Raw genomic sequence first — 55,112 nt, forward strand, 5'->3', positions numbered from 1 at the left:
CTCGGCCGGTTGACCCCGATCGAATTCGAAACCATCATGTCCCCAGCAGCCCGACAGGCTGCCTAACCACTGTCACCCGATCCTGCAGCAGCCCCGTGCGTCGATATTGTCGATGACTCCGTCGATGCCCTCGCGTTGTTCCTCGCCGAGCTCGGCCTTCACGGACGCCAGCGTGAGGGTGGGGACCGCCATTCGTATATCTCGCTCGGCAAGATGTGCGATCAGACTGGCTGTTGTCAGCGAGCCTTGTGCATAGGCAAGCAGTACCGTGTCGTCGAAGACGTACCCCGTCATCCGCGAGCGGCCCGACGAGCCGCTGCGCGCTCGGCAAGCGCATCAGCCATACGCGCGCCCGCCGACCACGCGGCTGGGTCCGCCTGTGCCGCAGCAGTTCTCGCCTCATACGCGGTTCGAAGCCGAACTCGCACCGACTGATACACGTCGAGTAGGCGATTGAGGGTGTCATCGACCGTCTCGTTGGGTGTCGCGATCGCCGCCAGCCGATCACGCGTTGCGGGCAACGCCGACAGCGTCGTCTTCGCCCGCTTCCCTTGAGTATCCGCGTCCGTCATGCCCTCAGCATATCCGTCATGCGCAGAATATGCGGAAACCGGCGCGATACCAACGACTTGGTAGCGGCCCTTGCGAGCGACCAGTTTTCGGCAATTATGTAGCTAGCATCATCGACGTGGTGTTCATCGCGATCGCTCACCCCGCCTATGCCCGCGCCGTCGTGGGCGTCGGGTCGGATTGGAGACGCTGATGTCGGAGATGACGATCTATGACCGGTTGGATGTGGGCGCGGCGAATGTAGCCGATCAGGTTATCGCCTGGCGCCGTCATCTGCATCAGAATCCGGAGTTGTCCAACCGTGAGGTCAATACCGCCAAGCTGATTGCCGACCATCTCAATTCTCTTGGGCTCGAACAGGTTCGAACCGGGATAGCCGGACATGGAGTGGTCGGGGTGCTCAAGGGCGGGGTGCCCGGCGATCGTGTCATCGCATTGCGTGCCGATATCGACGCGCTCCCGGTCCCCGACGAGTGCGGGGTGTCCTTCGCGTCGACTTTCGTCGACGACGAGTATCCGGGCGGGCCGTTCCCGGTATCGCACGCATGCGGACACGACTGCCACACCGCGATGCTGTTGGGGGCGTCGACTGTGCTGGCCAACGTGCGAGAGCAACTTCCCGGCACCGTCCTGTTCGTATTCCAGCCGGCCGAAGAGGGTCCTCCGGTGCAGGAGAAGGGCGGGGCGCGCGAGATGATCGCGCAAGGGGCGTTCGACGATCCGCTTCCCACGATGGCGTTCGGATTCCATGTCACGCCATATCCCAAGGGCTACGTGGGATATCGGGTCGGCAACCAATTCGGCGCGTCCAGCCTCGTCAAGATCGTCATCACCGGTCAGCAGGTCCACGGGTCCACGCCGTGGATGGGAATCGATCCGATGCCCGCGGCCGGAGCCGTGCTCACCGGAATCGGCCAGCTGTACCGGCAAATCGACGCCTTCGACCCGATCACCGTGAGCATCGGCCATATCGAAGACGTCGGCCGGTTCAACATCATCGGCCAGACCGTAACCCTGTGGGGCACAATCCGTTGCGCCGTCGAATCCGACATGGCGGACGTCCGCACGCGATTGCACACCCTGGCCACCCACACCGCACAGGCCTACAACTGCACCGCGACAGTGGACTACCTACAAGACGTGCCCGCCGTGCACAACCTGGCCCCGTGGGTCGATGCGGGACTTCCCACCCTGCGCAAGGTCGTCGGCGACGACCGCGTCGTGCAAACCCCGCCCACCCTGGGCTACGACGACGTCTCCGAATTCGTCAACAAGTACGGTGGCCTCTACGTCACCCTCGGGGTGCAGGACACCTCGTTCAGCGGTCCGAACGGCTTCGAAGCCGAACCCGGGGGACGTGGGGCGTGGATGAACCACAATCCGCATTTCTACGCCGATGACGACACCCTCGTGACCGGGGTGCGCCTGCACGCCTACGTCGCCTATGACCATCTACACGGAGACCTGCTTCCGAAATAGCCGCGAACACCAGCGGGACCTGCAGTGGGCCGGATCCCGAACCCCTAGAACCGGCGCTCGGCGGGGCGGAAGATCGCACTCAATCTGTCATAGGCGCCTCGCACATCACCGGGGATTGTTTCCCGGATGATGTGGCCTTCAAGGGGATACTCATCCAGGCGTTTGATCTCGCCCAAGGTGACGGCGACGATCGACTTGGGGTGGGGCGCGGTGGTGGCATCGGGGCGGTTCCCGTATTTCATGTAGTTCTTCAGTGAGACATCCGCGGCGGGTACGGCAACGTGGTCGACGTCCGGGCACTGTTTCTTGAGCGTGCCCCACACGCGTCGCGCATGGAAGGGCGTGCACACGCCGATCACGGAACTGACATCGCGGCCGTGTTCCCGGAGCATTTGAACCGAGTAGACCGCGTTCTGCCCGGTGTTCTGGGCGAGGGGTTCCTCGATGATCTGCTTCGGATTGAGATTGTGCTTCTCGGCAGCCAGCCGGAATTTGGCTGCCTCGCCTCGATATCCGGAGAACACCACGGGCACATCGCCGAGGTTGTGATCCCGAACCAGATTGGCGATCACCGCCGATCCGCCGATGTCACGGCTCCCGAAAAAGATGATGCCGCCGTAGTTCCGTCCCGGATCAAGCGCCCACTTGGGATCGTGGCGCAGGTAATCCCACACGGTCCCCAAATCCGACATCGCGCTATCGGTATCGACCCCGCGCTCCTGCAATTCCCGTAGCCACGTCGTGTACGGGGCTTCCTCGCGTCCGCCGATGACCTGATCATCGCGTATCAAAGCGCGACCGGACGAATTGACAGGTATCGCATGGCGATTGTCGGCCCGGACCAACAACCCGGCCGACTCGCGTGTCCCGCCCGCCAGGTCATGCCAGCCTCTGCTGATGCGGGAAGCCCCGGAGGTCAGCGCTCGCGCGGTCTGCTCGGCGACCTCTCGCGCAGCCGCAGCCGCCGCCCCGGCGGCGCCCGGCCCGAGCGGCTCGGTCATGGTGCGATGCGGGCGACCGCTCCGGTCTTGACAAGGGTGAGCCAGAGCGCGCCGTCGGCACCCGTGGTGATGCCATAGGGGCTCGCTTCGGCGTCCGCCACCCAGATCTCTCGAACGGCGCGGTCGTCGGCTTCGGGCATCGTGAGTTGCCTTTCCTGGCTTTGTCATTCGGTATCGATCGGCTGTCCGGCTCACACATCGCCCTTGGTCGCGGCGAGCCTGGCATCGGCAGGTTATGTCCGATTCCGATGTCGATCAAACGTCTTTCGTTCCCAGCCTCGATCGTCCGCGGGCGTAGTTGCGTCGGGGGACGATGTCGCCGCGCTCACACTTGAACATGTTCAACAAAGGTCCTAACCTCAGAGTTGAACACGTTCAAATCAGCAAGGGAGCTGGGAAAATGAACCTCGTCGTTGCCACCTATGCCGCGTACGCGGCGATCAGCTTGGCGGTCACGTTCTGGGTGGCGCGCACTCTGCACCACACCGGGGCACGGTTTCTGGTGGATGTCATGAATGGCGACAGCGATCTCGCCGATACCGTGAATCATCTACTGGTCATTGGGTTCTGGCTGGTCAATGCCGGATTCGTGGCGCTGGCGCTGCGGATCAGCGGACCGGTGCCCGATGTGCGCGCCGCCATCGAGGAACTCGCCATGAAACTCGGAATGGTCCTGCTGGTGCTCGGCGGTATGCACTTCGCAAACCTGATCGCGCTGAACAAGATTCGCCGCAGCAGGCATCAGGAGCGGCAGGATGCCATCGCACCCGCTCCGATTCCGTTCGACTCGGCCACACTAGCCTGATCGATATGACGCGCCCTGAGCCCACGACCGCGCGCGGTGAGGAAACTCGCCAGCAGATCATCGCCGCCGCCCTGCGTCTATTCGAGCAGAACGGCTTCACGAAGACCACCATGCGCGCGATCGCGGGCGAGGCAGGCGTCAGCGTCGGCAACGCCTATTACTACTTCACGTCCAAAGAGCAGCTGGTTCAGGGCTTCTACCAACAGATTCAAACCCTGCACGAACAGCGGGTGCGGCAGAGCACCCGCGGCGATTCCCTCGCCGCGAGATGGCAGACGATGGAAATGGCCTTCGTCGACGTAGCCGCTCCCTATCACGAGTTCGGCGGCAAGTTCTTCGCCAGCGCCGCCGAACCCACCAGTCCGCTCAGCCCGTTCAGCGATGAAAGCCGCCCCGCCCGAGAGTCTTCCATCGACATCATGCGCAACCTGGTCATCGGCGACGACGTCAAGGGCGACAAGCGCTTGCTGGCCGAGCTGCCGAATCTACTGTGGCTGGCCCATATGGGCATCGTGCTGTTCTGGGTGCACGACCGCAGCCCCGATCAGGAACGCACCCGAATGCTGATCCGCCGAGTCGCCCCCCTCGTCGAACGCGTTGTGGCGCTGTCGAGATTGCGCCCGCTGCGCCCCGTCCTGTACCCGGCCCTGGATCTGATCAACGACTTCGGTAACTAGTGCGGCTGGGTGGGCTCACGGCCGCGGTAGTACACCGGAACCGAATTGTGCAGGCGCGCTGAACCGGATGCGCTGCATGTCGACTACCGGCACGGTCAGCCTGGCTGGTTGGGAATGGTCGATCGCAGCTCGACCAGAGTCTTCTGTTGTGCCGGAGTCAACTCACGCGTCAGCGCGGCTGCCTCCAGCTCTGCCAGCTTCTTACGTGCGTTACATGCCGAGTCGGACAGGGCGCTGTTGAGCCCGAACAGATCTGTCAGCAAGGCCTCGTCTACGGTGCCGTTGACGACCCGATTGAATGCCTCTCCGAACAGTATCTCGGCCCCGGAACCTCCTTCCCATGGGGAGGAGAGATGGATCAGTCCACCCTCATCGGCCGCCTGACAGATGAAGGGGCTATGGGTGGTGACAAAGAACTGCATTCGCGGAAAATGGCTCTTCAGCCAGAATCCGATTCGTTTTTGCCACTCGATATGCAGATGAGCGTCAATCTCGTCGATCAGAACTACTCCCTCATGCATAACGCTGATGCGTCCGCCTGAATCCTCTTCTGTAGCAATAGAATCGAAGCCAGAGGACAGCTGTCTGATCAGGTCCAGAACCAATCCGGCGACAGTGCGGTACCCATCACTCAACGAAGCCAGCGCTAGGACGCGGCCCTGCCGAGTTCGCACCCAGAGCCCGTCGGAGTCGACCCTCTCAGTCCGCATCCCTTCCGGTAGCAGTCCGTCATCGAGCAATTTCAGGACCAGCTGTTCGGTGGCGGCCGCCCCTGGACGGCCTTCGAGACGACGCAGATAGATCCGCTGAAGCCATACCACCGATTCCGACAGCGACGCGTCCTGACGAAATAGACTGGCCAAAGCTGCGGGGCGGCTGGGTATCAGCGGCCGCTGCGCGTCTGTCCGTGTTGGCGAAAGGTGCCGGAACGGCCCGTAGCCAGCAGCGAACCATCCACGAGGGTTCTCCGCCCAAGGCCCACGTACAGGTGTCCAGTTCCCCCCAATAGTGGCTCTGGCCATTGTTGGCTCGGGACCGTCAGCGCGCTTCCATTCCATTGCGGCCCACGGATCGAACGCAGGCCTGCGTCCGGTACCGAACCAATCCTCGTCGCCGAACCGCAGTCTCACCGCAGCCCGTGCGAACGACTCTCCATCCCGAACCCACCCCTGGAAGGTCGCGGCCAGCAACCGAGCCACGGATGGACCTGCAATCGCCAGGGCAATCGCCTGCAAAAACGTCGACTTTCCAGCACCGTTATGACCGGCGATAACGATCCACCGCGGCACAACGCCGCTCTTGCGCGTGAACACGAGCGAGGATGCGCTGCCGCCGGAGGGGAATCCCCGAATACCCTCCAACTTGATCTCCACGATCTGCACTCGACGAGCCTACAAAGTTGCCGTATCCAGGTGGGCATCCTTGACCCGCCTCGCCGCGCAACCATCTTCAGAGGGGTGCATTGACGCGACAAGGAGCCGAAAGTCTGGCATCAAGATCCGGCACGGCAGGCACCCCGGAACGAAAGATAGGTAGTCCTTCAGGCGGCCACGTCTTATTCATAGCCCCTAGAGCTCAGGCAGAGTGGATCCTGTTAGGAGGCCGGCGAGTTCGGCGATGTGCAGTACTGCCGTGAGCTCAGCAGGGGAGAGTTTGTACTCACCTGAGGCGATTGATTCGGGGCCGATGCGCCCGAGCAGCGTCTGCAGTGTGGCCGCGTCGAGGCTTCCAGCGGCAACGCGTTCGGTCAGCTCGCCGAAAGCCAGTTCGGAGTCCTCGCTGAGCTCTGATTCCGGGTCCTCGCTCAGCATCTGGATGATGTCAGTGGCACGGTGGAGGTTCTCGCCGTCGGCGGTGAAGTCCGGCGGGTAGGGGGCGCGATCCCAGCTGGTGCCATCCCACCAGTACAGGAATCCTGCCATGTCACCGACGCGGTCGAACCATTCGTGCGGGAACCACTCCGGCGCACCGTCGAGCAGGTCGATGTCGTAATCCATTGTCTCGCTGAAGTCGACGTCAGCGCCGACAACGACGGCGCGACCGCCGCTCATGAAAGTCAGTGACCACCACCAGTTTCCGCCGAGGTGGCGGACATGCATGCCGTCGGCATCGATGCGAACTTCGTCGGGTGTCTGTACGTCGACGCTGGACAGCATCCCGATTACGGCACCATATCCCCAGATATCGATGGGCGTGGGCAATGAGTATTGGGCGTCGTCGGATTCGGCCATGATCGGATCGTATGCGTCACGCCGCTGTAATCCGAAGTGTCCCTGGTGATATGACTAGGGCATGTCCGTTAATCACGATCGCGCTCGAGCACTCGGTAAGGAACTGATCGACACCCATAATTGGCTGCGGGGCGAGCTGGCCCGAGTGGCCCGCGAGCTTGACGAATACCGAGACGGTGGCACCGTTCGCCCGCTGCGTGAAGTGCGCGGGCACTGCCTGGCTTTCTGCCGTGCGCTCAGCGCCCATCACACCAATGAGGACGAGTCGGCGTTTCCCGTTCTGGCGCAGCGGTTTCCCGAACTTGCGCCGGTGCTCGGCGAACTCGGTGAAGACCATCGCATGGTCGCGGACATCTTGACCAGGATGACCACGTTGCTCGGCGATGTCACCGCCGACAACCTGACGGCGGTGCGCAACGAAATCACCGGCCTGGCAGCCATTCTCGAATCCCACTTCCGCTGGGAAGAACGCCGCATCACCGAGGCGCTCGATCAGCTGTCGACCACTGAGTTCTCCGGATCCGAACTCTTCGGCACGGCCACCAGGGTCTGACCAGCGAGGGACGTCGTGATCGGGTGCCGAATGAAGTCACCCCCGGTTATGTGAATCGCTAACATTTCATAGTGTCGTGGCCTAATGTCGCTCACGCAGCTCAAAGGTATTCACGTCCGGCTGAGCTGGGAAGTGTGAGTACCGGACTCCTGGACGGGATAGCTGCACAGCGTGCCGCCATCCCAGCGTTCGTGGCACTCGATCAGGAAGCACGCGAACTCGTCTACCAGAACGATATTTTCGGGCGCGATAACGGCGGACATGTCCGGGAACAGCGCATCGGTGGCCGACGCAATCCGACCCACCTTGTTCTTACGCCACGGAGCAGAAGGCAATTCGACCATCCCGATGCGCTCGCGAAATGCGGCGTCACCGCCGGCGGGCTCGGCGAGTTGCGGCTCGGTCTGCGAGCGCGTCGGCCATACGTGCCCCCGCTGCCCACGCTGCCGGATCCGCTTGTGCCGCCGCGATTCTCGCCTCGGACATCGTGCGCGACCGTAGCGCCTGATGCATGTCCAACACGCGAGCGAGCGTGTCATCCACCGTCTCGCCTGGTCGCGCGACCGCAGCTAATCGATCCCATGTCGCAGGCGACACCGACACCGTCATTTTCGCCCGATTCCCTTGGGGCACAGCGTCCGTCATCTCCCGAACACTACTCCGGCCGCACCGTCGGAGGATGCCAGCTTTCCGGCCGATGGACGTGTGGCGGCAGCGCGCCTGGGTTTCAGGGTGCGATGGCGTATCGAAGGATTCCCGGGGACCCGAAGAGGGTGTGCCAGGGGTAGCGGGAGTGTGTGCGGTCCAGTAGGGCTATGACTCGGGCCAGGCGGCGGGGTTCGTGGCCACCCAATCCCGGCAGGCGCCCCGCGCGGCACGAGTTCGACGGCGAGCTAGCGGGCATCCGCTACTCCTCCCACCATGGCTCGGTGTCGTGCACGGCGACGAATTCGTAGAAGTCCATATTGCTGATTTCGAGGTTGATCGCGAGGGACCCGACCATGCGAGAGGGGAGGACGGCGGGCTGGCCCGGGGTGTCGTCGAGGTCGACGGCGGTCAGTGGGTGGCCGGGCTCGGCGAACGTTCTCGGGTCAGCCAGAACGACCAGTTCGGTGCGCTCCCGGTCGTGGGCTGTGGGCGGCGGGACGAGCGCCGGAATCTGGCCTGGCGGTAGACCTTCGAACGATCGATCGTCGACGACGAACGCCGTCAGCGGATAGTGGTCAACGTCGATCTCGTCGGGGTCCAGGTCCGCGCCGACCCAGCCGTCGTCAGTTCCGCCCAGCTCGTCGAGTAGGGCGTGCCAGCCCGGTTCGTCGTCGAAGCAGGTACGGACGAGTACGACACCGGAGACGGCGGGGAGCGCGGGAAAGGATCGGTCGATCGGCACTGTCGGCGGGGGATAGGCCGGGCGGCCGCCATCTCCCTGGTAGGTGCCGCATACGTCCATATCTCGTATCAGGTGGTCGAATGTAATTGTGTTACTAAGTAATTGGGATAGGACATCGCCGAGCCGTGCTGCGGGAACCCGAACCCCGCGTCCGGCCATCACGACCAGATCCACCAGCAATGGTCCGGCTCCGCCATATACCGCCGGAGTGTCAGCCACGACGACGACAGGTTGAACCGGACCCCCGTCCGGGACGAGCGCGGGGACATCTCCGCCGCGCAGGTAATGCCATGCCCGGTCCTCGATGAGCCGCAACCGCACGCCGTCGGCACCGGCGACGAGCAGATCGCCTTCCCTCGCTCCCGCGATCTCGTGCAGTACGTTGCCCCACCGCGCGATGCCATCCTCGTAGCACGTGCAGACCAACAGCGCATCGGCTGTTCCCGGTCGAGGCAGCATGGGAGGGCTCATGGATTCTCCGATTCCTGTTGTGGGCACCACCTTTCAGTGATGACCATGATGCCCAAGATATCCGGACCGGGAGCGCGGTCACCACGTGCGCGGATCAACCACCTCCGCACACGTGCTCAACCAACCCGAAGCTCAGTGGCGGACATGTAGCTCGAATCCCTTGTGCCCGAATGGTTCGAGCCCATCCTGAGGCGAAGTGGAAGGTGAATACCCGATCCACCCAGCCTTTGAGGATCGCGGGCATCGTGTACCACCACAGCGGGAACTGGAAGATGATGGTGTCGGCCCAGAGTAGCTTCTCCTGTTCGGCGCGCACGTCCGGGGTGAGCGCGCCGGAGTCGAAGGCTCGACCCGAGTCCCGTGCTATCCGATGGGGATTCGAGGCGGCGGGACCATAGTCGGCGGAATCGACTACGGCCTTCCATCGCATTGCGTACAGATCGCTGACCTGTACTTCGCGCCCGGACTCCTCGAGCGTCTTCACCGCCAGGTCTTTCAATGAACCATTGAGTGATTCCGGTTCGGGGTGCGCGTAGACGATCAGCGTCTTCACGTGGACTCCTCGGTCAGTCGAGTACGCGACCCAGGAAGTCCCGGATCAAAGCAGCGATTTCGGAACCGTGGGTTTCCAGCGCGAAGTGGCCCGCGTCCAGCAGATGAAGTTCGGCGTCGGGCAGATCGCGCAGGTACGCGCGAGCGCCGTCGGGTCCGAAGATCTCATCGTGCTCACCCCAGGTGATCAACACCGGCGGCCGGTGCACGGCGAAGTACTTCTGAAAGTCCGGGTAGCCGTCGAGGTTGTTCTTGTAGTCGGCGAACAGTTGGAGCTGAATCTCCTTGTTGCCCGGTCGATCCAGATAGTGCTGATCGAGGGTCCAGGTGTCCGGGCTGACCCGATCCAGCCGATCGGCCGGAACCCCATGGGTGTACTGCCATTTCGTGGCGTCGAGTTCGAGCAGCATACGCACGGCAGGCTCATGAGTGGCGCGATCGTTCGCGTGCGCGAACAGCACCTCCCAGAACGGGGTGAACCCGTCCATGTAGGCATTGCCGCTCTGCGTGATCAGCGCGCTGACCTGTTCGGGATTCTGGGAGGCGATCCGCAGTCCGATCGGTGCGCCGTAGTCCTGGATGTAGAGCGCGAAGCGCTCGATGGCCAACGCGTCCAGCAGTTCCAGGGTGATTTCGGTGAGCTTGTCGAAGGTGTACTCGAACTCGTCCACCGCCGGCATCGCCGACTGGCCGAAGCCGATGTGATCCGGTGCGATCAGATGGTAGTCCGCCGCCAGTTCGGGCAGCAGATTGCGGAACATGGCCGAGCTCGTCGGAAATCCGTGCAGCAGAACGATTGTCGGGTTCGTTCGATCGCCCGCCTCGCGGTAGAAGACGGGCAAGCCCTGGATGTCGATCGTGTGGTGGGTTACAGCAGTCATGATGTGGGTCTCCGTTTCGAGATGTTGGTCCGACAGGTGGTGCGAGGTCACCGCGCTGGAACCTCGGCGGGCACCAATTCGGTTTTGCGGGTGGGCAGGAGCAGTAGCGCCGCGGCGGCGCTGAACAGCAGACCTAGTGCGAAGTAGCCGCGGTAGCTGTCGGTCACCGCATGCAGGGCACCGGCGACCGCCAGTCCCGCCGCGGCGGCAAGTTGATGAATCACCCAGGCGGGTGACAGCGTCCGGCCCATGCGGGCGGGGTCGAGGCCACGCGATACCACTGCCATGGTCAGTGGAACGATCGGGAACGACGCGGCCCCGAACAAGACCGCCACAGCGATCAACGTGGCCGATGAGGTAGCGGACACCGCCAGGGCGAGCGCGACGATGCGCACGACATACAGTGTCTGCAAAAGGTTTTCGGCCCGGTATCGGCGTTGCAGCCGAACCATGGCAGCGGAGGTGAGTCCGGCGGCCAGTGCGGCCAGCGCTACCAGACGGCCCGCGCTCACCACGGACCATCCGGCGTCGACCGCATGCTTGGGCAGCATCAGGATCACCACGTACATGGTCGCCGAATGCAGCCCGAACGAGATCAGCACCCGACCCCGGCCCGCCAGCGATTCCGGCTGCCCCGCAGCGGAATTCGCGATCCGATCTGCGGGCAGGATTGCCCACAGCACGCCGGTGACCAGCAAACCGGCGGCACCGAGCAGCGCGTACGTCCCGCGCACACCGGCGGGCTCGAACAGCGCGGTAGCGGCCCAGGGCCCGATTAGCTGTCCGAGATTGATGCCGACGGCCGCGCGGGTAAGCGCGGGCCCGACCTGATTGCCGAGCGTGCGCCCGATCAAGGTGGTGACGGTGAGGGTGGACGAGGCCGCGAAACCGACTCCACCGAGAAGCATGTAGGCGGTGACGAATTGCCAGGTCTCACGCACCAGCGCCAGCGCGATGTAGCTGCCGGAGATCAGCGTCAGCCCGCCGATCAGCACCACCTTGGCTCCGGCGCTGTCGAGCAATCTGCCGACGAATGGTTGCGCCACCCCGGTCACCGTGGTTCCCAGTGCCGCGGCCACCGCCAGCGCCGTCGCGCTCACCCCGTAGGAGGCTGCGGTCGGGGCGAAGAACACCCCCATGGAGAAATTCAGGCCGAACGATATCGTCATCGCCGCCAGCCCGGCCCAGGCTATGTTATCGCGTCGCATGTCAAACCACTTCCTAACTGTCCGAACGTCTTTGACGGGCGGAAGGCGGAGCGAACCAGCTGGATCTCACCGATCGCAGGTTAGCCACTTCTAACCGTTCAAAGTATTTAATAGGTTAGCCACAAAGATCATTCCCATGCTCGGAGATTTCTTCTCGATACCGCTTCATGTCACCGGCTCTCGTCGTCGCGAGGTCCGAAGATGGTGCGCTCGGAGGGAGCGATGCGCAGGTCGTTGATGCTGGCTTCGCGGCGGCTCATCAGGCCGGCGGCATCGAACTTCCAGAGCTCGTTGCCGTGACTGCGCCACCACTGGCCTTCGGTGTCATGCCATTCGTAGGTGAAGCGCACGGCGATTCGGTCTTCGGTGAAGGCCCACAGGTTCTTTCGCAGTGCGTACTGCTGTTCCTTCGCCCACTTCGCGGTCAGGAACTCGACGATCTGCTCGCGGCCCACGAGGAACTGATCGCGGTTGCGCCACCACGAATCCGGGGTGTACGCCTGTGCCACGCGCAGCGGATCGCGGGTGTTCCAGGCGTTCTCAGCGGCCAACACCTTGGCGGCGGCGGTCTCGGCGGTGAACGGTGGAACCGGGGGACGGGTTTCGGACATGACGGAATCCCTTTCAGGACAGCGGTGTTCGCTACTTGACGCGGTCGATCTTGGCGGTGAGCGCGGTCAGCAGACCCTGCAGCAGTTCGATGGTGTTCTCGTCGACGAGATTGCCGTCGGCGTCGAAACGTTCGTGCGAACGGAACGCGATGACCTCGGGCTTGACCACGATGTCGCTTTCGGTCCATACGAAGACTTGGCGCAGCGCGAGTTGCGCACGCACGGAACCGAATTGGGTCGGCGCCGCGCCCATGATGGCGACCGGCTTGCGCAGCAGCGGCAGTCCCTCGGACTTGGTCCAGTCGGTGCTGACCCAGTCGATGGCGTTCTTGAGCACGCCGGGAATGGAGTAGTTGAACTCCGGGGTGGCGATCAGCAGGCCGTCGGCCTCGGTGATGAGGCGGCGCAATTCGTTGACCTGCGCCGGGCGGTTGGCCGGGTTGTCGAGATCCTGGTCGTAGGGCTGGATCTCGCGCAGTCCGTCATAGATGACCACCTCGAGCCCGGTGGAGAACTTCTGCGCCGCGCGCAGTAGCGCGGTGTTGTGCGAGTCCGCTCGCAGGCTGCCGGAAATGGCGAGGATCTTGTGGTTGGTCATGGCGAATGTTCCTGTCCGGCTTACAGATTCGATGGAGAACGCACACCTTTCGGTGTACGTCCATCAATCTATGGCCGGACTTCACGCGGACAGGGAGTCCGGATATGCCGCATGGCGGCCCGAATGTGCCAAACCAACCGGGTGGAAACGAACCGTCACATACCGCTGGCCATTCCACGGCGGAACCCGTCAGGTGTATCGCCGGTCCAGCGCTGAAAAGCCCGCCGCAGCGCGCGCGCATCGTGATAGCCGACCTTGGCTGCGACCGATTGCACGGGAAGTTCGGTGTCGCGCAACAGATCCACCGCATGCTGGTGCCGGGTCGCGGCAACCTCCGCGCGCCAGGTGGTGCCCTCCTCGCTCAGGCGGCGCTGCAACGTCCGGGCGCTGACGGCCAGGCGGCGCGCGACATTGTTCAGGTCGAGCTCACCCGCCACCATCGACTGCCGCATGGCCGCGCGCAGCTTGTCATTCCAGCTCGGCGCCGGACGCGCGGCGGCGAGATTGAGCTCGGCGTAATGACTCAGCACCGCAGCCAACCGTGGGTCGGCCCCGGTGGGCAGCGCGCCGATATCGAGAAACGTGATTTCCGAATGCGGCGCGCGGAAATCGATATTGCCGGTCCCGAACTCATCCACCAGCCGCGCACGACCCGGCCCCGGCGGCTGCGTGAACCGGACCCGAATCGGCACCAGATGTTGCCGCGACGCCGCGCGCACCCGCCGCAGCATGACCGACAGCACAAACACTTCCACCGATGCGAGCACCGCCTCCGGTTCGACAGCGACCACGCAACGAATGGTGAGCAGACCCCCGTCCTCCACCACCTCCCAGCCCACCGCCGGATCGGTCACCACCGCCCGCAGCTCCATCGCGGTGCGCAAGCTATCGGCGAGGGAGGTCCGACTGGTGAACAGGTAGTCCCACACATGCAGTCCAACCCGATCGGCCTGCTCCGCGGCGAGCAACCCCGGAACGGACCCCACCCCCGCCACCGTTTCGACCAATTCCCATATCCGCCACACTGATTCGGTCGGTACCCGCAACAGGAAGTCATCAAAGGTAGCCGGGTCCAGCCCAGATGCAACCGCAAGCTGCGCGGGCGACACACCCACCTGTACAGCGGTCGCCCAAACCAACGCGGCGCTTCGTACCGGCATGGTGTCTTCGTTCACCACCGAAGCATATCGACCGACCGGTACGCGATACCGCCGAATTTTCCCGTCTGACCCGCGCCGACACGTGAACGCAGCTGACGGGGAGCTGGGCCGCAAGCTCTGTTGTCAGTCTCGTCTCGCGCCGCTACTTGTTTGTGTCGATCGTCCTTGGACGGGCAGCTTCCGCCCCAGGATCTGCTCCGCCTCGCGACGACGCTCAGCGATTTGCTCTGCCGTGAGCTTTACACGAGTGATGCGCATCGTCCCCTGTGTCAATGCACTCATGAGCCGCCTCCTCGCGAAGGATGGCGGCACCCGGACACAGTCCCGGGACGGTTCCGCGACCGCCTCCGGCCATGCTAGTACCCGCGTCGGACGATCTCGGTTTGCGGCTCGCCATGGTGATGGCGACCCTGCTACCGCCGAACGCCTGATCGCTTATGAGAGAGACCAGCGACCAGATGCCAACCGCGCCACCTGGATCGCGCAGGCCATCGACCGCGTTCGTCGTGAACGCTGACGCGACCGGACGCGACACTGCGATTCGGCGGCGCGCGAGCCTGGAAGCCGCTTCCGTCTACCGATAGCGTTCGGGCCATGCAGGTCTGGCTGATCGCGGTGATCCTGGTGGCCGTGGTGTGGTCCTTCGCCGTCTGGGCGCGGCGAGACTACACATTGGATAGGCGTCCGAGCCGCGGGCGACTCGACGACTTCGATCCGGACATCCACCACGACAGCGGACACGATGGCCATAGCGGAGATGGCGGCCCGGGCGACGATTAGGGGAGTTGGCCGCGTCGGCATCTACACTCACCGCGGTGCTGGCGCTGCTGTTCTTCCTCCCCGTGGTTTGCTGGTTTCTCGCGGCCAGGAGCCGTGGGATCCGGATTGGGTTGTGCCTGGTTCTTTTCGCTCTTGCCAGCGCGCAGTTCGCTTTGGTGCAGGGAGACCTGCTGCCCGGCAAGACCCACACACTCACGATTGTGCTGGCGATTGTCGTTGTCGGGGTGCTCGTGTGCGGATGGCTTCTGGATGGTTCGCAATGGTCGACGCGCGCGATGATCGGCTGGACATTGACCGTGGGATGGTGCGTGTTCACCGTCTTCGCCGTGGCGCTGAGCATTCTCGCGTTCGGGGTCATCGGTCCCGCTCCCACCGTCGCCCGAGAGGATGTGCTGTTGCCGCTCCCGAGCGGGCTCGTGGTTTCGAGCAACACCACCGAACCATGCGGTGACAGCAAGACGGCAATGTGCGCGCATATCTTCGAAATCAGAGGGTCGGCAACAACTCCCGACACCGCGGTTCTCGATGCGGTGCTCGCGCATCTGCGCACGGTGCACGGCTGGTCGCTCGAATACGATGAAACCAGCCAAGTTTGGGTCGGTCACTCAACTACAGGCTGGTTGCTCGACCGACAGAATGTTCGCGTTCAGGTCTTCGGTCCGTGGACCGGAGCGGCAGGGCATCAACCGCGGTTGCCGCGGCGGCGCGGCCTCGTCACGGAGCAACCACCCGCCACCGTTCACTTCCTCAGCCAATAACAATTGGTCGAGTCGGGATGCTAGAACTCGTGCATGACATACAGGTTCACCGCGCACCTCGCGTGCGGGTGTGATGACCCGGACGTGGACGCCTGCGTGATGGCCGGCCTGGCGGAGTCCGAGGACGATGACGATGAGGGTTTCCTCCTGATGTTCATGTGCGACTTCGCGGAGCCCGATGATCAGGAAGTGGCGGTGGGGATGGACACACACTGTCTGGTCACCCGCGATCAAGGCACCGCCTACGGCTGCATCCGCGAGGTCGAGCTGACCGACGAGATACTGCGCGTGACTTTGGATCCCGAATCGCTCGGCGATCTCGGCCTGACCGATCACATTATCGAGGCAGAACTGCGTGCACCGGCCGCAGACCTCGCACGCCTGCGGGAAGTGCTGCCCCGCATCCTGTCCTACGGCCGCCCCGAATCCCGCGCGCGATTGATCATGTCCTAGCCCGAATTCGCCCGTGTTGGAAATGGTTCGACTCCATCGAGCGGTGACCGTACGCTGCGCGAATGTGCTTCTACCCGAGCCGGACACATCTGGTCTGTGTGAGCTGCCGTATCTCACACAAACACCCGATCGGTCGCGGTCCCGCACACTGCCCCCGTTGCGGAGGATCATTCATCGACGCCGGCCCGCACCTGGCCGTGCCCAGAAAAACCGACACGGCCGGGTGGCGGGTGTTGCAGACCGTGCTTGATTCCGGCCTCACCTTCTACGGCGGATGCTGCGGCGAGGGCCCCGGTTATCGCCCCCGCACCCCGCGCGAGGTTCGCGAGCGAATGCTGCTGGCCACGCGCACTGGCATCCCGATCACACAGGCACTGGCCGAACCGATTCCGTGAATGGCAGTCGATGCAAGCAGTTGCGACCCGCGCCCTTCACCGACGTAGATTGATCGTCCACTTCGGGTTCGGCACCCTCGCGCGGTAGTAGCCTTCGCTCATGGTGACCGGACTTGTGATCGTGATCGTGGTGATGGCGCTGGTCGGGTTGGTTGTCGCGGGGGTGAGTCGGGATTCCGATCCGGGTAGGCGGCGGGATCGGTGGCAGTCCGGTGGTATCGACGGGGGCGGCGATAGTGGTTGTGGCGGTGGGGATTCCGGGCACAGCGGGTGCAGTGGCGGTCACAGTGGCTGCGGTGGTGGGCATAGCGGATGTGGTGGCGGGGACAGCAGTAGTTCCGACTAGGTTGCTAGCCCGACGGGGAAAGGGTGTCCGGCCAGTGCGTCCACTGGCCGACGAACCACGTCAGTTGTAGCCGGTGGTGAAGCCGAAGCTGAAGTGGTGGCCCTTGGAGTTGCAGGTGACCTGGGCGCGGAAGCCGCTGCCGCTGCAGGTCGCGCCACCGTAGGTGATGGTGGCGTCGGCGCCGTAGCCGGAGCCGGGGGCGGGCTGGCCGGGGGTGAGGGCGGCGCTGTCGGCGCGGCCGTGCTGGCCGAGCGGGCCCAGGGGCGGGTGCGCGGGCAGGAAGGGCAGATCGATGGAGATATTGGAGATCTGCAGGCCGTACCAGTTCATGGTGCCGTTGGTGATATCGCAGCCGACGTCGCCATTGGGTCGCATGGCGCAATTGGCCAGGTTGCCGTACGTGAAGTAGACGGTGTCGCCGATGAGGTAATTGGCGGGGTCCTGGGCAATGGAGTCGGCGGCGGCGGTTCCCGTTCCTGACAAGGACGCGCCTATTGCCAAAGCTGTTCCGGCGAGGGCGGTTCCGATGCGGGTGCGTGTGCTCATGAATATCCCTTCGGTATGAATTCGGCAGTGATGCCGTATGTCGAGTTCGAATGGCTCAATCGGGTTCGCGCTTACCGTATTCCGGCGATCGTCACGATACGACGTTATCTGTGGATTGCGCAATTACCCTTTCTCGCAACGACTTTCGAATTCACGGCTTTCACCTAAATTTGGCATTGATCGAATGGCTGCGTGCCCCTTGATAGCCTGCTTAAACCCCCACTTTTGGTGGCAGCGTGACCAGGTGCGGAGTGGTTAGGATCCCCGAGTGTCGTTGAATCCGTTCATGCTCGGCGTACGGTTCCTGCTCGAGCTCGCCGCTATCGTTTCCTTCGGAGTCCTGGGTTGGCGCGAATTCGACGCACCTTGGCGATATCTGCTGGGCGCGGTACTGCCGCTGATTGTCGCGGTCGTATGGGGAACCTTTGCGGTGCCGGGAGATCCGAGCCGCAATGGGGAAGCGACGGTCGCCGTGCCGGGCGCGGTACGGCTCGTGGTGGAGGTCGCGGTATTGGGCGGCGGCGCGGTAGCCCTGTGGGCGGCTGGACTCACTGTGACGGCGCTGATCTCCGCCGTAGTGCTGGTGGCATATCAGGCCCTGGCCTATGACCGCGTGGGCTGGTTGCTATCCCACTGACCTACAGCCGCGAAGTCTCCTGCGCGAGAACATGAGCCAGCACGAGATCGGCGACCCGCCCGACCGGTACCGTCGTCACACGCGGAGTTAGCGCTCGGGGGAGAAGACGGTGTCCGGAGCGACCAGTCCGACGAGCGCTCCGACAACCTGGCGCAGGGTGGTTTCGCTGACGACTCCGATGCGGTCCTGAAGCCAGGGCCGGTACACGGGAGTGATGCGATAGACCACCGCGGACAGGCCGGGAAGTGGGTCGGAGTCGGCGAAGGGCACCGCCAGTCCCGGCATCTTCGGTGCGAGTTCCACCGGGATCGCGAGCACGGTCGGCAAGATCGCATTGGCTGCGGTTCTCGAGACGATCAGCACGCGATCACCACCGAGTGATGACGGTTTCTGGCGGCCCGCGATGGTGGGCAGGTAGTGCCAGAGTTCACCGTGTGCGGGCGTGGCGGCGGTTACCACGCGGCGCCGTCGGCACGAATCGCCTCGGCCATGGCGGCACGCTCGGCTTCGACCTCGGCGAAGTGTTCGGCGGTATCGCGCCCCTGCGCACGCTCGTAATCGGCGGCGATGCGCGCGGAGTTGGCGAGCAGTTTGTCCCGCAATGCCGATTCCACGAAGGCGGAGAGCTTGATGCCCATCTGCGCGGCGACTTCCTTGGACTGCTCCAACACCGTGCCGTCCAGGCTGAGCGACGTATTAGCCTTCATAGTACGGATCATAACAGGGTTCCAAGCATGATTCCCCGTTGCTTTCGGACCTGGCGCACGATGCTGCGTCACAGTGACGAACCCTCCAGGTCAACCCGGGCTGTTGCTCCCTTCGAATCTTGCCGCCAAATCCGCGAGCAACGAGGCGCGGCGCACCTTGCCCGCGTCGTCGCGCAGGGCGACGGTCGTGTACTCGAAGGTGCGGGGAATCTTGTAGCGGACCAACCGTTGGGCGATGAAAGCCCCGAGTTCGTCGTCCGTGAGCGCGGCCGAGGTCTCGATGACCGCGTGCACGCGGTGGCCGAGGTCTTCGTCCGGTACGCCGAGCACGACCGCGCCGGTGACCTGTGGGTGTTCGGTCAGCGCGGCCTCCACCTCCGCGGGGTAGACGTTGGCGCCGCCGGTGATGATCAGGTCGGCTCGGCGGTCGTCGATGTAGAGGTAGCCGTCCCGGTCTTGGCGTCCGAGGTCGCCGACCGCCTCCCAGCCGTCGATCACGCGGGGTATGGCGCCGACGTAATGGTATGTGGGGGTGTCGTTTTCGGGGCGGACCAGGATGTCACCTGTCTCACCGGGCGGCAGTTCGGAACCGTCCGGTGCGGCGATGCGCACTTGGCCCCACAGTGGCAGGCCCACCGAGCCCGGGTGGCGCAGCCAGTCGGTGCCGTCGATATGGGTCATCATCGTGCCCTCGGTGGTGGCATACATTTCGTGCAGTGCGGGCGCGCCGACCAGGTCGATCCATGCGCGTTTGAGCCATTGCGGGCACGCTGCCGCGCCGTGCCAGACCGATCGCAGCGAGGTGATGTCGTATTCGTCTGGGCTGCTGCGTAATTCACGGATCAGGCGGCTCATCATGGTGGGCACCAGGCTGATCCACGACGCCCGAACCAGAGCGATGGACCGCAGCACCGCGACGGTGTCGAAGCGCGGCAACACCACCAGATGCTGTCCGGCCAGCAGTCCGTAGATCGAGAAGTTGAACGGCGCGTTGTGATAAAGCGGACCGCACACCAGCTGGGTGTCCCCGTCGCGCTGATCCAGGACGGATGCGGTCCGTTCCACATCGAGCTCACCGGGCTGAGCCGAGACGATCAGCTTGGGCCGCCCGGTGCTGCCACCGGAAGTCGGGGCCTTCCACGAGGGTGCGACCGCCGTCGGCGTGATCGGGGTATCGGGCACCGTGGACGGGGGAGTGAATCCGGCGGGGAGCCACCGTATCGACGGGTCCTCGGGTTGCACCCCGATCACCAGAACCGGTTGCGCCAGTGCGAGAATCGCCTCGCGCTCGGGCCCGGGCAACGCACTCGACATCGGCTGCGGCACCGCACCGATCTTCCACAGCGCGAACACCGCGATATAGAACTCGGCCCCATTGGGTAGCGCGACCGTGACCATATCCCCGGCACGCACCCCGAAGTCGCGGTACACACGCGCCAGGCGATTGGCCGCGCCATCGAGTTCGGCGCGGGTATAGGTGCGCCCGGGATCGGTGATGGCGGGCCGCTCGGGCGCGCGGGCGGCCAGATCCGTGAGCAGCTGCCCGAGCGGAATCGCCTCAGCCACGGAGAAACCTCTCCACGAACGCGGGTTCGACGACCAACCCGTGCACCTGCATATTGTGGCTGTGCGCGAGCTGGTGCAGCGCGAAGGCGTTGCGAATGGCCTCGGGTCGTCCGGCGGCGTCCTGCGCGGCGTTCACCGATTGCTTGGCCAGTTTCAATGCGAAAGGCGGTTGCTTGGCGATATGAGCAGCCAATTCCAATGTCGCACTTGTGAGTTCGGCACGTGACACCACCTTGTTGACCATGCCGACTCGTTCGGCCTCGGACGCAGTCATGGCGCGCGAGGTGAACAGCAGCTCCTTGGCCTTGCGGACACCGAATTCATAAGGGTGGTTGAAGAATTCGACCGCGTTTACGCCCATCGCCACCACATTGTCGATGAATTCCGCATCATCCGCGGCCACGATCAGATCGCACGGCCACGCCAGCATGAGCCCGCCGGAGATGACTTTGCCGTGCACCTCGGCAATGGTCGGCTTCGGGATATTGCGCCAGCGTTCGCTGAATCCGAGATAGATCTCCTCCTCGCGCGCCATTACCCCGGCCGCGCCGGGCTCAGTGAATCCGCCTCCGCCGCCGACGGTTTCGAAGCGCTCGTGCGCGGTCAGCGGATCGGGTTCGCGCATATCGTGACCAGCGGAGAAGTGCGGGCCGTTGGCGGCGAGCACGATCACCACGATATCGTCATCGTGCGCGGCGCGGTCGAAAGCGGCGTTGAGGGCGTAGAGCAGTTCGGTGTCCTGGGCATTGCGCCGATCAGGGCGGTTCAGGACGATGCGGGCGACTTTCGGGATCGGTACTTCGTAGGTGACCGGTTCGGTGATGCTGATCGTCATCGCTTGCCCTCCCAGAGGATTCGTTCGTGTCCCGCCGGATCGTTTGCGACGGTGACGGTTTCGGAAATGAGCCCGGTGGTGCGGGCGTCGGTGTCGTAAGGTGCCCAGCCGGGATCGCCGTGGGTGATGAACTCGACCCAGATGCGATGGTTGGTGTCGGCGACCGCTTGTGGCGGGTCGTCACCGATGCGGGCGCTCAAGCCCGGCGCGGCGAGGGTGTCGAATGCGAAGGGGATATCGACCGCGTGGCCGGAACCCAGTGTCGGAGAAGCCCATTCGAATCGGTACAGCCAGGTACTGCCGGGCTCCCGGGCCTCGGCGACTCGAACGGAGGGGATGCGGAAGTACCAGTCGGACACGATCGCGGATATCAATTCACCGGCGGTGGCATCGAGCCGATCGCGACGGTACGCGGCCAAGGTCTCTTCCGCCGGAAGTCCGTACCCCTCGATGGTCGCTGTCAGTGCGACCTCGTCGAGCACCGCCAGCGCTCCGGACGCGACCAGAATCGCGCGAGCCTCGTCCGCCGTGGTCCCGATGAGCAGCCGCACCCCGGTGCGCTCGGCGAGGCCCTCGAGTGTGGGTCGGGGCAGCACCGTCCCGTCGACGGTTGGTGCGTAGGGCTGCTGTGTCATCGCGAGCGCACCCCATTTGCCCGGGTCCGGTGCGGTCTGAATCTCGGTGATGACCGTCCGGCACGCCTCGGCGAGCACCTGCGGATCCACCGCGGCGAAGGCTTCGCGTTTCGGTTCGATACCGAGCAGGCGGGCCAACTCCCGCGCGACCGTCAGTGATTGTTCCGGCGGCAGATAGTGATGCGCCCCGCCACTCTGCGAAATCGCTTGCTGGAAAAGCCCTTCCGCGTCCGGGGCGGCCAGCAGTGTGTTCACGCTCCACGCGCCCGCGGATTGCCCGGCCACCGTCACCCGATCGGGATCACCGCCGAATGCGGCGATATTGTCGCGCACCCAGCGCAGCGCCGCGATCTGATCGAGGATGCCGAGGTTGGCCACCTCGTCCCCGGTGTACAGGAACCCCTCCGCGCCGAGCCGATAGTTGATCACCACGGTGACCACGCCGTCCCGGGCGAAGGCCGAACCATCGTATTCCGCAAGCGAATTCGAGCCGTTGGTGAACGCGCCACCGTGAATCCACACCAGAACCGGTAACCGATGGGCGTCGATGCGGGTGTGCACGTTGAGGTTCAGGCATTCGGTGCCCGCGATGGTCACCTCGGGGTAGTACGGCACGTACATAGCGATGTAGTCCGCTTTGGGCACCGTTGCCCCGTACTGCCGGGCATCGCGGACGCCCTGCCAGTGCGGTGCCGGAGTCGGCGGGCGCAGGCGGTTCGCGCCGAAAGGTGCGGCCGCGTACGGGATGCCCAGGAATTCGAGCAGGTCACCCCGCTGTCGCCCGCGCACCGTTCCTTCTCGGACGATCACCGTATCGGTCACCGTGCTGCCCATTGCGGCCTCCTCGCCTGCAAGGTCACTCGAATACCGCGGTACCGCAACATGATCGCGCCACCGGTCGAGTGTGAAACATTTTGTTGAGATGTTGCATGAGCCTAGACCTCATGCAACATCTCGGCAAGATGTTGCACAAAGGAAATGTCCGGCACGATATGCTGCATCGGTGGCATCGACACCGCTGGAACGACAACTGGCCTCGGACTCGACCCCGCGCCGCCCGACCGCCCTGGACGCGTTCGCCCTGGCACGGTCCGATTTCCTGGCCGGGGACCGCATCGACATCGGCTCGATCGCGCAGCGCCTGGGCGTCAACCGGGTCACCCTCTACCGCTGGGTCGGCACCCGCGAACAACTGATCATCGAGGTCGTCTGGTGGTTGACCGAACGCACCCTCGACCAAGGCTGGCAAATCGTCGAATCCACCCCCGGCCCAAGGGTTCCCGCTCTCCTGGGTCACCTACTGCATGCCATTTGGGATCAACCCGGCTCCCGCCGCTCCATCGAGCGCGATAACGCCATGTACATGACCCTGCTGACCGTGGCCTCGCACGGCTTCCAGCCCCGCATGCTCGCCTACGTCCGCGCCAAACTCGCCGCCGATCTCGAAACCGGCCGCATTCACACCACTCTCGACCTGGACGACCTGTCCTACACGGTCCTGCGCGTCGCGGAGTCCTTCCACTACATGCCCACCATCATCGGCGAACCCGCCGACCCCGACCGAGCTGTCCGCGTATTGACCGCGATCCTCGGGCCGAATCCCGCCTAGCGCCGACGACATTCGTTCCGGTCGGAGTCACCGTCCACGCTTGCGTTCGAGCGCGCTCGAAACCATATCGTCGCCGCCATGACTACCGATGCAACCCAGACCTGGATCATCACCGGCGCTTCGAAGGGTTTCGGGCGCGCGCTCGCGGAGGCGGCGCTCGCAACGGGTGACAATGTCGTTGCGGCGGTGCGCAATCCGGACAGCGTGGCCGTTCTGGCGGCCGAATATCCCGACAGCTGTCTCGTCGCTCGCTTCGACGCACGTGATACGCACGCAGCGGCCGGATTGGTGAGCACCACCCTCGACCGGTTCGGGCATCTCGACGTGCTCGTGAACAATGCCGGCCGCGCGGTGATCGGCGCGGTCGAAGAGGTCGGCGACGCACAGTTGCGAGACCTGATGGACCTGCACCTGTTCGGCCCGGCGGCGCTCGTTCGCGCCGCCCTGCCCGCGATGCGCGACCAGCGCAGCGGCACCATCGTGCAGATGAGCAGCCAGGGCGGGCGGGTGGCTTTTCCCGGTGTATCCGCTTACTGCGCATCGAAGTTCGCACTCGAGGGCTGGTCGGAATCGCTCGCGGCCGAGGTCGCGCCGTTCGGGGTGCGGGTGCTGCTCGTCGAGCCCAGCCGATTCCGCACCGCGTTCAACGCCGAACTCGAATTCAGCGCGATCTCGGACAGTTACCGTGACACCCTCGCCCCGCTGCGCGCCGATATGGCGGGCGCCGACGGTGTGCAGGAAGGCGACCCGGTGCGCGCGGCCGGGATCATCGTGCGCCTCGCGCACAGCGACAACGTCCCACTGCGCCTGCCACTCGGTCAGGAGGCGGTCGACCGGCTCTCCGGGGTCTACCGTCGTGGCTTGGTGGAGGTCGAGCGCTGGGCCGAGATCGCCCGCAGCGCCGATTTCGACGACGCCGTTACCGCGGTTCGCCCTGTTTAGGCTGGATGGCATGGCGACGGACGAATTGATGGAACGGGCGTTGGCGATGCTGGGCGACGCGGACGACGACCTGGCCTCGATCGAGGTGATTCACCGCCTGTCCACCGCCACCGACATCGAGGCGCCGATGTCCATCGCCGATGTCGCGGACCTGCTCGACATCTCGCCCCACACCCTGCGGTACTACGAGCGGGTGGGGCTGGTCGACGTCGGCCGCGACATCAGCGGTTACCGCGTGTACGATGCGGATTCGGTGCGGCGGTTGGTGTTCCTGACTCGAATGCGGTTGTCCGGCATGCCGATGCGCGATCTTCAGCACTACATCGAGCTCGTCGACGCGGGCGAGGATACCGTGCCCGAACGGCTCGACATGCTGATCGAGCACCGTGACATGATCCGCCGCCGCATTCGCGAGCTGACCCTGTCGCTCGCCGCGACGGAGTACAAGATCGCCACCTACGGCGGCCGTACCGGCCCGGACGCATAGCTCGAACATCATCCTCCACATGCGGAAACCAGGTCCTGCCGCTATTGATCGTGCCGCTATATAACGGTACATTCGATGAGTCAGGTTACCGGTATCGGCGAGGGATCGAAGATCGGCGCACAGCCGCAGCGATCCAGCTCTGTCGCTGCTCGGGCGTAGTCACGCAACATCTTCGATCGAAAGACGTACTTGCGATGGTCGCAGTCACGCTTGGGTTCGTATTCCTATTCATCGCGATCGCCGGCGGGCTCAGATCCGTCGAGGTCGGTCTACAGAACACCCAGAAGATCTACATACACAATCCGTGGTTGTGCGCGGTGATCTCGTATGCCGTTGCGCTGATCGGTTTTTCGATCTTTCTGGCAGTAGCCGCGGTGGTATCCGACCCGCCCTGGCCGACGTGGGCCGATGTGCGAAACATGCCGTGGTGGGCGCCATTCGGCGGTCTCGTGGGCGGCGTGGCCGTGGTCGGCATGATCACCGTGGCGAGATACGTCGGTATCGCGACCTTCAACGCGGTCGTCATCACGAGTGAAATGCTGGTCGCGCTCGTGATGGACGATCTCGGCCTGATGGGTTTCGCGGCTCGGGAAGTGACTCCGCTGCGCCTGGTGGCCGCCGGATTGATCACCGGCGCAGTCGTTCTCATGGCGCGCAGCTCCACCAAGCCGGTCTCGGTACCCGAACGCGACGCGATCCTGGAAGAGGCTCTCTGATGGCTACTCTCCTCGGCGAAACCCGCTCGAAGTTGTCCCGCTCGATGCTCGCGTTGGTCTTCGCATTCATGCTGCTCGGCGGCGCGCTGCGATCGGTCGAGGCGGGCTGTCAGAACTCACTCAAACTCGCCCTGAAGAACGTATGGCTGTGCGGGGTCATCTCCTACGCGGTCGCCCTGGCCGGTGTCGGACTCATTCTCGTTGTCACACTGGCATTTTCGTCACGGCGTTCCTGGCCGACATGGGCAGATGTGAAGCTCATGCCGAAGTGGGCCCCGTTCGGTGGCCTCACCGGAGGCGCGGCGATCTTCGCCATGATCACCGTCGCCTCCAGCGTCGGAGTCAGCACATTCAACGCCGTGATCATCGCCGGACAGATGTTCGTTGCCGCGGCGATGGACCACTACGGGGTGATGGGTTTCCCACGCCGCGAGATGGACACGCAGCGCTTCGTCGCCATCGCGATGATCATCGCGGGGTCCTACCTGATGGCCAAGTACTGACCGAACCCGCCGAACCCGACCACCGCTCATGGGAATACATCCCGCGCCGATGTGGAGACATCGTGCAGCACAGTGACACCCATGGGCGGAGAATTGGATGCCGCATGGCGCGCGGTGCGTGATCTGCTCGGCACCATGGCCAAGGACACCTCCGACGTGGCCGCCGCCCTGCCCTCGCGAGCCGCGCACGGCATCAGCGGGGGCGTGCGGCGAACGCTCGAGACCGAGGCCGCCTCGACAAGGACCGTGGCCGATGCGTCGCCGGCCCTGAGCGACGGGATCGCCACCGGCGCAGCATCTCCCGCCTATGTCCGCGGCCGTGACCTCATCGATGAGGCGGACTACAGCGCACTGCGCCGATCCGGGGGAATCGATTCGCTGGGGGCCTCGCCGACCTTCGAGAGAATTCAGCGATTGCAGGGCTTCGACGGCCGCGTCACCAGGGCCACCGCCCATGAGATAGACGCGGCGATCGCGTCCGGCGGCACCGAGCTGTTCCGCGGGTTCGAGGAGACGCGTTACCTCGACGCATTCGTATCGGGCCCGGTGCGGCCGGGCGGCGGCACCACCGGATCCGGTACCTATGCCTCACCGCTCGAGCGCATCGCCCTGCACTACACCGATCCCGCCCGTACTCAGGACCTGGCCGCCCAGCAGGCCAAGGTGCTGCGGATGGCGCTGCGCCCCGATGCCAGGACGATCACCCTCAGTGCGCTCGAGAACGACCGCGGTCGCACCCTCGTGCAGGTTCATCGGGAGCTGGGCGCGCTGCGCAATATCGCACGCCCGACAGCTGCCGAATCAGCGCGCTACAACGCACTATTGGACCAGGAGTTGGTCCTGGCCGATATCGGCCAGTACGGCGCGTTGCGCGGCTGGGATGCCATCGATGGATCGGCCATCTGGCGGAACAAGGAGTGGTCGGTGCTCAACCCGACCGCCCTGCTGGTCCAGCGGTGAGCTACTCGGCCGGGGTGTGGGTGGGTTCGGAGATCGCGGCAGACAGGGGCGGGGCGATGTCCTCGAGTGAGCGGCCTTCGGCGTCGACGGCCAGGCGGTAGGCGATCACGCCGCCCGCGATCATGACCGTCGCGCCGACCAGGTAACCGAGGAACAGGCCCAGGGGATAGGTACCGTCGCCTATCAAGGCTCCGTAGATGACCGGGCCGAGCGCGCCGAAACACTGTGCGATGGCGAAGAATACGGCGATCGCCTTGGCTCGGACCTCGAGGGGGAAGATCTCGCTGACGGTGAGGTAGGCGGCGCTGGCTCCGGCGGAGGCGAAGAAGAAGATGACGCACCAGCAGATGGTTTGGGTGATGGCGTTCAGGGCTCCGCTGTAGAACAGGCAGGCCGAGAGGGCTAGCAGGGCACCGGAGCCGATATAGGTGCCCGCGATCATGACGCGGCGGCCTACGGTGTCGAAGAAGCGGCCGATAGTCAAGGGGCCCAGCAGATTTCCGATGGCGAAGGCGATCAGGTAGAGCGGGGTGGCGGCAGAGGGGACGTCGTAGAACTTGCCGAGCACGAGGGTGTAGGTGAAGAAGATCGCGTTGTAGAGGAATGACTGGCTGATCATCAGGCTCGCGCCGAGAATCGCCCGAGAGGGATAGTCGCGGAACAGGATTCGCGTCAGCGCTCGATAACCGATCTGGTCGGCGGGCTTGACCATCATGGCCTTGGATTCATCCAGCGGCGGCAAATCGACCCCGCAAGCCCGCACCTCGTCCTCGATGGCCCGGATCGATTCCTCGGCGTCGTCGGCCCGGCCCTGCATGATCTGCCAGCGCGGGCTCTCCGGAAGATTGCGCCGCACCAGCACGATCACCAGGCCCAGCACCGGACCGATCAGGAAACCGAGCCGCCAGCCCAGGTCCAGACTCACGTGATTGAGCAGGATGTACGCGCCCAAGGTGCCCAGAATCGCACCGGCCCAATAGGTTCCGTTCACCGCGATATCCACCCGGCCGCGATACTGCGCCGGAATCAGCTCATCGATGGCGGAATTGATCGCCGCGTACTCGCCGCCGATACCCATGCCCGCGATGAATCGGGTCAGGTACAGGAACACCAGCCAGCCCGGGCCACTGCCGAGGGTGAAGGCGGTAAGCCCGCTGCCGATCAGGTACACACCGAGCGTGATGACGAACAACTTGCGTCGCCCCAGCCGATCGGACAGGTTCCCGAATACCAGTGCGCCGACCACCTCCCCGGCGAGGTAGACGGTCGCCAGAAACCCCACTGCCGTCGAAGATAGTTGCAGCGCTTCGGGTTTGGTGAGCGTATCCGCGACCGCGCTGGCGACGGTAATCTCCAGCCCATCGAGAATCCATGCCACGCCCAGCGCGATGACCATTCGGGTGTGAAACCGCGACCACGGTAACCGATCGATCCGCGCGGGAATCAAGGTCCGCACCCCACCGGCAGCGCCGGTCACCTCCGCCATGACGACTCCTGTGTCCGACCAATGCGGAAGGAACCCTAGCGACGGAACGTCCGGCCCGTCAGCGCTGGGAACGCGATCGGCAGCCGTGCCCGGTCGATCACGTGGATGTGGTTGTCACGGTGCGAGTTCGGCCAGTATGCGAAAGCGTGTTCCCACGCCGGGCGCGGTGATGAGCTGGATTTGCGCGCCGTGGGCGGCGAGGATGGCGCTGACGATGGCCAGACCGAGGCCGGAACCGCCTGTGCGGGAGCGGGATTCGTCGGCGCGGTAGAAGCGGTCGAAGACGTGCGGAGCCTTGTCAGGCGCGATACCCGGTCCGTTGTCACGGATTTCGATGATCGCGAGATTGCCTGACTCGGGCATGGCGGCACCGGCTCGGGCGATGACGTCCGTGGTCGAGGGCGCGGGTCCGCGCGAGATGGTGAGGTCGACGGCGGAATCGGCGGGGGTGTGGGTGAGGGAGTTGCCGATCAGGTTGGTCAGGACCTGCCGTAATCGATGCTCGTCACCGTAGGTGTGGACGGGCTCCGCCGGAATATGCAGCCGCACAACGCGTTCGGGAGTACGGGCAACCGCATCATGCACGACGTCATCGGCGATGGCGGTCAGATCGACCTTGGTCATATCCATCGGGCGCTCCTCGTCGAGGCGCGCGAGCAGCAGCAGGTCATCGACGAGCAGGCCCATGCGGACGGCTTCGTCCTCGATGCGGCGCATCATGCGCTCGACCTCGTCGGCAGGTTGCGGGCCGCTGAATCGATATAGTTCGGCGTAGCCGCGAATCGAGGTGAGCGGGGTGCGCAACTCATGCGAGGCGTCGGCGATGAACAGCCGCATTCGCGCCTCGGACTCCTCCAGACGATGCAGGGCGGACGACAGGCGTTGGACCATGATGTTGAACGCGGTACCGAGGCGCCCTACTTCGGTATACGAATTGGTTTGCGCTACACGACGATCCAACTCCCCGGCGGCAATCGCCTGCGCGGTGTGCTCGATGCGGGTCAGCGGGCGCAGGCCGACGCGGACCAGCCAGGTCGCGACCACGCCGAGGATTGCCAGCAGGCCGATTCCGGCGGCGATCTCGATCGTGCGGAGCTGACTGAGGGTGGCGTCGTAGGTATCCAGTGACATGCTGACCGCGACGGTGCCGCCATTGGGCTCGAACTGATTCGGCGGTTGATAGGCCGTTCGCACGCGCCACTGGACGCTGCCGTCATGGGCGGGGACGGTGATCGCACGCGTGCCTCGCGCTCGCACGGCGGCGGCATCCATCGCCGGCAGTTCCGGTGGAGATACCGAGCTACCGATTCGAATGGTGGGTTCACCGTTGATATCGAAGAACAACACCCGAAATGGCGAGGGCACCTGATCCTCGGCCGTACTGTCGGCGGGCCGCGGCGGCGGCGGAGGCCGATTGACCGAAGTCATATCGGCCACCACGGTATTGAGCTGTGCGTCGATGCGCGCGAGCTCGGCCCGATCCAGCATCGAGACCGCGAGAATTCCGAAGGCCACCATTCCCACCGCGGTAATGGTCAGCGCCGCCACCAGCACGCGGGTACGCAGCGTCCAACTGCGGTGCAACCGAATCACGAATTCTCACCGGGCAGACGCAGCGAATACCCCACACCCCGAACCGTATGAATCAATGCCGGACCGTGCGCGTCTACCTTGCGCCGCAATTGGCTGATGAACGTTTCGACCACCCGATCCCCCCGCCCGTCCGCCGAATCCCACACCTGATCCACAATCTGCCGCTTACTGACCACCTTCCCGGCATTGGTCATCAAATAGCGCAGCAAATTGAACTCGGTGGCCGAGAGCCACAGCCCCACGCCACCGCGAGTCACGCTGTGCGCGTCCGCATTCAATTCCAGATCGGCGAACCGCAATGTCACCTCCGCATCCTGCGGCACCACCGTGCGCCGCAGGATCGCGTGCAACCGCAACACCACCTCTTCGAGGCTGAACGGTTTGGTGACGTAATCGTCCCCACCCGCGGTCAACCCCTCGATCCGATCCTTGACCGCATCCCGCGCGGTCAGAAACAGCACCGGCACATCATTGCCCGCTCCCCGCAACCGCCGAGCCACGGTGTACCCGTCCATGTCGGGCAGCATTACGTCCAACACGACGATATCGGGCGTTGCCGCCGCCGCTGCGGCCAGCGCTTCCACCCCAGTTGCCGCCACGGTCACCGAAAAGCCACTCGCCCGCAACGCGGCCCCGAGCAGATCCCGAATATTCGGTTCATCGTCGACAACAAGAACCCGCATGCTCGAAGACGTCATCCGGTCAGCCACGATTCCCACAATAGGCCCAGCCCACCACCCATTCCTGGCACCCGCCGACTCCGAAACCGTCACCTTCCCAGCCAATTCACAGCCTCGCCCGCGGCGCGCCAGAGGTTTCCACAGGCTCGCCGAACGGGCACGCGCACGCCCGTGCAAGTGTTCCGCACTCAGGAGCTCGTCGCCCTGATCGCCGACAACGACTACGAGATGCCCTGGGCGACCGCAAGTTCGAGGCCCTCGACCGCAACCGAGCCGATAACGAATGGTGCGAGGGCACGTGGACGATCATCACCCGCGCCGGCGTGGACCACCCCGCATGCGCAGCGGCGGTGGTGACGTCCCGGAGTCGACCGAAGGCGTTCGCGCGAGCGTGTTCTCCATCACGGTTTCGCCAGGTCGGGGCCATTGCCGCCTGCGCGGATGCCACCCTAAGTTACTGTTCCTTCGAGTTTTTGAAACCATATAGTTCCACAAAAGAGGGGTGTCTTCGGTGACCCAGCAGGCTCGGGCCATATTCCGCGTGACAGACTCGGACGAAGGCCGGATCGCGCGGTTAGCGGGCTCGAGCGCCGATCACCTTCGAGATCGCTGCTCCCGAGATACCCGGCGGCCCGAATTCCCCTGCGCCGCAGGGCGTGCGGCATGAGATTCGCGCACGCGCACCACGCGTTCCTCGCCCAGTGCCGGTATTACGCGGATATCGGCAAGTCTCTGGAATCCGCTGCGCTGGCGGTGATTACGGCCGAGACGGCCCAGTGGAGCCGCTATCCGGCGGTCCGCGCGGAAGCGCTGGCCCAATGTCGCCAAGCTCGACATGACCTGTCGCTCACCGACGCCGCGCTCAACGCCGCCGTGCGCGCCGGAGCCGATCTGACGAGCCGTCAGGTCAGCGTGTTCCACGATGCCGAGAACGCCGCGAGGCGTGAGGTGGCGTCATTGCGGCAGACACTCTCGAGTATCGAGATGTCCTTGCGCACAACTTGATCCCGATCCGCGATTCCCACTCGTTGCCCGTGAATCAGCGTCAGGCGGTGCGGACTCGGCTCCGTTTGAGTGTGCGCAGGTCGGTGCGGACATCGATCGAGTGCAGTCCGTCGATGCGGGCCAGTTCGTTGGTCAGGAGGTTGTAGAGGTGGTCGGTATCGCGGGCGGCGATGGTGGCGAAGATGGCGGTGGGTCCGGTTGTGGCGCAGACGTAATGGATTTCGCTCATGCGCGCCAGGGCATGTCCGGCGGCGTCGAGTTTGTCCAGGTCGACACCGGCCCACAGTGCGGCCGAGATGCGCAGACCGAGGCGGTTCTGATCCACCTCGAGGTCGAAACGCAGGACTCCGGCTTCGGTGAGGTCGATGATCCGTGTCGCCACGCGCGCCGGGGTGAGGTTGGTGACCCGTGCGAGGTGGCTGTACGAGGCGCGCGGGTCCTCGGCGAGCAGAGCGATCAGCCGCCGATCGTCCGCACTGAGGTCGGCGGCGTCGTGGTTCGGGGTATCCCCGTGCCGGTCGATGGCGAATAAGGGATCTGCTGCCTCGGTGAGTCGTTCGCGCTGAGTGGCGTCGAGGGTCCAGCCGAGATCGGGCCAGGTGGTGTGCAGCGGGAAGCGGCGCAGAACCTGGCGGGCATCCATCGATTCGACCAGGGAGGTGGAGCGGATGCGGTCGGTGAGCATGAGGTCGTTATCGGCGGCCGACTGCGGTTGATAGAGGCAGACGACATCGGCGGCGGTCATGCTGACCCAGCTCATATCGTCATGCTGCGCAAGCATTTCCGCGAGCTTGGTACCTTCGGAGCTGGGGGTGATTCGCAAAATCCATTCGTGCTGCCCTAGGGTGCGGTGATCCAAAGTGGCGGTGCATCGCAGGATGCCGTTGCGGACGAGAGTTTGGTATCGGCGTGCTGCGGTCTGTTCGGAGATTCCGGCGACCGTGGCCATGGCGGCGTAAGACATCCTGACATCACAACCAAGCATGTGGATGATCTGGAGTCTTTCGATCGTCTGACTGGAGGGCATGCCGGAAATCTACTCGATTGTTGGAGGTTTTAGTAGATTTTCTGCTAGAGCGACGGTTATCGCAGGAAGCTGCTACCGACCGACGGCCCCGGCACCCCGATGCCGTCCGTCAACATCACGATCGTGATTCTGACACTGCCCGAGATCCGGCGCGATTCGGACACGGGTCTCGCTGCGCTGCAACGGGTTCTGGACATACCGGATATGCCGCCTTGATCCGGATTCGACGAGTCTGGATGCAGTGGGTTGCTGTCGGGTTTGCGAGTTCGGCAGCCCCGCGGCCTCGCTGATGACGCCACCAAGCGCTTCCCCGCCCCACGACACCCGGGAGTTGGCCGGGAACTAAATGAAATGCTGTTCTGCACAATCGAATCTAGGAAGGTGACGCGGCCGTGGCATCCGTCATTTGACGTAGATCGGGGTCGTGATCACTGTCGGCTCGACTCGGCCGCCGGGTGAAAGCTGAGATCTGGTCGTAGCTAGTGGTGACGATCAGGCCGATGACGACACCGAGCAGGGCGCCGACACCGACGTGGATCCAGGCCGGGCGCAGTCCCGACAGGGGAAGCGAGTGGAGATAGAGGATCGAGCGCAACCCGGACACGATCGGTTGCATCGGTTCGAAATTCGCGATCACGCGGAAGAACGCGGGGGTGCCTTCGATGGGAATCGTGCCCGCCGAAGAGGTCATGGCCAGGGCGATGAAGAAGAACATATTGACCAGTGGGGCGAGTGATCCGAAGATCGCGAACACCGTCAGGGCGCTGAGCGCGACGGCGGCAATTGTGCTGGTGGAGAACAGGTATAGCTGCCAGGGGGAGGCGACCGGCATGTGCAGCACTTTGGTTGCCATCAACTGAATCAGTCCGGCGCTCAGGGGTGCCGCGATCAGCGCCACACACCATTTGACGACGAGCAGGTGGAGTCGGGACAGATGGGTGTACCGGCGGCGTTGCACCTTCGGGCCCAGCTCGCTCGGCTGAAAACCGCTGGCGGAGTCCACAATCGGATGAATTACCGAAGCACCGATGAAGCCGAGCAGAACCAGCACGACGGCGTAATAGAAGACGCTGGTCCCGAATCCGGTACGCGCGGGTAGCGGTGTCAGCGGTGCGGTCGCGATTGTGAATGGGGTGGCCAGCGCGGTAGCGGTGGCGGCGCTGATCGGCGCTTTGTACGTCGGCTCCACCATGCCCAGGTACGTGTTCACCGACGCGACCACCGGCGTGAGATAGCCGGTGAACAAACCGGTACTCATCGTCGCGGCGGCCGGATTGGTGTCGAGGTGGACCACCGCGTGAGTGGGCGGACCCGGCGCGCCGCTCACGAGCCGGGCGGTCTCGGCGTTGAAGTCGGCGGGTATGCGAACGGCTCCGAAGATCTTGCCGCCCGCCATCTGCTCGCGTTCCTCTTCGGGCGTCATCTCGATGAGGTCGATGGCCTCGCGGTCGACGTGCTGGGCGATGGCTTCACGGACCTGCTCGGCGGCATCGAAACCGGCGGTGGTCTGCGGTTCGACGACCAGGGCGACCGGTAGCCCACGCAGATTCGCGGACGGGTCGAGAGTCCCGCCGAGGTAGATCGCGGGCAGCGCCAGCGCCAGCAGCAGCATGACGAACAGCGGCGGGAGCCAGGTCGCGGGGTGACGGCCGAAGTCACGGGCGACCCGCATCGGGTTGGGGCTCACGCGGGGGAGGAAGTCGGTGCGGTCGAATCGCGCTGCGCGTCGATGCGACGACCGATCTCATCCCACGACAGGCGCATGTCATCCGCCGGCGCGGTGAAGAATACGAAGGTGGCGTCCCGCATGACCTTTCGCTTGCGCGCGACGGTCGAGCGGTGCGGTTCGGTGCGGGCGTAGGAGTAGATCGCGGCTTTGTCGTCCCAAGCCGAGTAGGTCCAGAAGACGCCTTTGAACATCTCGGCCTTCAGGGCCACACCGAGTACGCCCGGTGAGCGGCGGGCCTGCCACCACAGTGCGAGTGAGGACAGCAGGAAGCCGGGCGCGTTGCGCAGCGACTTGACCTCCAGGCGCGAGGCCATGCACTGCACCTCGGGGGTGCCGGGCGTGCCGATGGTCGACCACGGAAGCGTTGGCATTGACTGCTCTTTCGATCGGGCGGGCGGCGAACGCCTTCGCGGCGGTCGTCGATGATCTCAGCCTCGGTTCGCGGCGGGAATTGATCAACCGGGAAATGCGTATGATGCGATAAGCCGCCGTGATCGATGGGAAACTGCATGGACCTGCGCGATTTGGATTTGCGCGATATCGAGATTTTTCTGACGCTGTCGGCGGAGCTGCATTTCGGCCGGACCGCGGAGCGATTGCATCTTTCGCAGGCTCGGGTTAGTCAGGTGATCGGGAAATTGGAGCGCCGAATCGGCGGCAAACTCTTCGAACGGTCAAGTCGCACAGTGAGATTGACGCCGATCGGGGTGCGGCTGCGGGACGATTTGCAAACCAACTATCGGGATCTGCGCGCGAGTCTGGGGCGGGCGTCGCGTGCGACTCGCTACGGCGATGCGGGCATCCTGCGGCTGGGGCTCACCAGCAGCGATCTCGAACATGTGCGGCCGCTGCTGGACGCCTTCCAGTCCAAGTACCCCGATTGTCAGGTGCATCTCGAGCATATTCATTTCGGCAATCCCTTCGGCGCGCTGCGCGGGGACGAGATCGACGCATTGGTGAGCTGGCTGCCTATTCACGAACCCGATCTGGTGGTGGGGCCAACGCTCTATGAGGAGCCGTTCGTGCTGCTCGTCGGCTCGGATCATCCACTGGCACAGCGGGAATCGGCATCGTACGAGGATCTGGCCGATTACGGCGTCTTCGGTGTGCCGCCATCGGACCCGGACACGGCGCCCCCTGACTACTGGGCCGCGGCGGCCGTCCCGTTCTTTACCCCCAGCGGCAGGCCCATCGCCCGCACCGCGCACGCCGCCAACTTCCAGGACTTGATCCTGCTGGTGGCGGCGGGCAGGGCGATCACCCCGGTACATGGGCACGCCGCCCGGTATTACGGCAGACCCGATGTCGCCTATATCCCCATGCCCGATGTTCCGCCCGCACGCTGGGCGCTGGTCTGGCGGCGATCGGGCGAAACCGATCTCGTCAAGGATCTGGCCGAGGTGTTCGCCACCGGTTATGTTCCCGATTCCGAGGATCCGATCGCCGCAACAAGCTAGGCCCGGCTATTTCATTTCCGCCAGCCAGCGCGCGATCTGTTCGCACACCCACGGGGAGTCATCGAGTGGCAGGTCATGGCCCGCATCGGGATGCAGCGCCAAGCTCGCACCGAAGCGGGCGGCGATTCGCTCCGACATGTGATAGTCCACCAGTCGATCGCCGTTGGACGCAAGTACCAACAGCGGCAACGAGATTCGCGCGGGCAACCGGAACGTGGCAGCGGCGGCCACCTGCGCCAGCGCACTCGCGTTGAGCGGTGCGGCTTCCCGCTGATACTGCGCCCACGTCAGTGCCAGGTCAGCCAACTCCGCTTTCGGTCGATTACTGGACACCGCCAGCGCGGCGGCCTCATGCGCCTCCAGGGACCGGAACTGCTTACCCGCCACCAGCGACACCAGCCCGGTCTTCATCTGATGCGGCCGAAACACCGCCGGCGCACCGGTATTCACCACCACGCACCGCTGAAAATCCGCCGGATATCGCTCGACCCAATTCAGCGCCATCATCCCGCCGAGCGAAATCCCCAGCAGCGACCACTTCTCATCCCCGCGCTCGAACCGTCCCCGAATATCGTCGGTGATCGCCGACATCGACCGAGGCGAAACCCGCCCATTCTGCGTCCCGAACCCCGGTGGATCGATGGTCACCACGCGCACCCCCAACCGCGCCGCCAACTTCTCGTCGAACCCACCCCAATGCCGCTGATCCCGTGTAAGCCCCCGCAGCAGCAACCAATTCGTCATCGCATCCCTCCTCGCACCGCCATTTCGCGCAATCGTGCAGCCGCACACGGAAACGGTCAATGCCACGAGCTGCCATTCCCGCAGATCTGGGAAATTGCCCGGCCCTATGACACCGATGCATGCAGTCTGCCCAAACCCGCAGCTCGCGGCGGGTTTTCGAAGTTACTTCGGGGCGACGAGTTCCAGCGCGATGTTGTCCGGATCCCGGAACTCGAGGATATAGCTGACGCCGATGTCCTTGATGTCTTCGTGCGGCACACCGCAGGCGTCCAGATGCGCTGCGGCGGCCTTCAGTTCAGCCAGTGAGCTGACCGAGAACGCGAGGTGGTCCAGCCCGACGCGATTCTCGTCGAAGCGATCGGACGCCACCGGCCGCAGCCCGATCAGTCCGTGTTGCATCCGGTAGATCACCCCGCCATCGAGAAAGCTCAGCCGCTGCCGCAGTTCCGCATCGGCATCATCCGGAACCTCCAGCGCCACCGGCCATTCGAAGACTTTCTCGTAGAAGTCCCGCGATCGGTCGATATCGGACACCGTCAGCCGCAGGTGCGCGATGGATTCCGCGGATATAGCCATGCGACCGATGTTTGCACACCGTCGCCATACCCGCCGGTTCGAGGCCCACGGGCCCGGACGGGGTGTGACGGAGGGGTTCGGGGCTCCGTCACTCCCGCGATGAGATCGCGGCATCGTTGCCGCAAGATACCCTTGTCAGCCTCGAATCTGCTTGTCGATCAGAGAGATTGGGCTCAGGCCGGGTGGCTGGTCACGTTGGGTTGAATCGTTCCACCGTGCGCGAACACGATAGGGGCTATCAGCCCGCACGAGCCCTTGACGTTCTCGGGCGTGAACGTGACCAACGACTGAAATGCGCTGCCCCTGTTCACTTGCCAGCTCAGGGGGCTTGCCTGAGTGAGGGTGTACGAGCAGCTCGACGCGTTGACGGCGAGGCTCAGCGTGCCCACCGGCAGTGTTCCGGACACCGTCTCGCCGCCGGTCACGGTGAGTGTGGCCGGATGGACGGTGGCGGTCACTGTCGCGGATGGTCCGGACGGCAAGGTGCACTGCGAGAACGTGTACCCGGAGAAGGTACCGATCGCGCCCGCGGAATTGGTCACGTTGGGCATCGATCCACTGAATGATGCTGTAGCGCAAGACAGTACGTCCGCGTACCCGGCATTCTTGAACACCGGGTGGGGGCTGGAGCCGGTGAACGCACCGCCCGGTGCGGTACTGCCGGTGACGTTGTACAAATAGGTGGTCGCGGTTGCCGGTGTGGCTCCGGCCGCCACCATACCGGCGGTGGCGAGCGCGACGGCGGCGACCGAATAGGTACTACGGAATCGGCGCAGGTGAGAACGCACGATGTCTCCTAGGGTTCGAAATATTCAACGAACCCAACGGTAGTGTCGCACAACACATTTCGATGGTGGCGAATCCCGCCACAATGGGGACCTGCGACGCCAAGCGGGGTTGCCGCACCGCTCGGCGTCGACAGCGGGTTATCAGTTGGAAGTCTCGAAGAGCTGTTCGCTGGGCGGCCCGGCCAGCAACTCGGCTCCCGCCTCGAATGCCTCCCGCATGTGCGCGCTGACCAGATGCGCCTCGAATGCCGCACGGCTATCCCAGGTTTCGACGACGACCCAGCTCCCGGGCTCGGTAGGGTGCTGATAAGGCTGGTAGTTCAGGCAGCCGGGCTCGGCCAGCGAAGGCTCGATCAGCGAGAGCGCCTGCGCGCGCACCAGCTTTTCCTTTCCTGGGCGAGCCTGCAACGTGGATATGGCGGTGACAGTCATGGGTGGGGTCAACCCGCCGCAGCCGGAATCTCTTCCCGCTCCGACTATCCCAGGTCGAGGTCGGCGAGAGTCCCGAGTTCGCCGGAGACGAGCTCGCCGAGCGTGGCGAAGAACGCCGCGATTCCGGGCAGATTTGGTCCTTTGGCCCGGGACGCCTGGAAATCGGCTTCGGTCTGCCATTCGACGACGTCGAGCCACTGGTCATCGGGGAGCCGTACGAGCCGCGCGCTGAGAAAGCCCGCTCGGTCGGCTTGAAAATCGGCCAGCATGGCCGGACGAGCCGCCAGCATGGCATCGGTGTTCGCCGGGTCCACCCGGAATCGAGTCAGTTCCACTGCGTGCATCGCGTTCACTCCAATCGATCAGCGATATCAACCCGCCGGCGCGTCCGGCGGATGTCAGACCACATATTCTTGTCCGATCCGCCCTTCAGAGGCGAGCCGGTGCGCCCGGTGGTGGTGCTGAACGCCGAGGAGCCTCGCGGAGGACGGTTCAGCGGATCAGGGCACCGACTTTCTCGACCCGGTCCGCGAGCGGAACCGTCAACTCGAGCACCGGGATATTCGCGAGCAGGTCGAGTTGGTCGGCGTACACCAACTCCAGCAACGCATCGTTCACGGTGCGACGGAGTCCCAGCATTTCCGCTGCGGGCAGCACCCGCTCGGTCTCGGCGGTAATCGGCACGATCACCAGCAAATCCAGTGTGGCCAAGGCACTTCGAATCGCCGTGGCATCGATATCGGCCTCGATATCGACACCGCTCGCCGACAGATACGCCAGAAAATCGAGCGGCGTCCGATCGAAAACGGACCCATCGGGCTCCGAGTTCAGCAGCTGCATCGAGTACTCCAGTTGAGCCCGGTAATCCGAACGTGAGGGCGGAAATTCGAAGTCATAACCGTCTTCCTCGAGCAGCACATACGGCTCCTCCACCGGCGTGAGATCCCCGAAGCGAGAACACAACTCCCGCACCAGCGTCGTCTTCCCGGTCCCGTGTGGCCCGGACACCCCGATACGCATTCGACTCCCTCGATTCGACCTGTCGGCAGGTTCGGATGGTTCGCGCAGACGTCAACGGCCCGAGTTGCCTCGGGCCGTTGATTTTCGGACTATAGCGCTCCACCGCTAGCTCACCGAGGCGGCCAGCCGATCGGCATAGGGGGCGACGAACTTGCCGACGATCGGCATCTCCGCACGAACACCGCCGGTCTTATTCGCCTGCACCATCGACATGATCCAGACGACGAGGGTGAGAAGCGAGAGGACGAGGCTGACAAGCGAGAAGATGATGCCGATGGCCCCCAGCAGGGACCCGATGATGCTCAGGGCGATATTGGCCACCGAGACCGCGCCGAAGAAGACGATGGACTGTGCGGCATGGAATTTGACGTCGGAATCGTTCTTGCCGATGAAGAGGAAGATGACTCCGGTGACCCAGCCCAATGCGTAGGACAGGATCGCGCTGGTCTTCTTGTCCAAGCCGGTGGACTGGGGCTGGTTTGCGGGGGGCTGTGAATATGTCATGGGATTAGTAAATGCGGGGCTCTCCACCTACCGATCCCAACTTTCCCCATGAACCGCAGGTCGCGGGCTCGCCGGGTGCTCGGGAACGAATGTCAGGCGGCAGCGCGCAAGGAGCGGCCGATGAGGACTTTCAGGGCGAGGGAGAAGATGGGGTTGGTGAGTAGGGCCAGTGGGGCAAGGCGGATGGTGGGGAAGCCGGTGGGGGCCGCGGCGATGGTGTAGGTGACGGCGCTGCGGGTGGGGGATAGGTCTTCGATGGTGAGGCGTTCGGCTATGGCTCGCATGCCGGGGACGGGGAGTTCGCCTATGAAGAACGCCATTTCGCGGTTGGGGTCGGTGCGGGTGACGAATTCGTTGCTCAGGAGCAGGGGGCCGAGGGTGAGGCGGCGGCGGGAGCCGGGACCGTGCGGGGCGGGGGTTTCCCAGCGGGCGGTGACGGCGGGGAGCCAGGCGAAGGATTCCACCTCCTGCCAGAGGCGGGTGGCGGGGACGTCGAATTCGGCTCTGCCGCGCACGATTATGGGTGCGCGTTCGTAGAAGTCCGAGGATGGTTCGACGATTTCGGGGTGAAAGACCATGGGGTGGAGTCTCTTTCGGGTGAGGTCAGGTTTCCGGGGTGGTGATCAGGCGGCGGAAGGCTTCGACCACCTGGTCGTGGTAGGTGCGCATGACGGTCTCGACCAGGGACAGATCGGGCAGGTCGATGGCATCGCCGGTGGTCTGGAGTTCCTGGAGCGTGCGGCCGATCACGACGTGTGCCTCGGGTTCGAGGGGTTCGTAGAACGCCTGGGCCGCTTCAGGCATGGTGATCAGCAGTTCGCCGACGGTGTTGAACAGACTCAGGCTGCCGATGCTGCCCAGCGCGGCGAAAGTGCAACGCAGCATATGCAATTCGGCCGTCATGATGTCGGTGAGGGTGGCCTGCGGGTCGTGCACGAGCATTTCCATGCGATCCAGCGCGCGGGTGGCGGAGGAGACGTCGTAGCTGCGCGGGTTTTCCACGAAGGCACGCACCGCCTGCATGACGAGGATGTGGTCGACGTCGATGATGTCGGCGAACAGGCGCGAAGCCTGCTCCGGAATGCGGTGGGCGAATCGGAACAGGTAGCGCCAGGTGTCGATGCCACCGTAGAGCTGGATATCGCGCACGATATAGCCGAGTCCGCGCCGGGGTTCGGCGAAACCCAACGCGGCCAGGCGACCGAGCGCGCTGTTGGCCGTCGGTGCGCTGGCCGAGAACTCCACGGCCAGTTGCCGAACCGAAGGGAGTAGTTCGCCGGGCCGATAGATCCCCGCGGCGATGCGGTAGGCGAGTTGATCGGTGATCTCGTCCACGATCGTCGGCCGCGACCGAGGAGCCCGAACCCCCTGTGGGGCGGGGCTTTTCGGTCGCGGCGCGACCGGATGCACGGTGTTGCCGCTCGTCCGGCCGCGCACTGACATGGCGGAGTTCCCCCGGCCGCTATGCGCCCGCGACAAGGCGGGTCGGTGTGGCGGGAACATCCGCCTGCGGCGTCTCGTAGCTGTAATCGTCGAGCGGGAACCTGCGGTGCCCGCGGCTGGCTTCGAAGAACCCCGAGGGACGCACGTAGGTGCTGTCCCCCTGCGAGTTTCGGTAGTACGTCGGGGTGTGCGCGTTGAGTTCGTTGAAGTAGAACCGAATGGGTTCCGCACGCCGGAAGATCTCGGCGTGATAGGCGTCGAGCGCTTCCTTGCGCACCTCGACCACTTTCGCGCGCCGCCGCAGCCCTTCCTTGATGGCCCGCACCGCGTGATCGGCGGTCATCTCCACGAAGGAATGCCACCCCGATCCGGTCCACGAGTACGGTCCGACCAGCGTCCAGCGATTGGGCAGCCCGGGCACCGACACACTCTCGTACGCCTGCATCCCGTTCTCGGTCCAGAACTTGCCGAGGTCGAATCCGTTGCGGCCCACAATGGTTCCGGGACGGTAGGTCTCGGGATCGGAGAACACCTCGTAGCCTGTTGCCAGCACGATCATGTCGAATTCGTGTTCGACACCGTCGCGGGTCTTGATCCCGGTGGCGGTGATCTCCTCGATCGGCTCGGTCACCAGATCGACATTGTCGCGGTTGTACGCCTTGAGATATCCATTGGACATGGTGGGCCGCTTGGCAAGTGGGCCGAAGTTCGGCGTCAGCTGCGCGCGGGTCTGCGGATCCTTGACCATCAGCCGCAGGAATCGCTGATAGGCCGCGATGGTGGAACGATCGAACCAGGTCATGGCGGTCTTGGCGGTCTCGGTCGGCACCGCGATCGCACCGCGCAGCACCAGATCCACCACGACCAGCACGACCCCGTGCAGCGCCGCCTGCAATCCCGGCACCGCGAGCAGTCGCTGCCCGATGCGCGGCACCGTGAAATCGGGTTTGGGCAATGACCACACCGGGGTGCGCTGGAAGACCGTCAGCTGCGCCACTTCGGGCGCGATGGCTGGAATGATCTGCACCGCACTGGCTCCGGTGCCGATGATGCCGACCTTCTTACCCCGGTGGTCCCAGCTGTGATCCCAGCTCGACGGTCGCTGATACTTGCCCTGGAAGTTCAATCGGCCGGGGATCCCCGCCTCTTCCTTGGGGCGCACGAACGCACCGACCGCGCTGATCAGGAACCGCGCGGAAATGACCTCACCGGAGTCGGTGATGAGCTTCCAGTAGTTGTTGGCGTCATCCCATTCCTCGCGCGCGACATTGGTATTGAAGCGCAGATGCTCATAGAGCCCGAACCGCCGCGCCACTTCCTGGTGATACTTCTCCACCTCCGCGCCGTAGGGGAACACCCGGCTCCAGTCCGCATTGCGGGCGAACGAAAACTGATAGGCGACCGCCGGGATATCAACGCCCAGCCCGGGATAGGTGTTCTCATGCCAACTGCCGCCGACATCATCGGCGCGCTCGATGACGACGAAATCGCGCAGTCCGGCCTGCTTGAGCTTCACCGCCGCGGCGAGCCCACCGGGGCCCGCGCCGATGACGGCGATCTGGAAGTCGGGTTCGGTCTTGGGAGCCGGTTTCGCCTGACGGCCTTTGGCTTTGGATGCGGGCATCTCGAATGTCCTTCTGGTGCGAGGGGTGTCAGCGACGAACGGCCACGGTGAGCATGTCCGGCCACGGGCGGCTGTACCAGGGCCGCCGCACCGGATGCTGTTCGACCAGTTCGAATCCGGCGATGGTGATGAGGTCGACCATCTGCTGTGGCGACGGCGCGGCGGCCGGACTGAACCGGGTACCGGTGAGCCGTTGCGCGGGCGCGGCCCAGCGGGCGCGCAGGTTGATCGCGTTGATGGCGAGCAGCCCACCGGGTTTTAGTACCCGGTGGAACTCCGCCAGCGCGAGCGGCTGATTGAAGAAATGAAAGGCCGTGGTGGTGATGACCGCGTCCACCGATTCATTCGGCAGCCCGAGCTGTTCGGCGGGCTCATTGCGCCACTGCACCAGTTGACTGCGTTCGCGGGCGCGGGCCAGCATGCCGGGGGACATGTCGATCCCATACACGGTGTCGGGCCGCAGTTCCTCGGCGATGCGCGAGGTGAGAATGCCGGTGCCGCACCCGATATCGACGATATGACGGGAACCCTGACGACGCAGCAGGTCGAGGATCTCATCCTGCGGCGGTTGATAGACGACCCGTTGCAGGGTGCGCTGGTCGTACGCGCGCGAGGCGACCGAGAAGAAGGCGGCGATGGTGCGATTGAGCCCGCGCCGTGAGTCCAGCGCCACCGAACTCGCGAGTGGAGCGGTGGAATCAGCCGGGATGGATGCGTTCACAGTGAGTTCTCCTGGTCGGCGACGATGGTCGCGATGGTCCGGCGGGGCGCATTGCTCAATCCACGTCGCCCGGGCACCGCGCGCAGCAGCTTCCCGGCGCCGTCGGAGTCGGCCAGGCCGCGTCCGAGTTTCTCGATTTCCGGGCCGGTGGCGACCCGCATGATGGCGCGATGCGCGGTGGGCGAGAGCCGGGACAGCCCGTAGGAGAGCCACGCCTCGGCCCGAATCGGCTTGATCGCCTGATTGCGCTTGATGGCCGAGACGATATGCCGCCCCGCCTTATCCGGATCCATGGCCACCAGCGCCATACCGCGCGCCACGGCCTCCTTGACCACATCGGCCTGACCATCGGAAATCGTTGCCATTTCCGCGGTCTCGGCGAGATTCGTGGCGATCAAGCCGGGACACACCGCGGTGACCCCGATCCCGTACTGCGCGAACTCCGCGCGCACGCAATCGCTGAAATGCTTCACCGCCGCCTTGGATACGCAGTACGGCGTCCCCAGCCGAAACGGTGCGAACGCGCCCATCGAGGCGATATTCACCAGATGCCCGCCCCGGCCGTGCTCGACCATGCGCTCACCGAAGATACGGCAGCCGTGGATCATCGCCATGGTGTTCACGGCCACAATGCGTTCGAAGTCCGCGAGCGGCACATCCAGAATCGGCCCGCCCACCAGAATGCCCGCATTGTTGACCACCACGGTCGGAACCCCGTGCTCAGCCGATACGGTGTCGGCGAACGCCTCCAGCGCCTCGGTATCGGAGACATCGATCCGATACGCCGCCGCCTGACCCCCATTCGCCCGAATCCCCGCGACGGTCTGGTCCGCGCCCGCGATGTCCAGGTCCGCCACAATGACTTTCGCGCCCTCGGCCGCGAGGGCGTTGGCGGTGCCCCGCCCGATACCGCTGCCCGCCCCGGTGACGACGGCTACCGCCGATCGCAGATTCCTCATGGTGTCCTCCCGGTGGTCAGGGCATCTCCCGCCACTGAATCCGCTGCCGCATAACCCGTTTCAGCCGGATTGCCGACATCCTTCGATCCGATCCTGGACACCAGCGCCGCCGCCCGTGCGGTGGCGTCCGGCCGGTCCAGCAATGCGCGCCCGAGTCGCTCCAACTCCGGCCCCATGGCGGTGCGAACCACCCCGCGCCACAGCCCCGGAGCCAAACGCCCCGCCGCCTGGAAGACATAGGCTTCCGGCCGGATCGGCCGCACCGGCAGATTCCGGCGCATGGCGTCCACGACAATGCGCCCGGCCTTGTCCGGATGCATGCCGAGCTGGGCCATGACCCGCCGCGTCGCGACCTTGCCGATATCGGCCTGCTCGGCGTCGATACTCGACACCGTGGCCGTATCGGCGAGATTGGTGGCGATCAGCCCGGGGCAGATGGTGGTGACGCCGATCCGATGCTGAGCGAACTCCGCACGCAGGCAATCCCCGAAATGCTTCACCGCGTACTTGCCCACGCTGTATCCGCTGGTGAACCGGGCCGGTCCGAAGGCGGCCAGGGAAGCCACATTCGCGAGCTGCCCACCACGCCCGCGCTCGACCATTTGCGCGCCGAAGATCCTGCAGCCGTGGATCATCGCCATCATGTTGATGTCGATAATGCGCTGGAAGTCCGCGTCGGGGGTGTCCAGGAACGGTCCGCCGACGAAGATGCCCGCATTGTTGAGCACCGCATCGGGCACCCCGTGCTCGGCCGCGACGCGCGCACCGAAGTCCTCGAGCGCCGGGGTATCGGAGACATCGACGGTATAGGCCACCGCCGCGCCACCGGCGGCCTCGATGATCGCCACCGTCTCGGCGGCGTGTTCGGGATTGATGTCGGCGACAACGACTTTCGCACCGAGAGTGGCGAAGGCTTTGGCGGTCCCGCGCCCGATACCGCTGCCCGCCCCGGTGACCACGGCGAGTTCGGGATAGAAGGGTTTGCTCATACCGCACCGCCGACTTTGGTGTTCAGCGAACCGTCGGCGGTGTCGACACCGTGGCCCGCCCGGAACGGAAGACGTTCCACGAGTTGACCTGCCCGCGCGATCGCTTGCGGGCCGGCGACGGTATCGCGGAGCTTGCGTACATCGCGCCGTCCTGCCTGGGTCATGGCGAAGCGCACCAGACCGGGGGCGAAACGCGTTACCTGGCGTGCGATTCGGGCTTCGGGGCGGATCGGTTCGACGGCGATATTGCGGCGGATGGCATTGACGATGCTCTGGCCCGCCTTGTCCGGATGCTGTCCGAGCAGTGCCTGTCCCTTGAGCATGAGCGTGCGGGTCAGCTCTGATTGTTCGGCGTCGAGGATGCCGTCGGCCTTCATGCTGTTGGACAGATTGGTGGCGATCAGACCGGGGCAGATGGCGGTGACGCCGATATCGTGCGCGGCGAATTCGGCGCGAATGCAATCGCTGAAGTGCTTCACCGCGTACTTGCTGATGCTGTACGGCCCGGTGTAGGGCGCGGCGGCGAATGCGGCCATCGAGGAGATGTTGACCAGGTGGCCGCCGCGTCCGCGCTCGACCATTTGCGCGCCGAAGACGCGGCAGCCGTGGATCATCGCCATCAGGTTGATATCGGTGATGCGCTCGAAGTCGCGCAGCGGGACATCGAGCAGTGGTCCGCCCACCAGGATGCCCGCATTGTTGACCACCACATCGGGGACGCCGTGCTCGGTGCGCACCTGTTCGGCGAAGGCTTCCAGTGCCGGGGTGTCGGCGACATCGAGCCGGTAGGGATGGGTGATCCCGCCCAGTCGTCGAATCTCCAATGCGGCGTCGCGCGCGGAGTCGAGGTCGATATCGGCGACGATCACTTCCGCGCCGCATTCGGCCAGGGCCTTGGCGGTGCCGCGCCCGATGCCGCTGCCCGCGCCGGTGACGACGGCAAGGCCCGGATAGAACGGTTTCTTGGACATTGTCTCTCCGTACGAGATTTCAGGCGGCGCTGGACCGCGACTGAATGGCGTTGGTGTCCAGGCGTTCGCGCACGAACTCGCCGATGACGCCGATGGCCTGGCGGGCGTCGGGAAGGATGTCCGCACCCGCCTGGAAGACATGGATTGCCCTGTCCCAGACCTGCATTCGGCATGGCACGCCCGCGGCCTCGCAGCGCTCGGCGAGCTGATGGGCGTCGGCCAGCAGGACTTCGGTGGAACCGACCTGAATCAGCGCCGGCGGCATCCCCGCGAAGTCGTGATTGACCGCGGACCAGTCCGGATCGAGCACGCCGTCTCGGAGGAGTCCGAGCTGGGCAGGCGTATCGAGCGCCTTGGCACCGAGCATCGGATCGAGTGGGTCGTTCGGGTGCGCGTAGCGCAGCGTCGAATCGTAATTGGCCCACGGCGCGATGCCCACGACACCGGCGGGCATCGGCAGCTTACGATCGCGGATCGCGAGCGTGGTGCGAAAGGCCAGGCCGCCGCCGGCGGAATCACCCGCGACGATTATCCGATCGGCCGGAAAGCCCTGTGCCAGAAGGTATTCGTACGCGTCGACGCAGTCCTCGAGGGTGTCGGTGACATGCGCCTTGGGCAACTGCCGGTAGTCGACCTGAAAGACCGGCGCCCCGGCGGCTTTCGCGATCCGCGAGACCAGGCGGCGGTGTGTGTTGAGTCCGCACGCGACCAGTCCGCCGCCGTGGAAGTACAGAATCGCGGCGTCGGGCGTGGTCTCGGGGTCGCAAGTGTGTCGCTGCCATACCCATTCGGCGCGGAATCGCGGAAAGACGATGCGGCGCATACGAGTACCGCGAATCGGCACCAGTGGCGCGGCGAGTGGGTCGAGCAGGTTGGAGATGTGGAATATCCGGGCTCCACGTACCGGGATCCCGCGCCAGGCGCATCCGACAAGGAGGTTCATGCCCTGTCTGAGCAGGGCATAGGACAACGGATGCGCGAGGCGCAGTACCCAGCTGGCGCGGCGGGGATATTCGATCGTCACGGGCGAGGGCGTTTTTCGGGCCTGAACCCGGGCCTGCGGCTCGGTCAGCATGATGCGACTCCTTCTCAACGGCGACTCTGCCGTTGTCTGCGCTGTGCAACACAGTATATGGTGTCTCAGACAACGACAAGATTTATCTCTTTATCGACCTTGATTGGCACCGCAAGCGCATATGCTCGGATGCGATCGAGTCGTGCCGAGATGACCGAGAATGCTCACTTCACGGCTATTTATGCAGTTGAACAACTTTTTCAGACAAGGTTTGTGAAGTGTCGTCCCCGCTGTGTAACACAGCGTACATTGGCTGGGACAGTAGCACGATGATGTGCGAATTCGAACTGAGGTAGACATGGCCAAATTCGAGAACAAGCTGGTAATCATCACGGGGGCGGGGAGCGGCATCGGCCGTGCCACCGCCAAGCGCTTCGCCGCGCAGGGCGCGCGAGTGGTCGTGAGCGACCTCAACCCAGACACCGCACAGGACACCGTCGATCAGATCGCCGTACTGGGCGGTGCGGCCTTCCCGTACGCGGTGAACGTCTCGGATGTGAAGGCCATGGAGAACTTCGCCGCGAGCGTGCACGATGCGCACGGTGTACCCGCCGTAGTGGTCAACAATGCCGGATTCACCACGGCCGGACCATTTCTCAAGCACACCGTGCAGGACTGGGACCGGATCATGGGCGTCAATTTCTGGGGCGTAGTGCACGGCTCACGCCTGTTCGGTCGCCAGATGATCGAATCCGGCGGTGGCGGAAGGATTTTGAACGTCACCTCCCCGGCGGCGGTACTGCCGATCCCGCTCTCGACCGCCTACTGCACCAGCAAGGCCGCCGCGCAGATGTTCACCGAATGCCTGCGCCTGGAATTCGCCGGAACCGGCGTCGGCGTCACCGCGGTGCTGCCCGCGTTCATCAATACCGGCTTCTACCCGAACGCCCAGGTGGTCGAGACCGAGGGCAAGTCGGTCGAACGCGGTAAGAACATCTCGGTGCTGGCCGCACAGCTGATCGCGCGCAGCCCGGAAACGGTGGCGCGCAATATCGTTCGTATCGCCGGTCGCAATCCGGCCATCGCCCCGACGCCGTTCGAATCCCGGCTCGCCTGCACCAGCGGTCGCGTCTCCCCGGCGGGTGCACGCCTGGCCGCTCGCCTGATGGATATCGACGGTCTGGTCGGCATGGTCGACCGTGTCCTGCCGACGGCCCTGGTCCAACGGCTCGAGGACGCCGCCGCTCGCGCGGTCGCGAAGTCGTGATCACCGATTCCGGCACAGGAGCACCGAGCATGTCGAGCAGTACCATCGAGCCCACGGTCGAGACCACCGCGGTCCGGCCCGATTACGAAGTCATCATCGTCGGTGCGGGATTCGGCGGCATCGCCGCGGCGATCGAATTGCGCGAGGCCGGGATTCACGATTTCGTCATGCTGGAAAAGCATGACGGCATCGGCGGCACCTGGTACATCAACACCTATCCCGGTATCGCGGTGGACATTCCGGCGGTGTTCTACAGCCTGTCCAAGATGCCGTTCACCAGCTCCTCGCGATTCTTCCCGCCGGGTCACGAGATTCAGCAGTACATCGAGCGGGTGGTTGACGCGTATGGACTGCGCAAGAAGATCCGCCTGAATACCACCATCGAATCGGCCCGCTGGGATGAGCGGAATTATCTGTGGCGCGGCACGCTCGCCTCGGGTGAGGAGATCACCGCCCGCTATGTGATCGGCGCGCTCGGCCTGCTCGAAGTGGCGAAACTGCCCGATATTCCGGGCATCGACACCTTCGCCGGGCATAAAGTGCACACCGCCCGCTGGGACCACGACTACGACTACACCGGTAAGCGGATCGCCATCATCGGCACCGGAGCCACAGCGCTGCAATTGATTCCGGAGATGGCCAAGGTCGCCTCGCATCTGACGGTGTTCCAGCGGACCCCGATCTGGTTGGCCCCCAAACCCGATTTCCGGATCGACTGGGGCCTGGACCGGGTGCTGAGCGGAGTCAAGCCGGTGCGCGCGGCGGTGCGCGGCGCGATCGCCTCCGGTATCGATATGGGACTCATCGGCGCGCTGCTGTCACTGCGCCGCATGCCCAAGGCCATGCCGTATGTCACCAGGGCGGGCGGGGCCATGTACAAACTGTGGCTGCGCGATGAGGAGCTGGCCGAAAAGCTCACGCCCACCTACGCTCCCGGTTGCAAGCGGCCGTCGATGTCGAACGAGTACTTCAAGACCTTCAAGCAGAAGGATCGGGTCTCGCTCATCACCGACGCGATCGAGGAGATCACCGAGAAGGGCGTCCGCACCGCCGACGGTGTCGAGCACGAGATCGACGTGCTGGTGTGCGCCACCGGATTCCGGGTCTGCGAGCGCGGATTCGCGCCCGCGTTCCATGTGTACGGCGAGACCGGCGAAGAGCTCGGCGACTACTGGCACGAGCATCGCTATCACGCCTATCAGGGCGTGAGCGTGCCGCAGTGGCCGAATCTGTTCATGGTCGGCTGCGGTCCGAATTCGATCATTCCCAGCTCGATCCTGGTGACCATCGAGAACACCGCCGCCCACGCCCGCCGCGCGATCGTGGAGACCCGCAGGCGCGGCGCCACCAAGGTCGATGTGAACCGGCAGGCATATGACGACTGGGCCAAGTTCTGCACCGACCGCACCGAGGGCTCGATGTGGGTCTCGACCCCGTGTGCGGGCTCGAACACCTACTACGTGAACTATCAGGGTGAGCTGGCGATCCGCCCGACCACCGGACTCAACCAGTGGTGGGGCAACCGGCATTTCCCGGTCCGGCACTACACCTTCAGCACGCGGCCCGCGCTGATCAACGCCCGCACTCGGGAGCCCGAGCTCGCCACGACCTGAGTTCGATCAGCTCCTGTACCGCGCCGATGCCCGCGCAAGCGGGCATCTCTTTTAGCCGAATTCAACTGTGACGCAAGCCCTAACGCACGACCAAACGTGATGTGAGTAACCCCCGGGGGAGTGGGATGGCAATGACGAGCACAACCGAGAAGCCGCCCGGCGGACCGAGTCTGGCGCGAGTCGCCCGGCGCAATGTCTCCGATACCGGCCTGTCCGCCGCGCGCACCTTCGGGCGCGTGGTGGCCATGGCGCTCGAGGCGGTGATCGGGGCGGTGTCGGATCTGCTGACCGGACGCTTCCAATGGCGTGAAACCTTGCGCCAGTGCTGGTATCTCGTCACCGTCACCGCCATTCCCGCGGTGCTCATGGCGGTGCCGTTCGGGGTGGTGGTCACCGTGCAGGTGGGCAATCTGATTCATCAGGTCGGGGCGGATTCACTATTGGGCGCGGCCGGTGGCATGGGGGTCATCCAGCAGGGCGCGCCGATGGCCACCGGGCTGCTGCTCGGTGGTGCGGGCACCGCGACCATCGCCGCCGATCTCGGCGCGCGCAAGATTCGCGAGGAGATCGACGCGCTGGACACCATGGGCATCAGTCCCTTGCACCGCTTGGTGATTCCGCGCATGGTGGCCATGCTGCTGGTCGCGCCGCTGCTCAATATCCTCATCATGTTCACCGGTGTGGTCGCCGGATATGCCATGGCCACCGGCGTACAGGGCGTCACCCCGGGCAGCTACTGGGGCAGCTTCGGGGCGTTCGCGTCGATGAACGACATCTACATCTCCATGGTCAAGGCCGCGCTGTTCGGTTTCATCGTGGTGATCGTGGCCTGCCAGCGCGGACTCGAAGCCAAGGGCGGACCGCGCGGGGTCGCGGACGGGGTCAATGCCTCGGTGGTACTGGCGGTGCTGGCCATCGCCGTGGTCAATGTCGGCATCACCCAGCTGACCACCATGTTCCTACCGGTCAGGATCGCGTGATGGCCGCGCCGTACGTCCCACTCGGCCTGGGCCGGGTGTACCGGGTGGTGCGGGAGAAGAGCATCTTCGCCCCGATCGATTCGCTCGGGTTCATCCTCGGCTTCATCTGGCAGGTGTTCGCCTCGATTCCGCTGGCATTGCGCAAGTATCGCGCCCAGACCATGCGCATGATCACCGATCTGACCTGGGGCCGGGGTTCGGTCATCGTCGGCGGCGGCACGGTGCCGGTGCTGGTGGTGCTCGGTATCGCCATGGGCGGCGGGGTCGCGATCGGTGCGGTGCCGGTGCTGAACATGCTCGGTATGGGGCCGATGGTCGGGGTGGTGTCGGCGTTCGCCAATACCCGCGAACTCGCGCCGATCGCGGCGGCGATCGGATTTGCCGCGCAGGCGGGCTGCCGGATGACCGCCGAGATCGGGTCCATGCGGATCTCGGAGGAGATCGACGCCATCGAATCGCTGGGGCTCAAATCGGTTCCGTTCGTGGTGACTACGCGATTGATCGCGGGAGCGGTGACGGTGGTGCCGACATTCCTGGTGGCGCTGCTGCTGTCCTACCTGTCGTGTTCGGCGGTGACGTTGGTGGTGCACGGTCAATCCAGCGGCGTCTACGACCACTACTTCTTCCAGTTCGTGAACGGCTTCGACATCATCGCGGCGGTGATCAAAGTGCTGATCTTCAGTGCGGCGGTCATCCTGATCCATTGCTATCAGGGCTTTTTCGCCACCGGCGGGCCCGAAGGGGTGGGTATCGCATCGGGGCGGGCGGTGCGCGCCAGCTTCATCGCCATCATCACCCTGGACATGGTGCTCACGATCCTGCTGTGGGGTCTGAACTCGCCGATCGTGATCACGGGGTAGCGCGATGCCGTCATATGGAATGCCAGGTGTCACCACGGGTCCGCGCTTTTCGCGAGTCGCGGGGTTGATAGCGACAGTCGTGGTCATCGTTCTGGTCATCGGATGGAATGCCACCGCCGGGCTGCGCACCGCGGACGATATGCGAATTCAGCTGCGCACCAATGGCATCGGCGACGGAGTGATTCCCGGAGCCGAGGTGCGCCTGAACGGGGTCAAGGTCGGGCGGATCGAGCAGATCGCCGGTCAGCCCAATGGGCAGCAGCTCATCACGTTATCGCTGCAACCCGCCGAATTATTTGGTCTCACCGATAGTTTCGACATCGACTACGCGCCGTCGAACCTGTTCGGCATCAGTGAACTCACCCTCAAGCGGCGCGATGGCGGAACCCTGTTGCGTGGAGGCGAATTGGTGGATCTCACCGCCGCGAGCCGGGTACACGACGTGACGATGGGCAATCTGCTGCGCCAGTTGTCGAACACCTCGAGCGAGGTGCTGACCCCGCAGCTGACCGAACTGCTCACCAAGGCGGGCGCGGATATCGCCGCGTTCACCCCGCTCATTCAAACCATGGTGACGGTGGGCCGAGCCGTGGCCGATACCCAGCGGTATCCGTCCTCGTTCCTGATCGCGCAGTTCGCCTCATTCCTCAATGGCACAGGCATTTTCGCCGAGAACACGGTCAAACTCGTGAACGAGGTCTATCAGATGCAGGCGCTGCGCGATCCACGCTTCGACATCGGTGTCGGACTGGTGGTCGATCAGCTCTTCCCGATGATCGCGGACCTGGGCTGGACGGCCAAAGGCAATCTGAACGGCTGGACCGACGGGCTCGGCGTGCTGGTGGGTCAGCTCGCGCAGATGGTGCCGACTCCCGCGCAGAGCAGCGCCGATCTCTCGGAGTTGCTGGCGCGGTTGAACTCCTCGTTCCGCGATACGCCGAACGGTCCCGAATTCGGGCTCGATGTGGTGTTGCGCGGTGTGCCCGCGGTGGCGGTGCCGCTGCTGGGTGGCGCGCCGTTGCCTGGTGCGGTTTCGGAGGGGCAGCGATGAGGAAGCCGAAGACCTCGATTGCCGGAATCGCCGTGCGCTTCGGTGTTTTCGCGGCCGTCATGCTCGTACTGCTGGTCGGCATCGTGACAGCCATTCAGCGACCGGTGGCCGGTGGCACCCGCGGTTTCGGGGCGCTGTTCACCGACGTCAGTGGGCTGCGGGTCGGTTCGGACGTGCGCATGTACGGGGTGGCCGTGGGCAAGGTGTCCGCCATCGACCTGGTGGGGTCCAACGCCAAGGTCCGGTTCAGCGTGCAGCGTGACAGGCCGGTCTACGACACCAGCCGGTTGGCCATCCGCTATCAGAACCTGACCGGGCAGCGCTATATCGATATCCAGCAGCCGGATAGAGCGGGCTCCCCGGCGGCGGCCGACACGGTCATCGGACTCGAGCACACCAGCGGATCCTTCGACATCACCGCGCTTTTCAACGGTATGGAACCGGTGCTGAAGGAATTCTCGCCCGAGGCGGTGAATCAGCTGGCGGTCAACGCCCGGGCGGTGCTCGAAGGTGACGGCAGCCGGGTCGGGGCGACATTGGACGCGGTGGGAGTGCTCAGCGCGTATGCCACCGATCGCCAGGCGGTGATCTCGGTGCTGCTGCACAACTTCAGTCAGATCGCCGATCAGATCGGTGGCAAGTCGCCCGAAGCAGGCATGCTCATCGACGGCATCTCGACCGTATTCGTCAGTCTGCAAAAGCAATTCGACGGATTGATGGACGCGGTCGATGTCGCGCCGCCGATTCTGGGTGCGTTGAACAGCCTGCTCGCATCGCTGGGTTTCACCCATCCCGACAACCCGGACCTCGATGCCGATCTGCGCCGGTTGTTCCCGGATCCGCAGAACCTGCTCGAGGTGATGGGGCGGCTGCCCGCCTTCCTGCAATCGCTGGCCGCCGCTATTCCGTCCGGGACCGGCGTCAATCTCACCTGTTCACACGGTCAGGCCGAACTGCCCGCGGTGGCGAACATTCTGATCTCGGGCCAAAGGATCGCGGTATGCAAGAACGGTTGAGGCGCGGGAGCATTCGCTTCAAGGATTTCGTGCTCGGCAATGATCGGCACGAGGCGGTGGCGTCGCGCCGGCAGCTGGTGCTCGGGCTCGGCGGTATGGCCGTGGTCGTGGTGCTCATGATCGCCAGCGCCATCATCTATTTCATCCCGCTCGGAAAGAACACCTACACCGCCGATCTCACCGAGGCGGGCAGTGTGAAGGTCGGCGATGAGGTGCGGATCGCGGGAATCACCGTGGGTTCGGTGACCGGGATGGAGTTGCTCGACGATTCGGTGCGCATGACGTTCACGGTCGAGAACACGATCTTCGTCGGTGATCAGACCACCCTCGACATTCGGATGCTCACCGCCATCGGCGGACACTATGTTGCCGTCTTCTCCTCGGGCAGGAATGCGTTGCGCAGCAAGGCGATTCCGCCCGACCATGTGACGCTGCCGTACAGCCTGGCCAAGGCCATGCAGGATTCGGCGCAACCGCTGGCCACCATCGACGGCGGCACC

General features: G+C 64.6%; 63 protein-coding genes and 1 pseudogene (1 of these 64 running past the window's edge). 24 read left to right on the forward strand and 40 right to left on the reverse strand.

Features of this window, described 5'->3' with window-relative positions; translation table 11 throughout:
• Nucleotides 1-72: 72 nt before the first annotated feature.
• Entirely contained in the window at nt 73-294 is a 222-nt protein-coding gene (locus AB0L82_RS38745) for a hypothetical protein (RefSeq protein WP_364648668.1), read from the reverse strand.
• Between the two features lie 468 nt (nt 295-762).
• On the opposite strand from AB0L82_RS38745, the gene AB0L82_RS38750 reads away from it, so the two are divergent.
• Entirely contained in the window at nt 763-2,049 is a 1,287-nt protein-coding gene (locus tag AB0L82_RS38750; protein ID WP_364648670.1) for an amidohydrolase, read from the forward strand.
• Nucleotides 2,050-2,093: 44 nt separating this feature from the next.
• Here the strand turns inward: AB0L82_RS38750 and AB0L82_RS38755 are convergent, their stop codons facing one another.
• Both AB0L82_RS38755 and AB0L82_RS38760 read right to left on the reverse strand, forming a co-directional pair.
• Nucleotides 2,094-3,050, reverse strand: a complete 957-nt coding sequence (locus tag AB0L82_RS38755) for a YdcF family protein (RefSeq protein WP_364648673.1) — start codon at nt 3,048-3,050, stop codon at nt 2,094-2,096.
• Nucleotides 3,047-3,190 carry a hypothetical protein gene (locus AB0L82_RS38760; protein ID WP_364648676.1) on the reverse strand — a complete coding sequence of 48 codons (144 nt, stop codon included), beginning with the start codon at nt 3,188-3,190 and terminating at the stop codon, nt 3,047-3,049. The genes AB0L82_RS38755 and AB0L82_RS38760 overlap by 4 nt, the downstream gene beginning before the upstream one ends.
• Nucleotides 3,191-3,450: 260 nt before the next feature.
• On the opposite strand from AB0L82_RS38760, the gene AB0L82_RS38765 reads away from it, so the two are divergent.
• Nucleotides 3,451-3,855, forward strand: coding sequence for a hypothetical protein (locus tag AB0L82_RS38765; protein ID WP_364648679.1), 405 nt, complete (start codon nt 3,451-3,453; stop codon nt 3,853-3,855).
• Between the two features lie 5 nt (nt 3,856-3,860).
• A complete protein-coding gene (locus tag AB0L82_RS38770) occupies nt 3,861-4,532 on the forward strand; it encodes a TetR family transcriptional regulator (RefSeq protein WP_364648682.1) in 672 nt (223 codons plus the stop codon).
• A gap of 95 nt (nt 4,533-4,627) precedes the next feature.
• Here the strand turns inward: AB0L82_RS38770 and AB0L82_RS38775 are convergent, their stop codons facing one another.
• Both AB0L82_RS38775 and AB0L82_RS38780 read right to left on the reverse strand, forming a co-directional pair.
• On the reverse strand, nt 4,628-5,914 hold the full coding sequence (locus tag AB0L82_RS38775; protein ID WP_364648685.1) for an ATP-binding protein: 1,287 nt from the start codon (nt 5,912-5,914) through the stop codon (nt 4,628-4,630).
• 186 nt (nt 5,915-6,100) lie between these two features.
• Nucleotides 6,101-6,763, reverse strand: a complete 663-nt coding sequence (locus tag AB0L82_RS38780; protein WP_364648688.1) for a hypothetical protein — start codon at nt 6,761-6,763, stop codon at nt 6,101-6,103.
• Nucleotides 6,764-6,824: 61 nt separating this feature from the next.
• On the opposite strand from AB0L82_RS38780, the gene AB0L82_RS38785 reads away from it, so the two are divergent.
• Nucleotides 6,825-7,316, forward strand: a complete 492-nt coding sequence (locus tag AB0L82_RS38785; protein ID WP_364648691.1) for a hemerythrin domain-containing protein — start codon at nt 6,825-6,827, stop codon at nt 7,314-7,316.
• A gap of 110 nt (nt 7,317-7,426) precedes the next feature.
• Here AB0L82_RS38785 and AB0L82_RS38790 read toward each other — a convergent pair whose 3' ends face one another.
• The 8 genes and pseudogenes from AB0L82_RS38790 to AB0L82_RS38825 form a co-directional block, all read right to left on the reverse strand.
• On the reverse strand, nt 7,427-7,660 hold the full coding sequence (locus AB0L82_RS38790) for a hypothetical protein (protein WP_364648694.1): 234 nt from the start codon (nt 7,658-7,660) through the stop codon (nt 7,427-7,429).
• A gap of 563 nt (nt 7,661-8,223) precedes the next feature.
• Nucleotides 8,224-9,177, reverse strand: coding sequence for a hypothetical protein (locus AB0L82_RS38795; RefSeq protein WP_364648697.1), 954 nt, complete (start codon nt 9,175-9,177; stop codon nt 8,224-8,226).
• Nucleotides 9,178-9,367: 190 nt separating this feature from the next.
• A pseudogene (locus AB0L82_RS38800) lies at nt 9,368-9,730 on the reverse strand (NAD(P)H-dependent oxidoreductase); the annotation flags it as partial.
• Nucleotides 9,731-9,743: 13 nt separating this feature from the next.
• The gene (locus tag AB0L82_RS38805) at nt 9,744-10,610 is read right to left on the reverse strand and encodes an alpha/beta hydrolase (RefSeq protein ID WP_364648700.1); all 867 of its coding nucleotides are present in this window, start codon (nt 10,608-10,610) and stop codon (nt 9,744-9,746) included.
• A 47-nt stretch (nt 10,611-10,657) separates the two neighbouring features.
• Entirely contained in the window at nt 10,658-11,818 is a 1,161-nt protein-coding gene (locus tag AB0L82_RS38810) for an MFS transporter (protein ID WP_364648703.1), read from the reverse strand.
• 170 nt (nt 11,819-11,988) lie between these two features.
• Nucleotides 11,989-12,429 carry a nuclear transport factor 2 family protein gene (locus AB0L82_RS38815; RefSeq protein WP_364648706.1) on the reverse strand — a complete coding sequence of 147 codons (441 nt, stop codon included), beginning with the start codon at nt 12,427-12,429 and terminating at the stop codon, nt 11,989-11,991.
• Between the two features lie 31 nt (nt 12,430-12,460).
• Complete coding sequence (locus tag AB0L82_RS38820) at nt 12,461-13,027, reverse strand: NADPH-dependent FMN reductase (RefSeq protein ID WP_364648709.1); 567 nt, start codon at nt 13,025-13,027, stop codon at nt 12,461-12,463.
• A gap of 155 nt (nt 13,028-13,182) precedes the next feature.
• Nucleotides 13,183-14,187 carry a helix-turn-helix domain-containing protein gene (locus tag AB0L82_RS38825; protein WP_364649124.1) on the reverse strand — a complete coding sequence of 335 codons (1,005 nt, stop codon included), beginning with the start codon at nt 14,185-14,187 and terminating at the stop codon, nt 13,183-13,185.
• A 594-nt stretch (nt 14,188-14,781) separates the two neighbouring features.
• Here AB0L82_RS38825 and AB0L82_RS38830 point away from each other — a divergent pair.
• The 4 genes from AB0L82_RS38830 (at nt 14,782) to AB0L82_RS38845 (ending at nt 16,573) form a co-directional block, all read left to right on the forward strand.
• Nucleotides 14,782-14,967, forward strand: coding sequence for a hypothetical protein (locus AB0L82_RS38830; protein WP_364648712.1), 186 nt, complete (start codon nt 14,782-14,784; stop codon nt 14,965-14,967).
• A gap of 35 nt (nt 14,968-15,002) precedes the next feature.
• Complete coding sequence (locus tag AB0L82_RS38835) at nt 15,003-15,725, forward strand: hypothetical protein (protein WP_364648715.1); 723 nt, start codon at nt 15,003-15,005, stop codon at nt 15,723-15,725.
• Nucleotides 15,726-15,758: 33 nt separating this feature from the next.
• Entirely contained in the window at nt 15,759-16,178 is a 420-nt protein-coding gene (locus AB0L82_RS38840; protein ID WP_364648718.1) for an Imm10 family immunity protein, read from the forward strand.
• Nucleotides 16,179-16,411: 233 nt separating this feature from the next.
• Entirely contained in the window at nt 16,412-16,573 is a 162-nt protein-coding gene (locus AB0L82_RS38845) for a hypothetical protein (protein ID WP_364648721.1), read from the forward strand.
• 406 nt (nt 16,574-16,979) lie between these two features.
• Here the strand turns inward: AB0L82_RS38845 and AB0L82_RS38850 are convergent, their stop codons facing one another.
• Entirely contained in the window at nt 16,980-17,465 is a 486-nt protein-coding gene (locus AB0L82_RS38850; RefSeq protein ID WP_364648724.1) for a hypothetical protein, read from the reverse strand.
• Between the two features lie 268 nt (nt 17,466-17,733).
• On the opposite strand from AB0L82_RS38850, the gene AB0L82_RS38855 reads away from it, so the two are divergent.
• Complete coding sequence (locus AB0L82_RS38855) at nt 17,734-18,102, forward strand: YrdB family protein (protein WP_364648727.1); 369 nt, start codon at nt 17,734-17,736, stop codon at nt 18,100-18,102.
• Nucleotides 18,103-18,189: 87 nt separating this feature from the next.
• On the opposite strand, the gene AB0L82_RS38860 is transcribed toward AB0L82_RS38855, so the two are convergent.
• From AB0L82_RS38860 to AB0L82_RS38880, 5 genes are all read right to left on the reverse strand, one after another.
• Entirely contained in the window at nt 18,190-18,561 is a 372-nt protein-coding gene (locus tag AB0L82_RS38860; RefSeq protein WP_364648730.1) for a hypothetical protein, read from the reverse strand.
• Nucleotides 18,555-18,809 (reverse strand): hypothetical protein, encoded by a 255-nt coding sequence (locus AB0L82_RS38865; RefSeq protein WP_364648733.1) that lies wholly within the window; start codon nt 18,807-18,809, stop codon nt 18,555-18,557. Before AB0L82_RS38865 ends, AB0L82_RS38860 begins: the two co-directional genes overlap by 7 nt.
• 90 nt (nt 18,810-18,899) lie before the next feature.
• Complete coding sequence (locus AB0L82_RS38870; RefSeq protein ID WP_364648736.1) at nt 18,900-20,375, reverse strand: AMP-binding protein; 1,476 nt, start codon at nt 20,373-20,375, stop codon at nt 18,900-18,902.
• Nucleotides 20,368-21,210 carry an enoyl-CoA hydratase gene (locus AB0L82_RS38875; protein WP_364648739.1) on the reverse strand — a complete coding sequence of 281 codons (843 nt, stop codon included), beginning with the start codon at nt 21,208-21,210 and terminating at the stop codon, nt 20,368-20,370. Before AB0L82_RS38875 ends, AB0L82_RS38870 begins: the two co-directional genes overlap by 8 nt.
• On the reverse strand, nt 21,207-22,679 hold the full coding sequence (locus tag AB0L82_RS38880) for a carboxylesterase family protein (RefSeq protein ID WP_364648742.1): 1,473 nt from the start codon (nt 22,677-22,679) through the stop codon (nt 21,207-21,209). Before AB0L82_RS38880 ends, AB0L82_RS38875 begins: the two co-directional genes overlap by 4 nt.
• 169 nt (nt 22,680-22,848) lie before the next feature.
• On the opposite strand from AB0L82_RS38880, the gene AB0L82_RS38885 reads away from it, so the two are divergent.
• The 6 genes from AB0L82_RS38885 to AB0L82_RS38910 all read left to right on the forward strand — a co-directional run bounded on the left by AB0L82_RS38885 (nt 22,849) and on the right by AB0L82_RS38910 (nt 27,062).
• On the forward strand, nt 22,849-23,454 hold the full coding sequence (locus AB0L82_RS38885; RefSeq protein WP_364648745.1) for a QsdR family transcriptional regulator: 606 nt from the start codon (nt 22,849-22,851) through the stop codon (nt 23,452-23,454).
• A gap of 78 nt (nt 23,455-23,532) precedes the next feature.
• A complete protein-coding gene (locus AB0L82_RS38890; RefSeq protein WP_364648748.1) occupies nt 23,533-24,396 on the forward strand; it encodes an SDR family NAD(P)-dependent oxidoreductase in 864 nt (287 codons plus the stop codon).
• A 10-nt stretch (nt 24,397-24,406) separates the two neighbouring features.
• Complete coding sequence (locus tag AB0L82_RS38895) at nt 24,407-24,883, forward strand: MerR family transcriptional regulator (protein WP_364648751.1); 477 nt, start codon at nt 24,407-24,409, stop codon at nt 24,881-24,883.
• Between the two features lie 50 nt (nt 24,884-24,933).
• On the forward strand, nt 24,934-25,599 hold the full coding sequence (locus AB0L82_RS38900) for a DMT family transporter (protein ID WP_364649127.1): 666 nt from the start codon (nt 24,934-24,936) through the stop codon (nt 25,597-25,599).
• On the forward strand, nt 25,599-26,102 hold the full coding sequence (locus tag AB0L82_RS38905) for a DMT family transporter (protein WP_364648754.1): 504 nt from the start codon (nt 25,599-25,601) through the stop codon (nt 26,100-26,102). The genes AB0L82_RS38900 and AB0L82_RS38905 overlap by 1 nt, the downstream gene beginning before the upstream one ends.
• Nucleotides 26,103-26,183: 81 nt before the next feature.
• Nucleotides 26,184-27,062: a hypothetical protein gene (locus tag AB0L82_RS38910; protein WP_364648757.1), complete on the forward strand. Its 879-nt coding sequence runs from the start codon at nt 26,184-26,186 to the stop codon at nt 27,060-27,062.
• Nucleotide 27,063: 1 nt separating this feature from the next.
• Here AB0L82_RS38910 and AB0L82_RS38915 read toward each other — a convergent pair whose 3' ends face one another.
• From AB0L82_RS38915 to AB0L82_RS38925, 3 genes are all read right to left on the reverse strand, one after another.
• Nucleotides 27,064-28,548 carry an MFS transporter gene (locus AB0L82_RS38915; RefSeq protein ID WP_364648760.1) on the reverse strand — a complete coding sequence of 495 codons (1,485 nt, stop codon included), beginning with the start codon at nt 28,546-28,548 and terminating at the stop codon, nt 27,064-27,066.
• A gap of 114 nt (nt 28,549-28,662) precedes the next feature.
• Entirely contained in the window at nt 28,663-30,141 is a 1,479-nt protein-coding gene (locus AB0L82_RS38920; RefSeq protein ID WP_364648763.1) for a HAMP domain-containing sensor histidine kinase, read from the reverse strand.
• A complete protein-coding gene (locus AB0L82_RS38925) occupies nt 30,138-30,839 on the reverse strand; it encodes a response regulator transcription factor (protein WP_364649130.1) in 702 nt (233 codons plus the stop codon). Before AB0L82_RS38925 ends, AB0L82_RS38920 begins: the two co-directional genes overlap by 4 nt.
• Before the next feature lie 645 nt (nt 30,840-31,484).
• Between AB0L82_RS38925 and AB0L82_RS38930 the strand changes: the two genes are divergently transcribed.
• A complete protein-coding gene (locus AB0L82_RS38930) occupies nt 31,485-31,826 on the forward strand; it encodes a hypothetical protein (RefSeq protein ID WP_364648766.1) in 342 nt (113 codons plus the stop codon).
• Between the two features lie 40 nt (nt 31,827-31,866).
• Here AB0L82_RS38930 and AB0L82_RS38935 read toward each other — a convergent pair whose 3' ends face one another.
• From AB0L82_RS38935 to AB0L82_RS38945, 3 genes are all read right to left on the reverse strand, one after another.
• Complete coding sequence (locus AB0L82_RS38935) at nt 31,867-32,790, reverse strand: Lrp/AsnC family transcriptional regulator (protein ID WP_364648769.1); 924 nt, start codon at nt 32,788-32,790, stop codon at nt 31,867-31,869.
• 436 nt (nt 32,791-33,226) lie between these two features.
• A complete protein-coding gene (locus tag AB0L82_RS38940) occupies nt 33,227-34,540 on the reverse strand; it encodes an ABC transporter permease (protein WP_364648772.1) in 1,314 nt (437 codons plus the stop codon).
• On the reverse strand, nt 34,537-34,953 hold the full coding sequence (locus AB0L82_RS38945; protein ID WP_364648775.1) for a hypothetical protein: 417 nt from the start codon (nt 34,951-34,953) through the stop codon (nt 34,537-34,539). Before AB0L82_RS38945 ends, AB0L82_RS38940 begins: the two co-directional genes overlap by 4 nt.
• A gap of 138 nt (nt 34,954-35,091) precedes the next feature.
• Here AB0L82_RS38945 and AB0L82_RS38950 point away from each other — a divergent pair, with 138 nt between their 5' ends.
• Entirely contained in the window at nt 35,092-36,039 is a 948-nt protein-coding gene (locus AB0L82_RS38950; RefSeq protein ID WP_364648778.1) for a LysR family transcriptional regulator, read from the forward strand.
• A 6-nt stretch (nt 36,040-36,045) separates the two neighbouring features.
• Here the strand turns inward: AB0L82_RS38950 and AB0L82_RS38955 are convergent, their stop codons facing one another.
• The 15 genes from AB0L82_RS38955 to AB0L82_RS39025 all read right to left on the reverse strand — a co-directional run bounded on the left by AB0L82_RS38955 (nt 36,046) and on the right by AB0L82_RS39025 (nt 47,885).
• Nucleotides 36,046-36,783, reverse strand: a complete 738-nt coding sequence (locus AB0L82_RS38955) for an alpha/beta hydrolase (protein WP_364648781.1) — start codon at nt 36,781-36,783, stop codon at nt 36,046-36,048.
• Nucleotides 36,784-36,945: 162 nt separating this feature from the next.
• Nucleotides 36,946-37,359 (reverse strand): VOC family protein, encoded by a 414-nt coding sequence (locus AB0L82_RS38960; RefSeq protein ID WP_364648784.1) that lies wholly within the window; start codon nt 37,357-37,359, stop codon nt 36,946-36,948.
• 173 nt (nt 37,360-37,532) lie between these two features.
• Nucleotides 37,533-38,147: a hypothetical protein gene (locus tag AB0L82_RS38965; RefSeq protein WP_364648787.1), complete on the reverse strand. Its 615-nt coding sequence runs from the start codon at nt 38,145-38,147 to the stop codon at nt 37,533-37,535.
• 141 nt (nt 38,148-38,288) lie between these two features.
• The gene (locus AB0L82_RS38970; protein WP_364648790.1) at nt 38,289-38,579 is read right to left on the reverse strand and encodes a putative quinol monooxygenase; all 291 of its coding nucleotides are present in this window, start codon (nt 38,577-38,579) and stop codon (nt 38,289-38,291) included.
• Between the two features lie 44 nt (nt 38,580-38,623).
• Nucleotides 38,624-38,923 (reverse strand): antibiotic biosynthesis monooxygenase, encoded by a 300-nt coding sequence (locus tag AB0L82_RS38975; RefSeq protein WP_364648793.1) that lies wholly within the window; start codon nt 38,921-38,923, stop codon nt 38,624-38,626.
• A 148-nt stretch (nt 38,924-39,071) separates the two neighbouring features.
• Entirely contained in the window at nt 39,072-39,599 is a 528-nt protein-coding gene (locus tag AB0L82_RS38980; protein ID WP_364648796.1) for an AAA family ATPase, read from the reverse strand.
• A gap of 105 nt (nt 39,600-39,704) precedes the next feature.
• Nucleotides 39,705-40,103, reverse strand: a complete 399-nt coding sequence (locus tag AB0L82_RS38985; protein ID WP_364648799.1) for a hypothetical protein — start codon at nt 40,101-40,103, stop codon at nt 39,705-39,707.
• Between the two features lie 92 nt (nt 40,104-40,195).
• The gene (locus AB0L82_RS38990) at nt 40,196-40,681 is read right to left on the reverse strand and encodes a hypothetical protein (RefSeq protein WP_364648802.1); all 486 of its coding nucleotides are present in this window, start codon (nt 40,679-40,681) and stop codon (nt 40,196-40,198) included.
• A 25-nt stretch (nt 40,682-40,706) separates the two neighbouring features.
• Nucleotides 40,707-41,438, reverse strand: a complete 732-nt coding sequence (locus AB0L82_RS38995) for a GntR family transcriptional regulator (protein ID WP_364648805.1) — start codon at nt 41,436-41,438, stop codon at nt 40,707-40,709.
• 127 nt (nt 41,439-41,565) lie between these two features.
• Nucleotides 41,566-43,170, reverse strand: a complete 1,605-nt coding sequence (locus AB0L82_RS39000) for an NAD(P)/FAD-dependent oxidoreductase (RefSeq protein WP_364648807.1) — start codon at nt 43,168-43,170, stop codon at nt 41,566-41,568.
• A 28-nt stretch (nt 43,171-43,198) separates the two neighbouring features.
• Nucleotides 43,199-43,891 (reverse strand): methyltransferase domain-containing protein, encoded by a 693-nt coding sequence (locus AB0L82_RS39005; protein WP_364648810.1) that lies wholly within the window; start codon nt 43,889-43,891, stop codon nt 43,199-43,201.
• The gene (locus AB0L82_RS39010) at nt 43,888-44,850 is read right to left on the reverse strand and encodes an SDR family NAD(P)-dependent oxidoreductase (protein WP_364648813.1); all 963 of its coding nucleotides are present in this window, start codon (nt 44,848-44,850) and stop codon (nt 43,888-43,890) included. The genes AB0L82_RS39005 and AB0L82_RS39010 overlap by 4 nt, the downstream gene beginning before the upstream one ends.
• The gene (locus AB0L82_RS39015; protein WP_364648816.1) at nt 44,847-45,839 is read right to left on the reverse strand and encodes an SDR family NAD(P)-dependent oxidoreductase; all 993 of its coding nucleotides are present in this window, start codon (nt 45,837-45,839) and stop codon (nt 44,847-44,849) included. Before AB0L82_RS39015 ends, AB0L82_RS39010 begins: the two co-directional genes overlap by 4 nt.
• On the reverse strand, nt 45,836-46,810 hold the full coding sequence (locus AB0L82_RS39020; protein WP_364648819.1) for an SDR family NAD(P)-dependent oxidoreductase: 975 nt from the start codon (nt 46,808-46,810) through the stop codon (nt 45,836-45,838). The genes AB0L82_RS39015 and AB0L82_RS39020 overlap by 4 nt, the downstream gene beginning before the upstream one ends.
• Nucleotides 46,811-46,829: 19 nt before the next feature.
• Entirely contained in the window at nt 46,830-47,885 is a 1,056-nt protein-coding gene (locus tag AB0L82_RS39025; RefSeq protein WP_364648822.1) for an alpha/beta hydrolase, read from the reverse strand.
• A gap of 298 nt (nt 47,886-48,183) precedes the next feature.
• On the opposite strand from AB0L82_RS39025, the gene AB0L82_RS39030 reads away from it, so the two are divergent.
• From AB0L82_RS39030 to AB0L82_RS39060, 7 genes are all read left to right on the forward strand, one after another.
• A complete protein-coding gene (locus tag AB0L82_RS39030) occupies nt 48,184-49,092 on the forward strand; it encodes an SDR family NAD(P)-dependent oxidoreductase (RefSeq protein ID WP_364648825.1) in 909 nt (302 codons plus the stop codon).
• 29 nt (nt 49,093-49,121) lie between these two features.
• Entirely contained in the window at nt 49,122-50,705 is a 1,584-nt protein-coding gene (locus tag AB0L82_RS39035) for an NAD(P)/FAD-dependent oxidoreductase (RefSeq protein WP_364648828.1), read from the forward strand.
• 131 nt (nt 50,706-50,836) lie between these two features.
• Nucleotides 50,837-51,685 carry an ABC transporter permease gene (locus AB0L82_RS39040; RefSeq protein ID WP_364648831.1) on the forward strand — a complete coding sequence of 283 codons (849 nt, stop codon included), beginning with the start codon at nt 50,837-50,839 and terminating at the stop codon, nt 51,683-51,685.
• Entirely contained in the window at nt 51,682-52,545 is an 864-nt protein-coding gene (locus AB0L82_RS39045) for an ABC transporter permease (RefSeq protein ID WP_364648834.1), read from the forward strand. The genes AB0L82_RS39040 and AB0L82_RS39045 overlap by 4 nt, the downstream gene beginning before the upstream one ends.
• Before the next feature lie 79 nt (nt 52,546-52,624).
• Nucleotides 52,625-53,596 (forward strand): Mce family protein, encoded by a 972-nt coding sequence (locus tag AB0L82_RS39050; protein ID WP_364648837.1) that lies wholly within the window; start codon nt 52,625-52,627, stop codon nt 53,594-53,596.
• Nucleotides 53,593-54,612 carry an MlaD family protein gene (locus tag AB0L82_RS39055; RefSeq protein WP_364648840.1) on the forward strand — a complete coding sequence of 340 codons (1,020 nt, stop codon included), beginning with the start codon at nt 53,593-53,595 and terminating at the stop codon, nt 54,610-54,612. Before AB0L82_RS39050 ends, AB0L82_RS39055 begins: the two co-directional genes overlap by 4 nt.
• Nucleotides 54,597-55,112 carry the 5' portion of an MlaD family protein gene (locus AB0L82_RS39060; protein WP_364648843.1) on the forward strand. It continues 528 nt past the right edge of the window, so 516 of the gene's 1,044 nt are visible here — the first part of the coding sequence; it begins with the start codon at nt 54,597-54,599; the stop codon falls past the right edge of the window. Before AB0L82_RS39055 ends, AB0L82_RS39060 begins: the two co-directional genes overlap by 16 nt.

It is taken from the genome of Nocardia sp. NPDC052001, from assembly GCF_040680615.1.
In the GTDB taxonomy this organism is placed as follows: domain Bacteria; phylum Actinomycetota; class Actinomycetes; order Mycobacteriales; family Mycobacteriaceae; genus Nocardia.

Bases quoted from the DNA above. Each gene is read 5' to 3' on its own strand.
- AB0L82_RS38745 (WP_364648668.1), bottom strand. From the start codon at position 294: ATGACGGGGTACGTCTTCGACGACACGGTACTGCTTGCCTATGCACAA.
- AB0L82_RS38750 (WP_364648670.1), top strand. From the start codon at position 763: ATGTCGGAGATGACGATCTATGACCGGTTGGATGTGGGCGCGGCGAAT.
- AB0L82_RS38755 (WP_364648673.1), bottom strand. From the start codon at position 3,050: ATGACCGAGCCGCTCGGGCCGGGCGCCGCCGGGGCGGCGGCTGCGGCT.
- AB0L82_RS38760 (WP_364648676.1), bottom strand. From the start codon at position 3,190: ATGCCCGAAGCCGACGACCGCGCCGTTCGAGAGATCTGGGTGGCGGAC.
- AB0L82_RS38765 (WP_364648679.1), top strand. From the start codon at position 3,451: ATGAACCTCGTCGTTGCCACCTATGCCGCGTACGCGGCGATCAGCTTG.
- AB0L82_RS38770 (WP_364648682.1), top strand. From the start codon at position 3,861: ATGACGCGCCCTGAGCCCACGACCGCGCGCGGTGAGGAAACTCGCCAG.
- AB0L82_RS38780 (WP_364648688.1), bottom strand. From the start codon at position 6,763: ATGGCCGAATCCGACGACGCCCAATACTCATTGCCCACGCCCATCGAT.
- AB0L82_RS38785 (WP_364648691.1), top strand. From the start codon at position 6,825: ATGTCCGTTAATCACGATCGCGCTCGAGCACTCGGTAAGGAACTGATC.
- AB0L82_RS38790 (WP_364648694.1), bottom strand. From the start codon at position 7,660: ATGGTCGAATTGCCTTCTGCTCCGTGGCGTAAGAACAAGGTGGGTCGG.
- AB0L82_RS38795 (WP_364648697.1), bottom strand. From the start codon at position 9,177: ATGAGCCCTCCCATGCTGCCTCGACCGGGAACAGCCGATGCGCTGTTG.
- AB0L82_RS38805 (WP_364648700.1), bottom strand. From the start codon at position 10,610: ATGACTGCTGTAACCCACCACACGATCGACATCCAGGGCTTGCCCGTC.
- AB0L82_RS38810 (WP_364648703.1), bottom strand. From the start codon at position 11,818: ATGCGACGCGATAACATAGCCTGGGCCGGGCTGGCGGCGATGACGATA.
- AB0L82_RS38815 (WP_364648706.1), bottom strand. From the start codon at position 12,429: ATGTCCGAAACCCGTCCCCCGGTTCCACCGTTCACCGCCGAGACCGCC.
- AB0L82_RS38820 (WP_364648709.1), bottom strand. From the start codon at position 13,027: ATGACCAACCACAAGATCCTCGCCATTTCCGGCAGCCTGCGAGCGGAC.
- AB0L82_RS38825 (WP_364649124.1), bottom strand. From the start codon at position 14,187: ATGCCGGTACGAAGCGCCGCGTTGGTTTGGGCGACCGCTGTACAGGTG.
- AB0L82_RS38830 (WP_364648712.1), top strand. From the start codon at position 14,782: ATGCAGGTCTGGCTGATCGCGGTGATCCTGGTGGCCGTGGTGTGGTCC.
- AB0L82_RS38840 (WP_364648718.1), top strand. From the start codon at position 15,759: ATGACATACAGGTTCACCGCGCACCTCGCGTGCGGGTGTGATGACCCG.
- AB0L82_RS38850 (WP_364648724.1), bottom strand. From the start codon at position 17,465: ATGAGCACACGCACCCGCATCGGAACCGCCCTCGCCGGAACAGCTTTG.
- AB0L82_RS38865 (WP_364648733.1), bottom strand. From the start codon at position 18,809: ATGAAGGCTAATACGTCGCTCAGCCTGGACGGCACGGTGTTGGAGCAG.
- AB0L82_RS38875 (WP_364648739.1), bottom strand. From the start codon at position 21,210: ATGACGATCAGCATCACCGAACCGGTCACCTACGAAGTACCGATCCCG.
- AB0L82_RS38880 (WP_364648742.1), bottom strand. From the start codon at position 22,679: ATGGGCAGCACGGTGACCGATACGGTGATCGTCCGAGAAGGAACGGTG.
- AB0L82_RS38890 (WP_364648748.1), top strand. From the start codon at position 23,533: ATGACTACCGATGCAACCCAGACCTGGATCATCACCGGCGCTTCGAAG.
- AB0L82_RS38895 (WP_364648751.1), top strand. From the start codon at position 24,407: ATGGCGACGGACGAATTGATGGAACGGGCGTTGGCGATGCTGGGCGAC.
- AB0L82_RS38905 (WP_364648754.1), top strand. From the start codon at position 25,599: ATGGCTACTCTCCTCGGCGAAACCCGCTCGAAGTTGTCCCGCTCGATG.
- AB0L82_RS38910 (WP_364648757.1), top strand. From the start codon at position 26,184: ATGGGCGGAGAATTGGATGCCGCATGGCGCGCGGTGCGTGATCTGCTC.
- AB0L82_RS38915 (WP_364648760.1), bottom strand. From the start codon at position 28,548: ATGGCGGAGGTGACCGGCGCTGCCGGTGGGGTGCGGACCTTGATTCCC.
- AB0L82_RS38925 (WP_364649130.1), bottom strand. From the start codon at position 30,839: ATGACGTCTTCGAGCATGCGGGTTCTTGTTGTCGACGATGAACCGAAT.
- AB0L82_RS38930 (WP_364648766.1), top strand. From the start codon at position 31,485: ATGAGATTCGCGCACGCGCACCACGCGTTCCTCGCCCAGTGCCGGTAT.
- AB0L82_RS38935 (WP_364648769.1), bottom strand. From the start codon at position 32,790: ATGTCTTACGCCGCCATGGCCACGGTCGCCGGAATCTCCGAACAGACC.
- AB0L82_RS38945 (WP_364648775.1), bottom strand. From the start codon at position 34,953: ATGCCAACGCTTCCGTGGTCGACCATCGGCACGCCCGGCACCCCCGAG.
- AB0L82_RS38950 (WP_364648778.1), top strand. From the start codon at position 35,092: ATGGACCTGCGCGATTTGGATTTGCGCGATATCGAGATTTTTCTGACG.
- AB0L82_RS38955 (WP_364648781.1), bottom strand. From the start codon at position 36,783: ATGACGAATTGGTTGCTGCTGCGGGGGCTTACACGGGATCAGCGGCAT.
- AB0L82_RS38960 (WP_364648784.1), bottom strand. From the start codon at position 37,359: ATGGCTATATCCGCGGAATCCATCGCGCACCTGCGGCTGACGGTGTCC.
- AB0L82_RS38970 (WP_364648790.1), bottom strand. From the start codon at position 38,579: ATGACTGTCACCGCCATATCCACGTTGCAGGCTCGCCCAGGAAAGGAA.
- AB0L82_RS38975 (WP_364648793.1), bottom strand. From the start codon at position 38,923: ATGCACGCAGTGGAACTGACTCGATTCCGGGTGGACCCGGCGAACACC.
- AB0L82_RS38980 (WP_364648796.1), bottom strand. From the start codon at position 39,599: ATGCGTATCGGGGTGTCCGGGCCACACGGGACCGGGAAGACGACGCTG.
- AB0L82_RS38985 (WP_364648799.1), bottom strand. From the start codon at position 40,103: ATGACATATTCACAGCCCCCCGCAAACCAGCCCCAGTCCACCGGCTTG.
- AB0L82_RS38990 (WP_364648802.1), bottom strand. From the start codon at position 40,681: ATGGTCTTTCACCCCGAAATCGTCGAACCATCCTCGGACTTCTACGAA.
- AB0L82_RS39000 (WP_364648807.1), bottom strand. From the start codon at position 43,170: ATGCCCGCATCCAAAGCCAAAGGCCGTCAGGCGAAACCGGCTCCCAAG.
- AB0L82_RS39010 (WP_364648813.1), bottom strand. From the start codon at position 44,850: ATGAGGAATCTGCGATCGGCGGTAGCCGTCGTCACCGGGGCGGGCAGC.
- AB0L82_RS39015 (WP_364648816.1), bottom strand. From the start codon at position 45,839: ATGAGCAAACCCTTCTATCCCGAACTCGCCGTGGTCACCGGGGCGGGC.
- AB0L82_RS39020 (WP_364648819.1), bottom strand. From the start codon at position 46,810: ATGTCCAAGAAACCGTTCTATCCGGGCCTTGCCGTCGTCACCGGCGCG.
- AB0L82_RS39025 (WP_364648822.1), bottom strand. From the start codon at position 47,885: ATGCTGACCGAGCCGCAGGCCCGGGTTCAGGCCCGAAAAACGCCCTCG.
- AB0L82_RS39030 (WP_364648825.1), top strand. From the start codon at position 48,184: ATGGCCAAATTCGAGAACAAGCTGGTAATCATCACGGGGGCGGGGAGC.
- AB0L82_RS39035 (WP_364648828.1), top strand. From the start codon at position 49,122: ATGTCGAGCAGTACCATCGAGCCCACGGTCGAGACCACCGCGGTCCGG.
- AB0L82_RS39040 (WP_364648831.1), top strand. From the start codon at position 50,837: ATGACGAGCACAACCGAGAAGCCGCCCGGCGGACCGAGTCTGGCGCGA.
- AB0L82_RS39055 (WP_364648840.1), top strand. From the start codon at position 53,593: ATGAGGAAGCCGAAGACCTCGATTGCCGGAATCGCCGTGCGCTTCGGT.